This is a genomic window from Lactiplantibacillus sp. ME-2, from assembly GCF_022549155.1.
In the GTDB taxonomy this organism is placed as follows: domain Bacteria; phylum Bacillota; class Bacilli; order Lactobacillales; family Lactobacillaceae; genus Lactiplantibacillus; species Lactiplantibacillus plantarum.
In genome coordinates, this window is record NZ_JAKZEQ010000013.1 from 1 (window position 1) to 57,671 (window position 57,671).

The following is a 57,671-nucleotide window of genomic DNA, read 5'->3' on the forward strand; positions in this document are numbered from 1 at the left end:
CGATTCGTTTTTCCTCAGATTATACCTGAATTTTTAGTTTTCAGACAGTCCCTAATTAAAATAAAATATTTAATATTTGCGAACAAAGGACTAGTATTATAAATCTAAAGTTGATATACTAGCAAAGTTTGCTTGTCTGGCAAAGCACCAAGAAAACGATTACAAGTACGTCATCTTAATTAATGAAAGGAGTGCGAAAATGAACGATTTAACAAAGGGAAAACCGCTAAAATTAATTTTTTGGTTTACGATTCCGTTACTAATCGGTAACATTTTTCAGCAATTTTATAGTTTATCGGACACGTTGATCGTTGGTCAGACGTTAGGGGTTAAAGCCCTAGCGGCAGTTGGATCAACTGGGAGTGTTCAGTTTTTGATCATTGGCTTTGCGCAGGGGTTAACCGCTGGCTTATCCATATTAACAGCCCAACATTTTGGGGCACGTGATTTTAAAGCAGTGCGGCGCAGTTTTGCGATTAGTATCGTAGTTAGTCTAATTGTTGGGATCATTTTGACGATTCTGTCGTTGATCTTCGTTGACCATATCTTGTTGTTAATGCAAACGCCAACGGATATCATTGCGGATGCGCGGACATTCTTACAAATTATGCTTGGCGGGATGCTGGCACCAATTGCGTTCAACCTGTTGTCAAACATCATTCGCGCACTCGGTGATAGTCGCACGCCTTTATGGTTTTTGATTATCAGCGCGTTAATTAATATTGGCTTGGAATTGTTATTCATTTTGGTTTTCAAATGGGGCATTGCCGGGGCGAGCTGGGCAACCATTTTAGCACAAACCATTGCAACGCTCATGTGTGTGGTTTACATCATCGTCAAAGTACCCATCTTGCACATTGGACGGCGCCACTTCAAGTTAGTTTGGTCGGAAGTGAAGGCTCACCTGAATGTTGGGTTACCCATGGCTTTTCAGATGTCGATCATCGCGATTGGAACGATTGTGTTACAAGCGGCACTGAATAGTCTTGGTACTAATTCAGTGGCGGCGACGACTGCCGCTCAGAAAATCGACCAAGTCGCGACTCAGCCATTAATGTCTTTTGGGGTCACCATGGCGACTTTCGCGGCTCAGAATTATGGTGCTCATCAGTATGAACGGATTATCACGGGAGTCAAACAGACCATGTGGCTGTCGGGGAGCTTTAGTGTGGCTGCCGGTTTGATTGAAATTATTTGGGGTAAACAGCTTGTGGGGTTCTTCGTCGGTCATCAGGACATGGCGGTATTGAACTTATCCCAGACGTATTTTAACGTCATCGGGAGCACGTATATCCTATTATCAATGTTATTTATTATGCGTAATACCTTGCAAGGGCTTGGACGCAGCGCAATTCCAACTTTGGCAGGCGCGGCGGAACTCTTTATGCGGGTGTTTGCAGCACTGATCTTAGTTCAGATCTTCGATTACGCCGGTGCTTGTAGTTCGGAACCGTTAGCTTGGTTAGGGTCGTGTGCCGTGCTTTTGCCTGCTTATATTAAATCAGTCCACGATTTACGACAACAGGCCCGCATGACAAACACGGTCGCAGAAGGGGCCGAACCAATATTAAACGATTCGGAAAAATTGTAATTAAGGCTTGCAACCAAGTGGATTATTTGATAGTATTTGTTATCAATTTTATTTTAAAGTCACTCATATAATCTCCCGGACACCTGTGGACGGGGCATGAATTGAAAAACGTTAAGGAGTTTACAAATGGCCGTAGAATTAAAAATTGGCGATTACGTCGCTGGTAAGAAGTTTGCTTCATTGGAACATGATTTCAAGGGTGAAATTGAAAAAGTGTATGAAAATTCAGTCTTGATCTTAATTAAGGAATTTCAAAAAGCTGACGAACCAATTGTTAACGAGTATAACCACCGCGCAGTTGTTCGTAAGGATGATGCTAAGCTCATTAAAGCGGCTCCAAAGCCGAAAGTCGTCCCAGAAAAAGAAGACTAAAAATTTATAAATAACCATGACAACAGAAAAAATGTATGCTATACTAATTTCTGTTGTCAAATGCGGGTGTAGTTTAGTGGTAAAATTCAAGCTTCCCAAGCTTGCGTCGCGGGTCCGATTCCCGTCACCCGCTTTGCTATTAATCATTTCGGTTAGTAGTCATTGTATTCTCAAGCTCCTTGAGCGCATGGTCCGTTGGTCTAGTTGGTTTAGGACGCCTGCCTGTCACGCAGGAGATCACGAGTTCGAGTCTCGTACGGACCGTCAATAGATGATGATAATCAAGAACGTTAGTCAGCAATGACCCGTTCTTTTTTATTGAGTAAAAATCAAGATGACTAAATAGTTGACCGGATGGGTGATCAACAGTAATCGTTAAGGAGCGCAAATGCAATTTATAACAACATCTTTCGATGAGTTAACTGTTCGGCAGTTACAACAGATTTACAAGTTACGAGTGGCGGTTTTTGTCGTCGAACAGGCCTGTCCGTATCAAGAAGTCGACGATACGGACTTGATGGCTTGGCATTTACGAGGGCTGGATTCAACGGGACAGCTGCTAGTATATGCGCGATTAATGCGTGAAGCCAACCAGCAGGCCCGTATCGGCCGGGTGATCACCAATCCGGCGGTGCGGGGGCACGGCTACGGTCAGCAGTTGCTCCAACAGGCGATTGTGCAGATTCAAGCGTTGTGGCCTTCCACGACGCAAATCAATATTCAGGCCCAGCATTACTTAGATCGCTTCTACCGTGGATTTGGTTTTCAACCAGTCTCTGGCGTTTATTTAGAAGATGGGATTCCACATCAGAATATGATTTTAACGTTGAACTAGTCAAAACGGCTGAATTCTGTTATACTAACGCATGGTAAAAATATATACGTCTAATGAGAAAGAATAGTACGATGAACGTTTAGACCAGCGAGTTCGGGATGATGGGAGCCGAATCTAAACATTATTGGAAGCGCGCTTTTGAAGACGACAATTCGATAATAAGTGGATGTCATATCAATTAGAGTGGTACCGCGGGCACGTCTCGTCTCTTACATGTTTTTAAATATGTGAGGGACTTTTTTTGTCCCGTAAGACAATCAAGGAGGACAATATGGATTATAAACAACTCGTCGCAGCGGCCTTAGCGCCAGCACTACCAGATTTAACGCAGGAAGCGATTCTAGACAAGATCGAACAACCAAAGACGTCTAAGCAGGGGGACTTGGCCTTTCCGACCTTCACCTTAGCCAAAACGTTACACAAGGCACCTCAAATGATTGCCAGCGACATCGTCGAAAAAGTCGATAGCAGTGACTTTGAAAAAGTTGTTGCAATGGGCCCGTACGTTAACTTCTTCTTCAAGAAGGATGCGTTTGCAGCCGATATTTTAAATCAAGTGTTGTCGAATGGTGGCCATTTTGGTGATGCTAAGCTCGGTGAAGCGGGTCAAGTTCCCATCGATATGTCATCGCCAAACATTGCCAAACCAATCTCAATGGGGCATTTGCGGTCAACAGTGATTGGGAATTCTTTGGCAAATATTTTAAGTAAGTTGGATTACCAACCCGTTAAGATCAACCACTTAGGTGACTGGGGCACGCAGTTCGGTAAGTTGATCACGGCCTACAAAATGTGGGGAAGCGAAGCTGAGGTCAAAGCTGATCCAATCAATAACTTATTAAAATACTATGTACGTTTCCATAAAGAAGACGTCGATCATCCTGAAATGGATGACGAGGCGCGTGAATGGTTCAAGAAATTGGAAAATGGTGATGAAGAAGCCACCCATCTGTGGTCATGGTTCCGCTCAGAATCATTGAAAGCGTTCAAGAAGATTTACCAACGATTGGATATCGACTTTGATTCCTTCAAGGGTGAGGCCTTCTACAATGATAAGATGCAAGAAGTTGTCGACATCTTGGAAGACAAGCACCTCTTGCAAGAAAGTCAAGGCGCCGAAGTGGTGGACTTAAGCAAATATGACTTGAATCCGGCATTGATTAAAAAATCAGATGGCGCGACCTTGTACATCACGCGGGACTTGGCCGCTGCGATCTACCGGAAACGGACTTATGATTTCGTGCAGTCCCTCTACGTCGTTGGGAATGAACAGACCAACCACTTTAAGCAATTAAAGGCTGTGTTGACCGAGATGGGCTTTGACTGGGCTGACCAGATCCACCACATTCCATTTGGTTTGATTACTTCTGGTGGTAAGAAGTTGTCAACTCGGAGTGGCCGGGTCATCCTGCTTGATAAGGTCTTGGACGATGCGGTTGCGTTAGCTCATGAACAAATCGAAGCCAAGAATCCGGACTTGCCTAACAAGGATGAAGTTGCGGATGCGGTTGGGATTGGCGCTGTGGTCTTCCATGATTTGAAGAACGAACGGATGAACAGTTTTGACTTTAACTTGGAAGAAGTTGTTCGTTTCGAGGGTGAGACTGGGCCATACGTGCAGTACGCCCATGCACGCGCTGAAAGTATCTTACGTAAAGCTGGTAGCCCAGAAATTGCGGCAACCGAGCAAACGTTAAGCGACCCAGCCGCTTGGGATACCTTGAAGTTATTGAGTGAATTCCCAGCGACTGTAGTACGTGCCAGCACGGAATACGAACCATCCGTTATTGCTAAGTATGCGATCCACTTAGCCAAGGCATACAACAAGTATTATGCTAACACCAAAATCTTAGTTGAAGATGATGAATTAAACGCTCGTCTGGCTTTGGTCAAGAGTGTCAGCATCGTCCTGAAGGAAGCCCTTCGCTTACTTGGCGTTAAGGCTCCCGATGAAATGTAATTAGAATTAATTAACAACTGTTCAAATTTGAACGCCACGCATACTAAACCGGCCGTTAAAGCCGGGCGAGAATGCGTGGCATTTTTTTGTTGCGGCCGTAGAGGCACGGAACTCGATATACATCCGATGGCGAACGCAAGTTGTGAACCAATCGCAGAAATCGCAAGTAGGTAGCGGAGGTCCACTATTGTAACTGGAACCAGACTTATCGTGTGAAGTGGATTATCAGTCGACGGATCAAGGCTTTACCGCCCCGGCCGAGTAAAATGATCCCGATCAACGGCCAAGATAGTAACAATAGGCAACCATGAATGACAAAGGAAACACTGATCGATATCATATCGTCACGATATTCATTTTGAGAGAGCAACATATCACGGCTACTGACGGGATTGACGGCGTTATGATAAATTTGAGTGATTGTTTGATGTTGACCGGTCGCATCATTCAAGGCACGTGAAGCGACTGAAATCATTTGAAAAGGGTTATGGGTAAGTCGTGGCAATAGGCACATTAGGAGTGGATGGCCGAAGAAGTATGCAGAAGTCAGATAGAGGTTGGTTAACGTCCAATGTAGGTGAAAACGGCCGCTGGGATCTGCGGTGACGGCATAAAAAGCAATCACGAAAAAAATCGCGCAACGAATATAGTCGGAACCGATTAAGCTGAAAGCCTTTTTCATGGTTATCCCTCCGTTTGAGGCTTGGCTGTGTTTTCTTCAGATAAATGCTCAAACTGGGTTGCGGGCGTCGTGATGCTTACAAATGACCGCCCATCCGAGTTAGTGAAACCAAGCATGATTTATGTCTGATTATAAGTCGGTGTGATGATCGAAACAAACATTAAAATCTTAATAAGGCAACTTCCAATACTAAAATTTTAATGACCTGTTTAGTCGTCCGGGGTGGTATTCTGAAAACTAATTCAAAATGCCATATTGGGGGCTTGGTGATGAGCTACTTAGAACTAACAAATATTTGTAAGAACTATCAGGTTGGCAAACAAACATTCAACGTCTTGAAGGACATTAACTTGCAGTTTGAACTCGGTGAGTTTGTGGCGATTGTCGGTGAATCAGGTGGTGGTAAGACAACCTTGATGAATATTATTGGAGGACTAGACCATGATTTCACGGGAACCGTCAGTATCGCTGGACAACCACTTGATTATCATCATGAGCGCCAGCTGGATCAGTACCGGCGCGAAGTCATTGGCTATATCTCACAGACCTACAATCTAATCGGTCATTTGACCGTGCTTGAGAATGTCATGCTAGCCTTAGATATGACTAAATTAAGCCATGGTGACCGATTGCGGCGGGCACACGAGCTCCTAGCAAACGTTGGCTTGACGGCACAAATAAAAAAATACCCGCAACAATTATCAGGTGGTCAAAAACAACGGGTGGCAATCGCTCGGGCATTAGCCGGTGATCCTAAAATTTTGATTGCGGATGAGCCGACTGGTGCGCTGGATGCAGACAATACCGCCGATGTCATGGCCATGCTTCAAAAAATCGCACGGGAAGGGAGCTTAGTGATTTGTGTGACCCATTCACAGCGCGTGGCGGGTGCGGCGCCCCGGATTGCCGAGTTGGTGAATGGACGAATTAAGTCACAACCAGTGACCACCCAAAATGTCGGCACCACGCAAACGGTTGCGTCACTACCTGCGCGGCCACTATCGTATTGGGTATCAGTCATGATGGCCTTCAAGCATATGCGGCATACGTGGATCTGGAATACGCTAATTGTCGTTGGCACAGCGATTGGATTATTCGCCGTCATGATTTTCAATGGTCTGGGGACCGGCATAAAAGGGTATATTAATCACGAAATGAATGCGTTGGTGGACCCACAATCAATTATGGTCATGCACCAAGCGGATAACGCGAAGGATCGTGATGAACAGGCTGCGGCCGTCTATGATCCAGCTGTAGCCGGTGGTATCGCAGCCCGGATGCCAGTGTTCACCGACTCACAACTCACAGCGTTGCGTGACCTTAAGCACGTGACCAACGTGGAACCCGGGATTTCAGCCACAAACGCAACGATTGCGATTGGACAACAAAAGTATGCCGCACCTGAACTGACGACCTGGACGAGTAGTGACCCGACCCGGCAGTTGAAAGCAGGCCACGTGGCGGGTGACAATCAAATCGTATTAGATAAGTCTTCAATCGCGCAGAAATGGTCGGCAACGCGTTGGCGTCAGTTAGTGGGTCGGGCTGTGACTGTGAGTTATCAAACCTTCAATCAAAAAGGGCAACCCGTGACCGTGGCGCGTGTGTTGACGGTTGCCGGAATAGTAGATAGTACCTCTGAGGTCGGTTTGAATGCAGTTAACTACACCACGATGCAGTCGATGCGTTCAGCAGCACGTGTCTCAACACAACCAACGTTTGTGAGCGTTAGAATTAAGAGTCGGGTGCAAAATCAGGTCGTGGTCAATGAAATTAACCACTTATCAATTAATGGCAAGCATCCATTTGCCGCGACTAGTATTGCGGCCACTTTGGATTCGTTCAATACTTACGTTAATATTGCCACTAAAGTGTTGGCGGCGATTGCGGGGATTTCATTAATCGTTTCCGCATTAATGATTATTGTAACGATGTTCATGTCGGTCAGTGCTCGGATGCGAGAAATTGGTATTCTGCGGTCGTTGGGAGAGCGCCGGCGTGATATTCGCCGGCTATTTACTAGTGAAGCGCTGATGTTAGGCATTATCAGTGCCACGTTAGCGACTGGGCTGTCCTATTTAGCTGAACGAGGGCTAAATCATGGTCTGGCTAAGCTAACTGGCGGGTATGCGCTAGTTCAGATTCAGCTCAGCAACGTAATTGCAATTTTTATAATCGCAATTATTATCGCCTGGCTTGCGGCTATTTTACCAGCAAGGCGGGCTGCGCGGGCTAATCCGATCAAAGCCTTGGCCGCTGAATAACAAGTGATTGGATAATTATCGTGATGGAAAAGTTATGCTAACCAGTCAACTTGTTTGAAGGAGTGGTTAAAAACTGTGCGGGATGTCGCAAAATAGTCGTTTTATTCAGGGGTGGGGGTCATTAATTCATTAGGGCTGGTATTAACGACAGCAGCCAGTTCTAATATTGGCTCGCCCAGGGTACGCAGAAACTTCTGATTGAGAAAAGTAAATTAGCTCGGCTAGGTTCTGCATTACTAGTCGAGCTAATTTTGATTAATATCTTCTGGTCGTAGGTAGCTGGGGATGGTTATTTGGCAGTTAGCGTGTACTTGAGACGTCGATGATGGTTCTTTACAAACCGGGTGCTAGTTAGTTAATTGACATAACTAAACATTATTAGTAAAAACTAATTTTTGAGAAGATAAGTAGCAATGGTGAAATTCAATTGTATCCGCTTAAATTGATTGCTATACATGTTGGCGCTTACTTTTTATGGCCAAAACCGTGTCTTGTCAACCCTATGCAGAATTAATCCATCGCCCACTTGACTTATTCAACGAGTGAATTAATTCGCCAACAAACTTATCAGTGACTTCTCATAAAAAGCCCAAAGTCCCCCCTGTTATACATGCAAAACACTAGTAATTCAGCGACTGTCCGGGTATGCTGTTGGTGTAAATTAAGCTAAGGAGGGTTTTGTTTTGAGGAAACAACCACAGACACTAGTCATTGGTGGAACGCAGGTTGCTAGTGGCAAGAGCTTGTTGACACTGGCGTTAGCGAACGTATTGACTAATTGGAAAATGACGGTCACCATCGTTAGTTGCAATTATCAAACCGTTACGTGGCGGACCATTCAAAAGCATCACTGCCATGAGTGGCAGTCAGATATTCGAACGGCTAACGAGCTCAACAACTTTTGGATAGCGTTGCAGGGTGTCCAGACGGATTATTTATTGATAGATCTTGATTCTACGGGTCCGAAACACGATAACTATACTTGGTTACTCAACGAGTGCTGGTTGCCATTAGCGCAACAAATTATTTTAACCTATTCGACTGAAACGGATGTCAACACGTTGTTGTATCAAGATTTAGGGGCCTTACAGTTCAGCATGGAATACACACTGACCAATCCTAAAATCTACACCGTGTTGAATCGTTATCCAGCACCAGTAGCTGTTAGGTCAGCGATGACGGCCAGTGACTTACTCCCATTCCATCGTCAATTTCAAACTCGGCACGCAGAATTTGCTGCAATGAATTTAGAGCCATTGGGTATGTTGACTGACGCCCGCCAGCACCCAGAAAAAGTTTTGGCGGATGCCACGCAAATTTTAACCAAACTTGTGGCTTAATTATGGCTAATTATTGATCAAAACGACACGCGCTGTGATGAGCAACGGGTGCTTTTTTTGCGGATGCCAATCACAGCGAAATATGTACAAATCTGGTATAAATGTAGTGATGCGAATTTTGTGGGGGAAATCTAATGGAAACGACACGAGAGCTTATTTATGATACGGTACGCAAATTGGTTTTAACGGATACGCGGTATCACGATGGTGTGACAGCAATGGTCATTGCTACACAATTGAAAATGCAACGCACAAATGTTAGCGCGGCTTTGAATGCCTTAGTGCGCAAACAAAAATTGGTCAAGACTAAGACGCGGCCAGTTCAATTTTTATTAGCTGCGTCCCACCTCCAAGAGCCATTTACGGGACTAATTGGTCGTTTAAATAGCTTGCAACATGCGATCAAACTAGCAAAAGCGGCTGTTTTGTATCCGAGTGGTCCTTTGAATATTCACATTGTGGCAAACGGTGGGGCGGGCAGTACCACGTTTGTACACGAAATTCAGAATTTTGTTGAGCAACGGGGTATATTAACGGCAGCTAGCAGCCCCATCATTGTTAAGTGTCGTGATTATGCAGACGATATTCACCAACTTGATAGTCAATTATTTGGTGAGCATGGCCAGCTAGCGCACAGTCTTTGGGCACACTCCGAGGGCGGTATTGTTGTGATCGACCATTACGACTATTTAGATGGCCCGCAACGCGCACAATTGACGAGTGTCATGGAAGCCGTGGCGTCCCATAAGCAACCACCGTTAATCATTTTAGTGAGCGGGATTGATCAGGAAATTCTTAGGACGCAGCAATTGATAATGAAAATTGAATTACCTGATTTTAAGCAACGACCGTGGTCAGAAAGATGGGCGTTGATTCGTCGTTTTTTGACGATTGAAGCTCAACAATCCAAGCGGACGATTCGATTGGAACTAGCCGTTGCCCAGGCGCTCATGCTGGCAAATTATGATCAGAATTTGAAAACGATGAAAGCGACCATCACGATGGCCTGTGCGCAGGCTTATGTCCGATTTATGGCTGATGCTGACCGTGAAGTTCGCGTGTACCTTGCGGATCTATCGCCCGCCGTTCAACAAGCGTTAGCGCACGAACGGGACTATCAACAAGAATTGGCGGCCGTGTTGGCAGCAGCTGATTTATCGTTTGCGGCCAAGTCGTCTTCGGGTTTGAGCTCAGATTCATTGCAAGCGAGTCGGCAACAAGTTGAGCCGGGAACAAATCCTTGCAGTGTCCAAGTGCCAAGGTCAGTTGAACAATCACCGTCAGTGATAAAACCGAGTATCGTCCAACAGCGTGCGTCCAATACGCAAAATTTAGCACAAATCGTTGCGCCACTAATTATTAAGATTGTCAAAGAGTGGCAACCAGATTGTGAACGGTTATTGGCACGGCCGTTGACCGAGAGTGTGTTTAATGGATTATGTTTACACATTAATGGGATGTATCGCCAAATGCCAACGACCAAACCTGCATCAGCGACAATGATCACGCAATTACAGTCACAACATGTGGCCGAATATGAGGCTGCTGTTAAATTAGCACAGGTCTTAGCGACAAAACTAGATTTGACCATTTCACCGGCTGAAGCTGCTTTATTAGCAACGTTTTTAGTTGCACAATCACCAGTGACGCGTCATCACCCGGTTGTGCTTTACGTCATGCAAGGAATGGGGACTGCCCAGGCCCTGATGCGAACAACGAACACGCTCAGCGCTGTCAGCAATACTTATGCTTATGATGTTGACTTATCATCCGATAGCACGATGGTGATGAAGGCACTGAAGCATAAAATCAGCGAGATTGATTGCGGTGCAGGTGTGCTAGTCATTTATGATATGGGGGCAATCAAATGGATGTTGACGACCATTCAAGGCGAACTCGCGATCAAAATTCGGATGATTCAAGTCCCAGTGACTTTAGTCGGAGTCGATGCTGCTCGAAAGAGTGCGCGCGTAATGGACGTGGACGATGTTTATCATCTAGTGCAAGTCGATCTAAACCAACTGAACGCCGAAAAGACAACAAAAGATGAATTGATTATTACGCTGTGTCATACGGGTGAGGGGGGTGCTGCGCAATTAAAAGATTATATTGACCAATATTCACGGTTACAGATGCGCGTCAAAGCGTTGGCAATTGGGCATCGTGATGAGTTGGTGGCAACCGTACTTAGACTACAACAGGTTTATCAGATTCATGCATTTGTCGGCACCTTTGATCCTCAATTATTCGGCATTCCGTTTATTTCGATGGCAGCAATTTTTGAACATTCACATCAGCAGTTAGATCAAGTGCTGATGTTTCGGCCGGAAGCTGGTCGCTGGGATACTTATAATCAGATCTATCAGTATTTTAAGACGCAGTTCGAATACGCAGAAGTTGCTAAGTTGCAGCGTGTGTTACCACCACTCATGGATGATTTGACAACCTTATACCAACTAACTGAGGATCAACAAATTGGCCTGTTTGTTCACTTGGGTAGCATGATTGACCGTATTTTGGCTGGCAAGATTGTGACGACAACGGCGCAAACGCGGAAATTAGTGACCCAGTATTCGCAAGATTATCAGCAATTACGACGGTGTCTACGGCCGGTCGAGCAGACATTTAAACTGATTGTGAATGATGAGATGATTGGGACGCTACTGGTCATCTTAAAGCAATTACACTAATCTTAAGTGCCACGGATAATCGTTTGAGATTGATATCAGGAAGGTGTCAGCTTTGATTTTGATGGGGAGATGATGGTTGGTTCTAGCATTGACGGAGCAGTTTTTAAATGAGACTTAAATAAGTCGCTTCAAGCAGTGGCGATTGCTTGAAGCGACTATTTAGATGGTCAGCGATTCGTATGAATTTAAAGGCCTAACCGTTGACAAAGTATCTATGGTTGGCTCGGTTTGCAAGTTGTTGTTCGGTGAGCAATGATTTGTTGTTCGAGTTGCAATAACTTGTCAGACATCCGTCCGAGTAGCAGTGCTTGACTAAAATTTCTGAGTAGCCAATGGTGTTGTTGTGGCCGATAACTGTCAACATCTTCTAGAAAGGTCACGGTTGTTTTGGTGCCTTCAGCAATGGTCGAATAGGTCACGGTTACGGTATCCAGTGGTGAAATAGCTGTCATTTGGTACTTAATCCCACGCTGATAATCGTCAATCGTAATTTTAATCTGAGCGGCCGTTTTGGCGGTCGTTTTTGTATATGTCAGTCCTTTCTTGATTGACGTTGCTGTGAGTATTTCACCAGTAGCGGCTTGAATCTCTATGAGTAGTTGTTTTTCTAACCAGTCATAAAATTCCGTGTTTGTGACGGCAAGTGTGCGAATGATTTTCATGATTCGATTATAGCGAGACATTTTCGACAGTTCAAGGCTGAAAAAAACGCGTTAAAATGAGTAAGCTATACAACCCGATGAATCAGCTATACACAATACATAAATTGGTCATTAAACCTATACACTAATAGTGATGAAGTTGGATATTTAGTCTAATTCAGCTATTATGACGCCACGTGTGTGTTGATACTGCTAATTCATGGACCTTAAATCTATACACAAGCATATGTAAGCGCTTTTGTGGTTAATGACAAAACTTGTTACGATATGTTTGTCGACAAATACAGAAAGTAGGTAACCGGATAATGACATTAGCCAATAATACTGAAACTCAAGACATTGCAATGACACTTATCGCGTATTCTGGTGAAGGTCGTACGCTGGCTTTTAATGCGTTAGATGCGATGCATCGCGATGCTTTCTCCGAATCTAAGATGTTATTGAAGCAATCTAGTGAAGCACTGGGGAAAGCACATGATGTTCAAACCCAACTACTGGTGGCTGAGGCGAATGGTCAACAGGTTTCCATTGATATTTTACTAATTCATGCTCAAGATCATTTTATGACGAGTCTGTTAGCTAACGAGTTAATCGCTGAGATGTTAAAGATGTCTCAAAAATTTGAAAGGATGGTCGATTTATGAAGGCAATCAACGTGTTATTAGTTTGTGCGGGCGGTATGTCAACCAGCATTTTAATGAAAAAGTTACAGCAATATCGTGACGAACAAGGTGTTGCAGGGCAAATCCAGGCAGTAGGCTTGTCCGCGTATGAAGATGTCTATCAGGACTATGACGTTATTTTAATGGGGCCGCAAGTGGCTTATCGGCAGGGTGAAGTTGAGGCGGCAACTGGGTTGCCCGTCGCTGCTATTCCACCATTGGACTATGCGGTGGGTGACAGTGCCCATATTTTCAAACTGGCCGAGAACTTGGTGTGATGACGAGGGATTAGTATTCGGGGGTGAAGGACGATGGAACGCTTTTTTAATAGTAAACTGATGGTCGGCTTACAACGCGCCGGCCAGGGACTTGGCAATAATAAGTTTATTACCGCATTACAGGCAGCTATGATGTCTTTGATGGGTATTCTAATGGTTGGCGCGATCTTTCAAATCACGATGTCAGTACTTGGACCGACGATGTTTGGCGTGTTATCAGCAAAGAGTATTCTGTTAGCCTACTTGAAGATTCCATTCCAATTCTCAATGAATTCTTTATCAATTTGGGTTGTTTTATTCTTGGGATTCCATTACGCCAAGAATTTAAAAATGACGGCCCCAATCATGAATGCGATTGACGCATTATTTGGTTTTTGGATTGTGGCCGGTGGGTTGATTGTCAGTAAGACTGGAACAGTTAGCATTGATACAACCTATTTAGGTGCTCAGGGAATGTTTATTGGCTTCGTCGTAGTTTGGATTTCCGTCCGCGTTGAGAAATTATGTACAGACAAGAATATTCGAATCAACATGCCAGATGCAGTCCCCCAATTTCTCCAAGACGGTTTTGCATCCATTGTGCCATTATTGTTTAACGCCGTGATTTTCTTGGGCGCATCGTTATTAGTCACGGTTGGAACAGCCGGTAAGTATAATATTTGTTCGGGTTTTATGGAATTACTGGCAATTCCACTGAGTGCACTGACTGCAACCATAGGTATTTTTGTCCTGTGTATCTTGGGTGCTTTATTATGGACCTTTGGCATTCATGGTACGATGATTTTAGTCCCAATTGTGATGCCGTTAGTGATTCAAGCGGTTTCTGAAAATGCCGCATTGCAGGCAGCTGGGAAGCCGGTGGTGTTTGCACCTGTGATGTTGTTCTCATTTATGACCGTAGCAGGTGGAACTGGGAATACCCTGCCGTTAGCGCTAATGGCGATGCGTTCTAAATCTAAACAGCTGAGTGCCGTTGGTAAGCTGTCAATTATCCCCGGCTGGTTCAAAATTAATGAACCCATGACTTTTGGTATTCCAATTATGTATAATCCGATTATGAGTATCCCGTTTGTCCTGAATATTCCGGTAGTTATGTTGTGTGCACTCGTACTATACAAGATTGGATTTTTAACACCGGGGTGGATTGTAATTACCGCGATTTTACCCATGGGTTTTGGAAGTTATCTCAGTACGCTCAGTTGGCGCAACGCATTGACTGACTATTTGATGCTGATTCCGTCAGCGCTTATCTGGTATCCCTTCTTTAAAGTTTATGAAAAGCAACTGATTGCCAAAGAGGCGGCAGTTGAAGCTGAAGAAAAGCGGGCGGCAGTTTCGAATCAAGGTAATGCGCCCATGCAACCTGTGAAGCCTGAGAAAGAGGTGTGAATATGCAATTTCCGGCTGATTTTTACTGGGGTGGGGCTACTGCCGCTAATCAATGCGAAGGTGCTTATGATGTTGATGGTCGGGGCCTGACTATGAAGGATATTACGACAATGGGAGGCCTTAATCAGCGACGGCAAGTCACTTATTTGCAAGCGGATGGTACTCCTGGAAAAGGGGATTCAATTCCTGCTGGAGCACACGGAGCGGTACTGCCAGATGACTATTATCCTAATCAGACTAGTATTGACTTCTATCATCGATATCAAGAAGATATTGCGCTGTTTGCAGAGATGGGTTTCAAAATGTATCGAATGTCGATTTCCTGGTCACGGATTTTCCCACGCGGCGATGAAAATGAACCTAATCAAGCAGGGTTGGATTTTTATCGCCAGGTGTTCGAAACTTTGAAAAAATATGAAATTGAACCATTGGTGACGATTTCACACTTCGATATGCCACAGTATCTGGAGGAAACGTATGGTGGCTGGAATGACCGTCGGATGATTGGTTTTTACCAGCATTATGCGGAAACGCTATTTACGGCGTATCGTGGGCTGGTAAAGCACTGGATTACCTTCAATGAAATTAATAATACGATCATGTTTCTGGCATTGCGTGCCAAAGCCGGTGATGCAGATTACCAACGCGCTTATCAACAATTACATTATCAATTTGTCGCTAGTGCTTTAGCCGTACAGCAAGCACATGCGATTGATGGCGAAAATAAAGTTGGTTGCATGATTTGCGGTATCACGTCTTATCCGTTAACCTGTGATCCGGCGGATGTCTTGCAGAATCGGTACGTCTGGGAACAAAACATCTATTACTGTGGTGATGTGCAGTGCCAGGGACAGTATCCAACCTATGCACGACGTTTATGGAATGAGCATCAAGTTGATTTAGACATTACGGACAGTGATTTAGAAGCCTTGAAAGCCGGTACGGTTGACTGGTATACCTTCTCGTATTACATGTCAACGGCAGTTACAACACATGAGGTCAGTGCAACTGTTGGCGGTAATTTTTCGATGGGCGCGCGTAACCCATATCTACAATACTCTGAATGGGAGTGGGCGGATGACCCGGCTGGTCTACAATATTATTTGGAGCTGATGAATGATCGATATCATTTACCACTAATGGTTGTTGAAAATGGATTGGGTGCCAAGGATTATTTGACAGTAGATGGTCAAATCCATGATGTATACCGGATTAGCTATCTACGTAAACATATTCAAGCAATGGCAACGGCAATTCACCATGGCGTCAAACTGATTGGTTATACCAGTTGGGGCTGTATTGATTTAGTTTCTGCAGGTACAGGGCAAATGTCTAAACGATACGGATTGATTTATGTGGATCGTCAAGACGATGGTAGTGGAACTCTGGCCCGAATCCCGAAGGACTCTTTCTACTGGTATCAGCGAGTGATTGCATCCAATGGTCAAGATCTAGGTCCCTCGGCCTCAAATTAAATGACTGTTGCTCAGCAGTTTTCGTCGATATCGGATGAAGACTGCTTTTGGTTGTTCAATAAGATAATTAGCCGCGTCAAACAAAACAAGAGGATACCACCACCAAGCAAGGGGAGGGTCCAAGAACCGAGCATTAAGATCAAACGGGGTGCTAGCAAACTACCAATAACGGTAGTGGTGTCGATGACGGTTAAGACCCCCGTCATTAGAGTATTACGATTGTTTGTGGGGATTTGTTGGATAGTGGTGAAAAAACTAATGTTGGTCTGTCCGCGTAATGCACCAATTAAGAACATGGTAATCATAAGACTGGCAAAGGTCGGCCACATAAGTAGTAAGCACCCACCGGTGAAGGCCGTCAAAGTTAGCAGGGATTGCTTTGACCATCGTTTTAGCAATAGTGGTGCCAATAAGATACCTGTGGCGTTAGCTGTTAAGAACCAGCTAAGTGGCCAGTGACTATGCAACTTGCTGACGACGAGCCAAGGAACGGCTACTGCAATCGTCGCGTCGACCAGATAACCGAGAACGGCGTACAGTAACGACCATGTCGGCCATGATCGATGGCGGTCTAGCTTGACGGTGACAACCGAATCCGAGGAGAGATTGGAACGTGTTCGGAATTGCCAATCGAAGCCGGCTGAAACCAAGAACGCTATCCCCATTGTTAAGATTAGGGTAGCCGGTGTTACCCATAGTAATGCCATCGTGACGAGCATTGTCGCGCTAACGATGGCCAACTGGCGAATCTGAGTTTGATAGCCGTTGACGATTTGAATATTTACGGGCGCAAGAAGATCTGGCAAAATCGTTTTGTTACTGAGCTTATAAAAGACCCCAATTGATTTATTAAGAACGGCGACGATGACTAAGCAAGTGATTTGCCAACTAACCGTATTTAGTGCGTAATAGGCACCAATGAAGAGTATTCCCGTCAAAATATCCGTAATGAACATCATTTGTTTGGCTGAGTAGTATTTAAGTACCCGACCAGCTACTAGGTTCAGACCGATTGCCGGCAGCATTGTCATCGCCATGACGTTGCCGAGTAACTGGGGATCACCGGTCTTTTCAATCGTTAACCAGGTGACTAGGTAAGTAAAGCCATAGAAGCCAAAAAAGGTAATTAACATGCTGCTGAGATAGCAGAGTAGATTATGGCGGTCGTTAGGATGTGGCCTAAATTCTTTTTTCATTAACTGACAACCACCGGTGTATGGGTTGAAATGTTTTCATAGAGCCATTTGGCATCAGCAATCGTCAGACGAATACAACCATGTGAATTGGCGACTTTTACCAAGTTGCTGGGCTTCTTTAACGATGTATTGATCGTTAGCATCGACTGGGACTGAGTGAAATAGGTAAATCCCATGATCCTTGAATGAGACCCAGTAATTGGCGCCTTCACCCGATTGCGTGTTAAAAAAGTGTTGTCCTCGTTCGGCTTGGATTTCAAAGTGTCCTTTGGGGGTATCAGAGCCATGTTTGCCCGTAGAAGCAAGCATGGTATAAAGGGTCTGATCGTGGTTTTTTAAGTAGACTCGCTGTTTTTTGATTGAAACCTGAATGTTGATGTCATCGTATTTAGCCAGTTTGGGATACGGCCGTGACAGGGAGGGCTTGTGCCAGTCAACGGTCTCCGGGACTGGCGTGGTTACCTTAGTTGCTGAATGACTAACTTTAGTGATTGGCCGATTACTGGCAATAGCCTGGTGGTGCCGGGCAAATAGGTGTCCGAATCCGGTAAAAATAGTTAAGCTAATTGCGCCAATCGTGACCCAGATGAGCTGATGAACACTGATTTTCAAAATACCATCCCTTACAAAAATGATTTTAGTGATTTTAGTTTACTCAGTTAGCGAACGTTTGTTTATCAAAATTGTGTAAACTTTGCATATCATTTTCGTAAAATTTTCCAAAATGAGTTGTGATAGCCATTATTGCTGGTGCCACGGGTAATGTCGGAAATCGGCAAATTAAAGTTATTTGCAGTAAATCAGCTGTTAATTAGACAATTTTTCCAGCTAATTAAAAAATCGCCATTAAGCAGCGTGCTTAACGGCGATTTGAATTTTTATTTATTGTAAACTAGCGACCTTAGCTACGATTTTAGCAGGCGTTTCCCATTCAGAACGTTCAAATTCGGAAACGGGCACTTCAATACCAAGCTGATTTTGAAGTTCTAGTAACAGTTGTACGGAACCCATGGAATCTAAGATACCTTCATCAAATAAATTGGCATCCATATTGTTTGAAACATCTTCCCCAGTTAAATCTTGCAAGATCGATAGTACCGTTGCTTTAACATCATCCATGATCAAAATACGCCCCTTATCATTATTGTGAATTATTCAGTCTTCATTCTAGCATAGTTTTATCATCGATGATGGTTAATCAGGTGTATTAACGAAATCTTTACTTGATTAAACGTTAAAATTGGCGTGAATTAAATCAGTTAAAATTTTAATCCCCTGTTCAAAGCGATCGCTGGATTCATAAGAAAAGCTCAGACGAATGTACTGATTCGGCTGGAAATCGTAGATACTACCAGGGTTGAAGAGAACGTTGTGCGCAGTGGCAAGGTCGAATAATTTGGGAATATTAATGTTGTCGGCTAAGCGGACCCACAGATAAAAGCCACCCGTGGGCGTCTGCCAAGTCGCAAAATCGTCCCAGTAATGATGCAGAATTTGTTCTGCCGCCGCGGCCTTCTTGACAAGTACGGACCGGAAATCAGCTTGATACGTTTCATATTCAGGATCAGCTAAGATTTCTGCCAGTACAAGTTGTGACAGTGAGCTAGCGCCGTAATCGGTTTGCATGCGCACGTCAGTCAAGCGATCGATGACCGGTTTGGCGGCCACCGTCCAGCCGATGCGTAATCCCGGTGCAAGGGACTTTGAGATGCTACCAAAATAAATAACGTTGCCAGTCTTATCGAGTGCCTTCAGTGGCTGTGGCGGCTGCTGATCGAACCAGACATCTTGATAAGCGGCGTCTTCTAAGATTGGTAAGCGGTGTTCTTGTGCGGTTTGTAAGACCTGTTGACGTCGCTCGGCACTCATGACGATTCCAGTCGGGTTATTGAATGTCGGAATCGTGTAAAGAATGGCATGGTGTCCCTGAATGGGGGCGTTCATCTGCCAGTACGCCAAGCCCTGACTGTCCATCGGGATGCCAGCGAGATGGGTGTGGGCCGATTGAAAGACGTGTAAAGATTTGACATAAGTAGGTGCTTCCGTGTAGATGGTGGCATCTTTGGGAAATAGTGACATTGAGACCAGTTGGAGCGCTTGTAATGATCCGGAAGTAATCAGAATGTTTTCCGGATGGGTATGAATCCCAACTTTTTCCAAGTGACGTGCAATTTGTTGTCGCAAAGCCAAAATGCCCGCAGGCTCGGTATAGTTCAAACTCGTTAACTGTTCGCCTAGATGTGCAAAGGCCCGTTGAAAAAGTGGACGGGGAAATTGTTCTGGTGCGGGTTCACCCGTACTTAAACGAATAACCGCATCGGTTTCAAATTGGTTGATTTTTTGGAGCGCGTGGGAATTGGGCTTGAATTGGCCTGCTTTAACATATTGCGACCAGTTGACGTGTTCCGCCAATAAGCTGGACCAATGGTTACCTGAAATAACCATCCCAGAGCCTGGATTGCTCGTAATTAAGCCGACTGCCATTAGTTCATCAAGTGCCGTAATTAGGGTGCTACGATTCACGCCGAATTGTTCGGCCAGTTTACGCTGCGCAGGAAGCTTAGCCCCAACGGCCCAATTGCCTTTCGCGATTTGTTCTTGAAAATAGTTAGTAATTTGTTGGTAAATTGGTGTGCTGACCTGTTTATTTGGTTGCCAGTTGATCGTTAAAATTGCCATGGCAAACGCCTCCTGAGTGCCCATGCGGGCGAATTAAGCTGTCATTCTACTAGCCAGAAATTTGATGATTGATTCAGGTGGTTGGGTGAAAATTGTTAAATTGGTTGGCTACAAATGAAATTATCTCTATTATAATCATCTCTGAATTAAAAGCTAGTCGGATATGACCAATTGATTGAACGATAATTGGTTGGTAAAAGAATCGAATTGGCTGGTCTTAAGGAGGTCAAAACATGCAAGTGTTTTTACAAGGATTATTATTTGGAATTGTTTACATTGCACCAATCGGGATGCAAAACTTATTTGTGGTTTCGACAGCTATTGAACAACCATTGCAACGGGCATTGCGGGTGGCTTTAATTGTAATTGCGTTCGATACGTCGCTCTCCCTGGCTTGCTTTTATGGGGTGGGCCGATTGTTGCAGACCACTCCCTGGCTCGAATTAGGGGTGTTGTTGATTGGGAGTTTATTGGTCTTTTACATTGGCTGGAATCTGTTGCGGCAAAAGGCCACGGCAATGGGGACCCTCGACGCGGACTTTTCATATAAAGCAGCGATTCTGACCGCTTTTTCGGTAGCATGGCTGAATCCGCAAGCACTGATTGATGGTTCCGTGTTGTTGGCGGCGTTTCGGGTGTCAATCCCGGCGGCACTGACCCATTTCTTTATGTTGGGGGTCATCCTAGCATCCATTATTTGGTTCATCGGTCTGACCAGCTTGATCAGTAAGTTTAAACATCTCATGCAACCACGAGTCCTACTCTGGATCAATCGAATCTGTGGTGGCATCATTATTCTATACGGCGTGAAGTTGCTAGCAACCTTCATCACGAAAATATAGTTGCGGTTACCTCTGACAATCGGTATGCTAGTCGTATTGGACTTTTTATGAGAGGGACGATACGCATGAAGATTGCTGGTTTCGGAGTGGAGGCCTGGTTAAACGCACATGAGCGTGAAGCAACCACTGATATTAGTCAAAGCTCAATCGCAGCCTTAACGATGGCAGAAATTGCGGCTTTAGACGACCAACAAGCACCACAGGATTTTTACGAAGAACTAGGGGCGGCCCGGATGGATTATGGCTGGATCGAGGGCTCACCACGATTTAAAGAACTCGTTAGTCAGTTATACGAGCAAGTGCCAGCAGCCAATGTTCTCCAAACAAATGGGGCGACCGGGGCTAATCATTTAGCAATCTATAGTTTGGTGGAACCCGGCGATCACGTGATTGCACTGTACCCGAGTTATCAGCAGCTGTATGATATTCCCAAGTCATTGGGCGCTACGGTTGATTATTGGCATATTCATGAGTCAGCGGGCTGGTTGCCGGATATTATGGAACTGCAACGCTTGATCCGGCCGGAAACAAAGATGATTTTACTCAATAATGCCATCAATCCGACTGGGAGTTTACTAGATCGAACACTGTTAGAACAGGTCGTCACATTAGCTCGCTCAGTTGGAGCGTACGTTTTGGCCGATGAGGTCTACGAGCCACTGGATGAAACCCCGTTCGTCTCAATTGCCGATTTATACGAGCGTGGAATTGCGGTCAACAGTTTATCCAAGACCTATTCAGCGCCTGGTATCCGGATCGGGTGGACGGCGACACCTAGTCAAGCCATTGCTGATATTTTTCGGAAGTATCGTGATTATACGATGATCTGCGGGGGCGTTTTGAATGACCAACTGGCCGTTAGAATTTTAGCGCACCGCCAACGCGTTCTGGCGCGAAATCGGGAGCTAGTCAGTCGCAACCTCAAAATTCTGACAGAGTGGGTCGCACAGGAACCGCGGGTCGAATTGATTACGCCACATGGCGTTTCAGTGTCGTGTATTAAACTAATAGTACCGATCGATGATGAGACGTTCTGTCAACAATTACTGCGGGATACCGGTGTTTTATTAGTGCCTGGTTCACGTTTCGATATTCCGGGGCACGCCCGCTTAGGTTACTGTACGGATACGCCGACGTTACAACGGGGTCTGGATTTATTAGGGCAATATTTACGCCGCTTTGATTAGTTACTAGTGGACTGGTAACCGTGGTTGACTCATTACTTTTAAATAATTATACAAATTTGTTTAAGCACATTTTCCTAATAGTGGCGGAAAATGTGCTTTTTGAAGTTCTGTGCGTAGTTTGCCAAGTGAATATTTGCTATAATGTATTCATTACAAGATTTGGGGAGGTTTCGCGACATGAAAAAGTCAGAGCGCCAAGCAGTTATCGAACAATTAATTAGTGAATATCCGATCGCTACCCAGGAAGAATTGATGGCTAAGCTTAAAGCAGAGGGCATTGCTGCGACGCAAGCGACGATTTCGCGCGATATCCGAGAGATGCAGATCGTTAAGACGCCGGATGAGCACGGTCAGACGCGGTACGCGATTTTTAAAACAACTAACAAAAATGAACAGGACCGGCTATTTGAAACGCTACACGATGTGGTGACGAGCATTGACCGTGTTGAATTCATGAATATTATTCATACGCTACCGAGTAATGGGAATCTATTGGCGGCGATCATTGATGATTTGAACTTGCCAGAAGTGAGTGGGACCTTGGCTGGTCACGACACGATCTTTGTCGTGAGTCCGAATACGACGGTGGCAAAGCAGCTATACGAATCCTTTGCTAGTCACATTAGTAATGAAGACTGACTGTGGTGAGCAGTCTAATTGGTTGCACTAAGCCGTCGTTCACGGTATGATTATTGTCATCAAAAGAGGTGTGAGATATGAAATATACGAAGAAACGGGCGCCTCGAAAGAATCAAAAACAACGCGATGCGACCTTCGATAAATTTAAACAACAACAAAATGAGCTCAACGCTAACCGCCGGGGTGTCCGGCGCAAGTAATGGCTGAGCTAGCTTTCAAGTATGTCATATGGACGGCTCGGAAGCTTTTTTTGTTTATGGCCGTTTTATCGTAGTGACCTTTAATCTGGTTACAACACGTGGCCTAAATCAGTGATTTCGGCAACAACTGGCAAACATCGGGTTATCTACAAAATGAGTTGCGTTTGATTGTTGAAGATTTTTTCAAGGTTGTGGTCAATTACTGAGCATCGGAAAATTTATGATACAATTGTAAAAGCTAACAAGTAACGCGGACGTTGTGACAGGTGCGTCGGCTGAACAAGGGGAAGATTATGCAAAAAAATGGTTTTTGGGCCACGATCAAAGACGGCTTACGAGTCATTGGCAATTGGTTAGCACCCTATTGGCAGCGATTCGCTGCCGTCGTCGGCTACCAATGGCACCGGCGACAAATCACACGGTGGCTAATTGTACTCGTCTTGACCGTCATCTTAATTGGGAGTGCCTATTTAACTTATGAAGCCAAGACGGCTAAAATTGGTAATTTACAGGCGGAGCTAGAAAAGACAACTGAAATCTATGATAAGGACAATAAAAAGGCCGGTTCACTCTATTCACAAAAGGGAACCTATGTCCATTTGAGTAGTATTTCAAAAAACTTACAGAACGCGGTAATTTCGACTGAAGACCGTAATTTCTATAAAGAACATGGTTTCTCAGTCAAAGGAATCGGGCGGGCATTTGTCCTGCTCGTTATCAATAAGATACTTGGCCGTGACTACATTAGTGGTGGTGGGAGTACGTTGACGCAACAATTGGTCAAAAACGCCTACCTAACACAACAACAGACCTTCTCACGTAAGTTTCGGGAAATCTTTTTGGCGATTGAAACTGAAAATGTCTATTCTAAGGGCCAAATTTTAGCGATGTATTTGAATAACGCTTATTTCGGCCACGGTGTCTGGGGAGCTGAGGATGCGTCTGAACGATATTTTGGCGTACACGCGTCAGAGTTGTCTGTTGACCAGGCGGCGACCTTGGCCGGAATGCTGAGCTCGCCCAGTGGTTATGATCCAATCAATCATCCGAAAGCGTCTACGGCTCGTCGAAACGTCGTCTTGAATAACATGGTCGCTAATAATAAGCTTTCCAAAAGTGAGTATAAGCTTTATTCGCAAAAGGCGATGACGCTGACGAATAACTACCATTATGAAAGTGGTTATAATTATCCATATTATTTCGATGCGGTGATTGATGAAGCAATTAATAAGTACGGGCTAACGGAATCTGACATTATGAATCGGGGCTATAAGATTTATACGTCGCTTGATCAAGATGATCAGACACAGATGCAAGATTCTTTTAAGGATAGTACGTTGTTCCCGGCCAACGCGGACGATGGTACGAAGGTCCAAGGGGCCTCAATTGCGGTTGATCCGTCGACGGGTGGTGTGTTAGCCGTAGTCGGTGGTCGGGGCAAACACGTCTTCCGGGGCTTTAACCGTGCGACTCAGATTAAGCGGCAGCCGGGTTCGACGATCAAACCGTTGGCAGTGTATACACCAGCACTACAAAATGGTTATACGTATGATTCGAACCTTTCTAATAAGAAGCAAACTTTTGGGGCCAATAAATATGCGCCCAAAAACTATGATAATGTTTATAGTAAATCGGTCCCAATGTATACCGCGTTATCGCAAAGTATGAATATTCCGGCGGTTTGGTTATTGAATAAGATTGGTGTGAATAAAGGGTATCAATCGGTGAAAAAGTTTGGCTTACCCGTTACCAAGTCGGATGATAACCTGGCACTTGCCTTAGGTGGTTTGACGACGGGGGTATCACCTGCTCAAATGACCAGTGCCTATACAGCGTTTGCGAATGGTGGTAAGAAAACGACGGCCCACTTTATTACGAAAATTGTCGATGCTAGTGGCAATGTCGTTGTCGATAATACGAAGACTAAGACGAAGAAAATTATGTCCGCCAGCGTTGCTAAAGAAATGACCAGTATGATGCTTGGCACGTACAATAGTGGGACCGGGGCTGCGGCCAAGCCGTATGGATACTCGGTTGCTGGTAAGACTGGGAGTACGCAGGCTGATTACAGTACGGGTTCGGGAACGAAGGATCAGTGGATGATTGCTTATACCCCGGACATTGTGGTCACGACTTGGATCGGATTTGATACGACGAACAGTACTCATTATTTGAAGAGTTTATCTGAAAATCAACTTTCCTCGTTATTCAAGAATGAATTACAAAATATTTTGCCGAATACGAATAATACTAGTTTTGGTACGAAGGATGCTGCGACGCTGGCGACCGAATCTAATAGTAGTGATTCGGATAGTTCCGATAGTGGATCATCCGTATGGGAAAACGTTGAGAAGGGCGCTAATGCAGTTAAGAACAAGGCTAAAGACTGGTTCTCCAAAGCCAAAAGTTTCCTTGGCAACTAGTAAAGCTAGCTTCTGAACGTACTAATGCTATTCAAGTTCCGTTAAAAATGCTAAAATAATGACGACACATACTTCGAGGAGGAACTCACGATGGCCGTAAATATTTACGATACTGCGAACCAATTGGAACAAGAATTACGTCAGACTAAAGAATTCAAGGAATTAAAGGTCGCTTATGACACGATGAAGACCAATGACAGTGCCTTTTCACTGTTTAAGGACTTTCAAGAAGTTCAGATGCAATTGTCACAAAAGCAGATGAATGGGGAAGAATTGACGGATGACGAAGTTCAAAAGGCCCATGATTTAGCTGATAAGGTTGGCAACGTTGACGAAATTAAGTCCTTAATGGGTAAAGAACGTAACTTGAACCAATTGATGAATGATTTAAATCAAATTATCACTAAACCAGTTCAAGAATTATACCAGAACTAAGTAAATTAAGGATCGAGGGGCAATGACGGAATCTGTTCCGTGATTGCCCCTTTTTTAGTGGGGGTTATCATGAAATTTCTACACGCGGCAGATTTACATTTAGATACACCGTTTCAAGGACTGAGTGGCTTAACACCAGCTTTGCAGGAACGGTTAGTGACGGCACCACTGAGGGCACTCAGCCGACTAGTCGATTTGGCGGTGGCTGAGCAAGTCGATTTCGTCCTGCTCGTTGGTGACTTGTTTGACCAACAGGGCCAAAGTGTTCAGGCCCAGGCGGCACTGATGACGGCGCTAGCGCGGTTGAATACGGCTTCGATTCCGGTGCTGCTATCGCTCGGTAACCATGATTTTCAAGCGGATTTAAGTCGCTGGCACTTTCCGGCCAATGTGCACGTGTTTGGCCCGCAGGTAACAACGGCTACCTTAACGACTGTGGCACAAGAACGGGTCGCGATTAGTGGGTTTAGCTATGCGCAGCGGTGGGTGACGACGGACCCAGTTGATGATTATCCTGTTAAAGCCACGGGCGTTGATTATCAGATTGGTACCTTGCACGGTCAGATTGGTGTGGCGGGTGACCACTACGCCCCGTTCAACGTTAGTGAATTATTAACGAAACATTATGATTATTGGGCACTTGGTCATATTCATCAGCGGCAAACGCTCAATTCGCAACCACCAATCGTATATGCCGGCAACACGCAGGGGCGCCATCGCGGTGAAACTGGGGCGAAGGGGTGCCTCATTGTGAATAGCCAGGCCGATCAGACCTTGCAACCAGTATTTCACGCCTTGACTGATATTGAATGGGCGGATTGGACGCCAACGCTCACTAGTCCAGAACCCATGTCCCGTTCACATATCGTCCATCAGTTAGCTGATCAATTATCATTGAAGATGGTTACCGGCTTAAAATTAGTAACGATTACGTTACCAGCTAGTCTTCAACTGAGTGCGATGGCGGAATTAGCCTTAAATCAGGGGGCCATTCTAGCCCAGTTGCAGGAACAGGCAAATGAACATTGGTGGCCGGTTGCGATTGAGCAAGCAACGACGGATACGATGACCCCCTTGTTTGGTATTAACGCGACGACCTGGCAACAAGTTGGTGAGCAGGTTGTGACCGATCAAGCAGTCGCTGAACTTGCAGGCAAACTCTTGGATGAAGACTTTCTGAACACTGCGTTGCTGGAAGATATGTCACCCACTGCTTGGCAACAACAAGTGGTGCGACTCTTAAATGATCAGTACCATTTAACGACGGGGGTGAATGATGATGCAGATTAAGCGTCTTGAAATTGCGGGCTTTGGCAAATTTCAACAGCAGCAGTTCGAGTTTGGTGATGGGCTTCAAGTGATTTACGGCCTCAATGAAAGTGGTAAATCAACAATACGGGCCTTTATTCTCGGCATGTTATTTGGTTTTCCCTCCCGCCGTCACCCACTTGAACGCCATGAACCACAAGGTACGAATCAGTACGGTGGTTCGATAGAGCTAGTGGTTGACGAGACGACATACCGGTTGACCCGGTTAGGTGATCAACCCGCTACCTTGGTGAACGTGCAGACGCAGGCCGCTCAACCGCTGGCCTTACTTGACAAGTGGTTAGCGCCTTATGATCGTGACCAGTATTTGCGATTGTTTACGTTTAACCAGGCTGAATTGACGGCGCTCAAAACTATGCACGCCAGCGATTTGAACGTGCAATTACAACAAGTCGGATTGGTGGGCAGTGCACCATGGCGAGAAACGGCGACTACGTTACGGACAGATGCGGAGGCGTTATATAAGCCCCGCGGCCGCAAACCCAGGTTGAATCAAGCATTGCAGCACTATCGCATGTTGACAGAACAGGTCAAGGCGGCCAAGCAACGGTACCCAGAATACGAAACATTACAAAATCGATTGCTGGATTTGCAGGCACAACGGACAAGTACCCAACGTGATTTAACCAAGTTGGATCATGAACAACAACAGCTCGCCAATTTACGAAATCAGTGGCCGGTCTATCAACAATTGCAGCAACTGCAAGCCACTAATATGACGACGACACTAACTACGGCGACTAGGACACGCTATCAACAATTAAGCCAACAGCGAACGGACTTGCAACACGCCTTGGCGAGTGCACGTCAGCAATTAAGTCAGCAACCAGTTGATACACAATCTCAAGGACTAGTTGGCTTCTACGTCCAACATCAAGACCAGTTTGACCAATTAGAAGCTCAGTTACCAACCCTGCAACAAACCTTAGGCCAATACCAAACGTTGACCCAGCAGGGAAGTGCTGCCAAGGCTGATTTTCAAGCGCAAAGTAATGCACATCCTGAGCTGTTAGGTTGCCTCTCTCCGCACAAACAGGCCGCAATCGAGACCTTGAAGGCGACGTTGGCAGCGACGGCGAACACGCGTCGCCAACATCCGGCCCCGAATAGTCCATCGCTTGATTGGCGCTTGATTGGTGGTGCAATCGGGATTGTCGCGGGATTATTGCTACCATTAGGCGGCTTTAAATGGATCTTGATGTTAGCAGGTGTGGCCCTACTTGGTTGGTTTGGGATGACCCGTAGTCAGGGTAAACCGGTGCAAGCAACCGACCACTTATCAGACCAATTAGTGGCTGCTGGTCTGGCACCGAATCTGACTGCCAGTGAAGCCTTACAGCAATTGGAACTAGTCGCGGCACTGCAACGCGCACAAGCTGCGGTCACGACTGCTGATCAAGCATTAGCAACACAGGCTGCCAAACTCTGGCAATTGATTCAGCCTTATCAATTTGCGGCAGGATGGATTCCTGTTGATCAGGATCATTTAACGACAAGTGTTACTCGAATTGCCCAATTCTATGATCAAGTCCATCAAGTGATGCAACAGCAGACCATGTCCGGCCCCGACTTTGCCTTTGTCCAGCGGCAGGTCCAGCAGTTGACGCAGCAGGTCCGTGATCTGACCGAGCAGCTACAGGCGTTAGCAACGACCAACGGTTTAGCGGATGTAGACGCGTTGACGCAAGCGGTTAGTGATGCCGAAAAGCAAACGGCCAACGCCACGAGTCGTCAACAATTACAGCAACAACTCAGTTCTGCTGAGCTATCGGCGTTAAAGCAGTATACGTCGCTTGAAGCGTTGCAAGCGGTACTGGCTGAAAGACGGCAACAACGTACCCAAACGGCGCAGCAACTGACACAGTTAGCTACGGACATTGCCACGGCGCAAGCACAACTCCAAGAGTTGACGGCGGATGGCCAGTACGCTACGCTACGTCAGCAACAGGCGGATCTACAAACGGAAATCACAGTCATGGCACGTCAATGGCTAACGCGGCAGTTGGGTGCGAACTGGATCGATACGGCGCTGCAGGCATTGACACAACAGCAATTACCAACTGTTTTGACCGCAGCAACCACGATTTTCGCGCAATTAACGGCACAGCGGTATAATAAGATTGACTTAGACGGTGATGAAATGGTTGTGAAGACGGCAACAACGCAGTTCATGGTCGCGGAACTTTCAACGGCGACTAAGGAACAGTTGTACTTGGCTTTACGGCTAGCGTTGATCAATCATTTGGGCCAAGCAGCTCAGCTACCACTAATGATTGATGATGGCTTGGTGAATTTTGATGAGCAACGTAAGCAAGCTGCTTGGCAAGTCTTAGCAGCAGTTGCTCAGCATCATCAAGTGCTCTACTTTACGAATGAGACAGCGGCACTGACCCAACTGAAGACAGCGACTGTACAGCAGTTAACCTAGGGGGGATAACATGGCAAAGAAGTTATTTGATTATCAATTAGATGAAACCGTGGATGGCTATTTTTTGTTGAAAGATTCGGAAGTTCGCATCGCCAAGAACGGCAAGAAGTTTTTAGCCATTAATTTTCAGGATACTTCCGGCGAGATTTCCGGGAAGTTTTGGGATGCAAACGATACAGATGTCGAAAATTTTCAGGCAGGTCGGATCGTTCATTTGAAAGGTAAACGCGAAAACTATCAGGGTAATCCGCAAATCAAAATTCAACAAATGCGGCTCACTCATAGTGGCGAACCGCAAGAAGTGCAACAATTTGTGGAACACGCACCACTAAAGACTGACACGATGGCGGACGAAATCAATCAGTTTGTCTTTGAAATTACTGAACCTAATTGGAATCGAATTGTTCGCCACATGTTAACAACATTTCATGACCGGTTCTTTAGCTATCCCGCGGCGAAGAAAAATCATCACGCGTTCGCCGGTGGCTTGGCCTATCACACGTTATCAATTTTGCGCTTAGCTAAGGCAGTTGCCGATCAGTATCCCCACGTTAACCGGGCCTTACTATACGCCGGTGCGATTTTGCACGACATGGGTAAGACGATTGAAATGTCGGGGCCGGTCTCGACGACTTATACGTTGGCAGGAAACTTGGTCGGTCACATTGTCCTGATCGATGAACAAATCGTGGAGACTTGTCAACAGTTGAAAATTGACGAGCAGTCGGAATCTGTTTTAGTCTTGCGGCATACGATTCTTGCGCACCATGGTTTGTTAGAATATGGGTCACCCGTTCGGCCTCATATTATGGAAGCTGAAATCTTACATGACTTAGACGAGTTGGACGCGTCGATTCAAATGATGCAGACTTCACTTGGACACGCAGAACCGGGCACGTATACGGAGCGGATCTTTGCCATGGACGGTCGTAACTTTTACCGGCCAACTGGTGATCAAACGAAGGGTGAATTATCAGACGAACAAAACTAACTAAATCGATACGGTGTTTGAAAGAACTGTTGAAATCAATGATTTTAACAGTTCTTTTTGTGACCTTTATTTTTGATGACGAATTCCATTGGGGTGGGTGAGACGTTGCACCATTAATTAGCGTGGGCCGTTATTAAAGATAAAATAAAAATTTTAATTGCAATTAATATCCTGACATGATAAGTTACTACGAGTGATTAGTTGTTATCGTTGACCATTGCATACGTGTTGAATTAGGGCACGTTGAGCAGTATTGGCGTGCACGATGCGCGTAATCTAGCGGCCAGACTGATTGATTAAACGATAATCCGGCAACTGTGGCACGTGACGGGACCGTCACAGAGACAAATGATTTAAAATTGCACGCATTAGGGGAGATTATCGGGATGAACGAACACGAAGCATATGTAACGACATTTTATTGGCTCGCGGATTGTTGGTTGGAAACTAGCTATCTGGGACTTGAGGATGAATTTGACGACGATGAAATCGATGACGCCGTCAAGTCACTACTAAATCGGATGCAAGCCGGGGCAATTTATGAGGTAACGGCGGATGATCCAATGTGGCAAGCATGGAAGCGGGCAGTTAGGGCCGTGCTTACGCCCAATGATCATGCTGAACATGAAGTTGATGAGACCGACGGAGAGGATGAATTAGTGCTGCCAGCTGGGGTACGACCAGAACGTCAATTAGAAGAAGTTCAAGCCTATGCAGCGATGAACGCGTTTTTGCAGGCACAAAATCAGGAATATCTGCAAGAAATTGGTAAACGGGCGGCCACTCAGGTCAGTGGTGCCGGGTGGCAAGTGTGGCGTGCACATCGCCAGAGCATGCATCCGGAGTTTGCCGCCCCGCTGACGTTGACTGCTGAACAATTACCAGCCGTGATGTGGGCCTTTTTCGATAAGTACCAGGATACTGAGGACTCTTTTGAGATTTTTGAATTGGTTAACCAGCTTGAACAATGGCAAAAAAGTGCTGATCGAGATTTGGACGCGCAATGGTCACAGCTTGTGGCGAAAAGTCAGATTGATCCGGCCGCAATTACGCTCATGCAGGGCTTGTCGTTAGCTATTGAGTTCTTTGATCAGTTTGAGTGGGACGGTGATTTGACTGCCAAGGCAACTTTGCAGAATAAATTGATGCAACGCACGCTCGATGACACGCTCAATGATGAGACGACAGCCAACTGGGCGGATGCCTGGCAACACTGGGATTTAGCAGATCCGTTGACAACTGAACAGTGGGCCCGACGGTTTGATCCGGCGGACGACTATGAAGAAGATGAAGACGAGAGTGAAGAAGATGACGCGGATCGGCCAGCTTGGCAACTTGGTGCGAGTTATAGTACCGTTTTGATTGCAATGCGCTTAGTCGCTTACGGTGTACTGCGGCCTGAGAGTGTGCCTGGTATGGCAACTGTGAAGATGGCGAACCGTGCACTGGCAGCTACCGTCAGTATTGGTATCGTGTTAGTTGCTTGGCTGGTCACAGCTATTCTGATTACAATTGTAATTTGGGGATGGCGGTGGCTGCGTAAGCTGATTTTTTAGTGCAGCTGAACGGCCAACTGAATCACAATAGTGCCGATTGACTAGGCTGAAGTTTGTGAATCTAGTAGTTGAAGCTGAAAGGACGGGGTGTCAGTGGTAGTGCTTCATGATGGTTCGTAACTCGGACAGAAAGTCGGCATCTAAATGGGGCGATTGTCCTAATTGTAATGGTGCCAATGGCTGATATAACGTTGGTATGTCTGGCCTTAACGGCTGGTTATTGAAGTATTGCTGACCATGGATTTTGACGGTCGCTTTGAGCGTGCCAATCGTCATGACGGCCACGGCGGTATTTAAAAAGACGTCACCATTGAGACTAGTATATCCAGTGGAAGAACGCCCAACTAAAGTAACGTGCGGGTTACGTTTTAGCGCCATGATGGTCACCTCCGCGGCACTCGCTGTCTGGTTACCAATAATGGTATAAATATGACGAAAGTGGGCCGCCGTTGGTTGCGAAAAGTTAAAGTCATCTTGACCGAGTCCACCAGTGATTCGGCCATGGTACATCATACGTGGCCGGTTGCGATGATGGTTCGTGATGCCGATGTAGAGGGTGCCGTCTGGAATGATGGCGGCCAGGCCAGCAATCATCGGTGCCGAACTACCACCAGTATTTGCTGCGAAGTTTAAGATTAAATCGGCTGTCGGCTTAGTTTGTTTAATCAGGTGCTGGAGTTGTGTCCAATACTGTTTTTGTAATTGGTGCTGACTGCTGTAAAATGCTGGCACATTGATGATGGTGAGGCCGGCACTCATTGTCTTGGTCGGACGGGTGGCATGTTCGACTTGGCGGAGATTGGCGACGGCGAATGAATGTAAATTTGCAGCGCGCAGAATTTGATTGAGTTGGGTCAGTGACGTGATTTTGCGACCATGATCAGTCGCATGCAACATGGCTTGCCATTGCGTGCGATGGTTGATAATGCCATATTTTGACATGTAGGTGATAGCCGGCATAGCGTTGAAGGACGCACGGAGCCGATTAGAAGCGGAAAGACCAAACGTTAGGACTATCGAAATTAGACCTACCAGTCCGTAACGGCATTTATTCGTTATCATGATAAGCCATCCTTACTTTTCGTGACTAGATTAGCATGTATTGGTTAGCTAAATTGTAGGCGTGGCGTCAAAATTTCGCAACGAAAAGCATATCTTAACTGATGCGTCTTTGAAATAATGGTTCCTGTTAAAATACCCATCTACATTGGCCGTCTTAACGGCTAAGTAGATGGGTATTTGTTGTATCATGAAATTGTTGACGATTGTGCCAGATCGGCTTCTAACTGGGTTAAGAAGATCGTCACCAAGTCTTTTTCCACCTGGTTCAGTGAATGCTCGGCTGGAAAGGCAATGAAATAATTCAGGGACATTAACGCTTGGGGCAAAGGTAAGATGTTATAGCGTTCTGGATCAGGCTGGGTATGCACACTGTCTGGTAAAAAGGTAATACCCAGTCCAGCAGTGGCTAGTTTGGTGATGGTGGCGGTATTCGTGCTCTCAATTACGATATTCGGTGTCACGTTGTGCTTTTGTAATAAGTAGTCAACTTGGCGTCGAATCGATGACCCGTGGGGAGACAAGACTAGAGGCGCTTGTAGCAGGTCGTTAAGGGGTAGCGCTCCCGGATTAATGAAGGCCTGATGGGGTTGGTACCAGTTGACGGTGTTCGGGATAATCGCGTAGTACCCGTCCCGACCGCGGTCATAACTTTCAAGCCCCGGCGCGATGGTTTCCGGATTTTGACCAATTAAGAAGTCCAGCTCACCGTGGAGCACGCGCTGTTCGTTGCGACTAGCGATATCTTCGGTTAATTCGATCTTAGTGGCCGGGTGGGCTTTCAAAAAAGCAGGTAAAAATAGGGGCAATAAGTAATAGCCGAGGCTAGATAAGACGCCCAGCCGAATTACTTGCTGGTTGGCATGTGTGTATTGCCTAATTTGCTTATTAAAGTAATCCTTCTCGTTTTCGAGCGCCGTCAAATATTGATAATAAGTCCGCCCAGCCGTGGTCAGTCGCAGTGGCGTGACTTCACGATTGATGATGGTGACGCCCAATTCTTTTTCAACATTGCGGATGCTTTGGGTGAGGTAAGGTTGTGAAATGTAGAGATCTTTAGCCGCCCGGGTAAAATTGCCGTGCTTGAGCAACACATCTAAAAACCGTCGCATTTCGCTGGAATCTGATTTTGGCATAAAGCGCCTTCCTCTCGCATTGTGATTAGGTGAGTATTCGTTTGATTGCTGATTTGGTCATGTTGAGTTAGTTGCATCGCCATAAGGACGTTCAAAACATGTTCAATAAGTTCTGTCAACATCCTGGCGATAGTGGCTAAATAGCATTATGACCAACCATTTTAACATGATTAATTTTAACGCGAATCGTCGACATAGTAAATTTGTTATCGGGGTATAGATAAATAAATATTTCACAAGCGGAGCGCTTTCACGTACACTAATCAGTATTAAGAGTGGCCAATCATTCAATAGCTACTCGTCGAAAACGACTGTTTAAATCATCCTGAAAGGATCTGAAATTATGAAATTTGTTGGGATTGTTGGGACGAATGCAACCAAATCGACCAACCGGCAGTTACTGCAATATATGCAACGGCATTTTCAGCAACAAGCCACGATTGAAATTTGTGAAATAAAAGATTTACCGGCTTTTAATGAACCGGAAGACCGAACAGCACCAGTAGCAATTCAACAGCTCAGTGATAAGATCACCGCAGCAGATGGCGTGATCTTTGCCACGCCGGAGTATGATCATTCAATTCCGGCCGTACTAAAAAGTGCAATCGAATGGCTGTCATATACCACGCGGCCGTTAATTAATAAACCAGTTATGATTGTTGGGGCCTCGAACGGCTCACTGGGAACCTCACGCGCTCAAGCGCACTTACGCCAGATTTTAGAAGCGCCGGAATTAAAAGCACTGGTGATGCCAAATATTGAATACTTACTAGGCCGTTCACTACAAGCTTTTGATGATCAGGGCGACCTGACTTATCCGGATAAAGTTCAGGAATTAGACAATGCGTTTGGCGAATTCATTGATTTTGTGGATTTAACGAATAAAATCATGCCGTCGAGTCAGTTTTTCGAAAAGAGTAAGCAGTTCTCGTGGCGGCAAGTGACTGGGGAGGAATAAACATGAAATTTGTTGGAATTGTTGGAACGAATGCTCAGCATTCGTACAATCGGATGTTGCTGGAATTTATGCAACGACATTTTGCGACACAAGCCGAAATCGAAATTTTAGAATTGACTGATGTCCCGATGTTTGATGAATCGAATGATCAAACTGACAGTACCATCATTCAAAACTTTGCCACTAAAATTGCGACGGCTGACGGGGTTATCATTGCCTCACCGGAACACAATCATTCCGTGCCTTCCGCGTTGAAAAGCATTATTGAATGGTTATCATTCAAAATTCACCCATTAGATGGTCAAGCAGTAATGATTGTTGGGGCTTCATACAGTGTCCAAGGATCGTCACGCGCGCAACTACACCTGCGCCAGATTTTAGACGCTCCCGGTGTTAACGCCAGTGTCATGCCCGGTTCAGAATTCTTATTAGGTCGTGCCCAAACGGCTTTTGACGATCAAGGTAATTTAAAGGTGCAAGGGACGGTTGATTTTCTGGACAGTTGTTTTGCAAAGTTTCAGAAGTTTGCGACCATCGTCGCCGAGATGCGGGCACCAGAAGCGCTTAGCTTTGCCCCGGGTACTTATCAGGTGACGGCCACTGGACATAATGGCGAATTGCCAATGCGAGTGACCCTTTCCGCTGACCGGATTGAAAATATTGAAATTGATACCAGTAGTGAAACGCAGGGGATTGCCGATGTGGCTTTTGAACGCATTCCCAAGGAGATTATTGCGGGTCAAACGCTCGCTGTTGATGCGATTTCCGGGGCTTCAATTACCAGTCATGGTGTTATCGATGGGGTCGCTCGTGCGGTCAAAGAAGCTGGTGCCAATCCTGATGATTTGAAGAAACGGCGTGCGACTAAGCAGGTCGCTCAACCTGCTGTCAAAGAAGTGACGACTGATGTCGTAGTGGTTGGTGCTGGTGGGGCTGGTTTGACGGCAGCGGCCAAAGTGTTACAGGCTGGTCATCAAGCCGTTGTCCTAGAAAAATTCCCAGCTGTCGGTGGTAATACCGTTCGCGCTGGGGGGCCCATGAATGCGGCTGATCCGGATTGGCAACGACAGTTTGCAGCTTTGCCAGGTGAAAAGCAAACGTTGAAGGATCTGAGTGAGCGTGATGAAAGTACAATTGCACCTGAATATCGGGCTGATTTCCGTAAATTGAAACAGCAGATTGACGCATACCTGACTGCCAATACCAATCAAAAGGGCACCTTATTTGATTCAACCTTGTTACATCGGATTCAAACTTATTTAGGTGGTCAACGGACTGATTTGAACGGTCAAGAGATTCACGGTCAGTATGATTTGGTAAAAGAATTGACGGATAACGCCCTGGATTCAGTCAAGTGGTTACAATCGATTGGTGTGAAATTTGATGAAAGCCAAGTGACAATGCCAGTTGGAGCCATCTGGCGGCGCGGGCATAAGCCAATGGGCGATCTAGGGTTTGCTTACATCAAGACTTTACGGGCCTTTGTTGAACAACAGGGTGGTACGATTATGACGGAAACGCCGGTAAAAGAATTACTGGTGACGGATGGGCAAGTTCGTGGCGTCATTGCGACTAATGCGGCTCATGAGAAAGTTATTGTCCATGCTGATGCGGTGATTTTAGCTTCTGGTGGTTTCGCAGCGAATACTAAAATGTTACAAAAGTACAATACGTACTGGACGGCCATCGACGATGATGTCAAGACGACTAATTCACCCGCAATGACTGGTGATGGAATTCGGCTAGGAACTAGTGTTGGTGCAGCATTAGTTGGGATGGGCTTCTCACAAATGATGCCGGTATCTGATCCGGAGACCGGCGAATTATTCAGTGGGCTCCAAGTGCCACCGGCTAACTTTGTGATGGTAAACCAGCAAGGAAAACGGTTCGTCAATGAGTACGGCAGTCGTGATGAGTTAACTCAGGCGGCCATTGATAATGGGAGTCTCTTCTATTTAATTGCCGATGATGAAATTAAAAAGACGGCTTACAACACGACACAAGCTAAAATTGACCAGCAGGTGGCGAATGGGACCTTGTTCCGTGCTGATACTTTGACAGATTTAGCGCAACAAATTGGCATGGACCCGGCAGCCCTGACCAAGACGATTGCGGATTACAATCGTTACGTTGATGCCGGCGAGGATCCTGAATTTCATAAGACGGCCTTTGATTTGAAAGTTGCCGTGGCACCATTTTACGCAACGCCGCGTAAACCAGCAACCCACCACACGATGGGGGGCTTGAAGATTGATCCGGATGCTCACGTTTTAAATACGGACGGTCAGATTATCGACGGGCTATACGCGGCGGGAGAAGTAGCCGGTGGAATTCACGCGGGTAACCGGCTAGGTGGTAACTCGCTTAGTGATATCTTTACGTTCGGTCGAATCGCGGCGGCTCATGCTGTTGCTGAGCACGTTGATCCGGTGACGGCCTAAGGCAATTATTAAGTCGCTACGTTGGTTGAGTCGTGTTAGTGTATAATCGACCGTAGAGAGAAGCAGATCGACAAGGGAGATTATCACATGCAAAAACCAATGCCAGTCGCGGTGACGAACATTGCGGACAATATTACGCACCAACCAGCTTATATGACGATTGTTTTAAATGATCACAAGTATTCGACCGCGCGCAAAAAGACGCCGTTTATCTTGAAAGCGTTGAATGAGGGCGCGGCTGCTCATGGGCGTTTGACGATCACGCCTAGTCGGCTGAGTTTGGCCGATGAGCGCGGCACAGTCTTTCAAACCTTGGCGCCAATACCCACAGTCATCACGGACGTCGAGCTGGGATTGTATCGCTCAATCGTGCGGCAACTTGGTAATGGCGTACGAATGAAGGCCCGTTACACATTGGCGGTGACGTTGACCAGCGATACCGCTACTTATCAGATGTTAAATACCGATTTGTCAGTGTTGAAACCGCTGTTGGCTTGGATCACCGACTTTCATCTTCACTTAACCGATTCGTTACAATTGGCAACCAGTGACATCGACTGGCCCAATTTGACGGCTGATCAATTTGAAGCATTGACAAAGGGCACCCCGTACTTTGCTTGGCAACAGACGATTGGGGCCCACTGGTAAGTAAAATTAAGAACTACAAAATATGAAGCCAGACTTTCGATAATAGTCGAAAGTCTGGCTTCGTTTTTTATTATAAAATTTCACCGATAAAGTCGCCTTTAGGTAATTGTTGGAAGTCGTAAGTTTCAAAATCACTCACTTGTTTGGTATACCAGTGTAAGCTTTCGGTAATCATCAGGTTGACGGCCTCATCTTTTTCCTGCAAGGCGATGATGGGCAAGTCGCGCATGGTAGCCACACCTAGCTCGTAGGCGGTACCAGAATCTAAGTTTTTGGCTTCAAAGTCTAAGACAGTCACGATGACTTGCGCGGCCGCAATTTGGGCCATGTCACGGTGGAAAATTTCGGTCGCCCAAGCTTTGGTGAACTGTTCGGCTTGAGCGTCCTGGTGTAGACGTGGTGAATAAAAATCCGTGACCGTTGGATTTTTTGCTAAAGCTTCCTCAAGTTGTGTGACCCGCGTCACTTGTTCGGGACTGAAAAACGGACTAGCAATATAAATTTGTGCCATGAAGATACTCCTTAAAGTTAATTTAGTAAAAAGACTAATGGCTTAATTTTAGAGATTTTGGGGGTCAACGTCAATTTGTTTTTAACTACTAGCTTGTGGCCACAGATCAATCCGGTCAAGTTTCGAAGGCAGTAACGTTACCACAAACGAGCGAGAATCACCAGAGCTTGCTCATTGCAATACTTGGACTTGCCTTATTGTTGTTGATGCTTGTATGGTTACCAGCTAAATAAGTTATTGTTTGACTGAAATTAGAATGCAATGGATTTAGAGTTATACAGTGGGTTTTCAGAAATTATGAAGGCCCATTTTTGTGAGCTTAAATGAATTGTTGTGGTTAATAATAAGTCCGTCACTTAATCTTAAATAAACCGGTTTTGAAGATTCGGTTGGAATTCTGAATGGTTCGTAACACAAGGTTATTTCCGCATTTTCTTTGTACCGGTTCGTAATAATGGGTGGTACTAGCACGGGGGTTAAGTTCGGATAATTTGTTAATGGTTGGTACCGAAATCGTTGCTTTGTTTGAATTGCGAGGAAGATATTGGTACTATCAATTTGAACTATTGAGCTGTGTGACCACTGACAGTTGCCTAGGTCAATGGTTGGATGATTGAGATAAATAATTACAGTAATAGTCGTAAGCTTGCCTTTGAGGATTGTGGGTGTCAGGCATTAATGATTATAAAATTAGTCGTGGATAGTTGTGGGGGCAGATATTCTGCGTTATTAATGATACCGGAATGTTTTTCGTTAAGTGTCTAATTTGGGCCACAATCGCATGGGCGCTAATGATACCGAAAGTTGCAATTATAATTGTTATTTCGTAAAACTATTTGAGTCATATTGGGGGAATTAGCATGCAAAATCCACGGTTAACCATTATTGTGCCTTGCTACAATGAAGAAGCGGTGTTACCTAAGTCTGCACACATCTTGGATGGTATCTTGACGGATCTGATCCAACACAAACAGGTCAATGCGGCAAGTAAGTTATTATTTGTTGACGATGGTAGTCAAGATAAGACTTGGAAACTGATTAAGTCGTTGGAAAAACAGTACTCAACCGTGACGGGTCTTAAGTTTAGTCGTAATTTTGGTCATCAAAACGCGTTGATGGCTGGGATGCAGGTCGCCAGTCCGACTGCTGAAATAGTCATTACGATTGATGCTGATTTGCAAGATGACCCACAGGTGATCCCAGAAATGGTGGCACGCTATCGTGCTGGTAGTGATATTGTATTAGGTGTCCGCAAGGATCGAAGTAGTGATTCACTTTTCAAACGATGGACCGCGGACGGCTTTTATCGGCTAATGAAGCGTATTGGTGTGCAATTAGTACCTAATCACGCCGATTTCCGTTTGCTAAGTCAACGGGCAGTTCAGGCACTGTTAACCTATGAGGAAACCAATTTATTCTTGCGTGGAATCGTACCACGACTAGGTTTTCCAACAACTAAACTTTATTATCATCGCCAACCACGTTTTGCGGGTGTTTCAAAGTATCCATTACGTAAGATGGTGGCTTTTGCTTTTGATGGGATCACGTCATTTTCAATCGCACCGATTAAAGTAATTTTATTGTTCGGTATGGTGATTAGTGGCGGTAGTTTGATGATGATGCTATATGCGTTAATACAAGGATTACTAGGGACCGCAACGAGTGGCTGGTCCTCACTCATGACAAGTCTATGGTTTTTAGGTGGGATGCAATTGATTGGTATTAGTATTGTTGGCGAGTATGTAGGAAAAATTTTTGCGGAAGTCAAGCACCGGCCCCGCTATATTATTGAAACGGATGATTATACGGCAACTCAACAGCCAGCTATTGTGAATTCGCAACGGGTGCACGGATGAAGGCCGTGGTTAAGAGCGTCAATTGGCTGGCGGCCGCGGTATTGGTCGTCGCAGTTGGCATGGCGTGGTTGCAACCGATTCACTTCTTCGGCAACCCGGACTGGGCGTCACCGGTCGTTCAATTAGCCATGGTTCTGGGATTATTGGTCATGACGATGGCTGGCCGGCAGGTGCTCAAACAGTTATCATCTCGTCAGTATCGTTGGCTGTTGATTGGGCTGGTCGGCTTAATCGCCATCGTGCAAATATTGATTGCCACTAGTTTTGTTGACGTGGCGCGGGCCGACCCGTTTTTCGTTCGGCAGCAGGCACTGTTATTAGCGCGGGGCAGCCATCATTGGCAACATTATTTTATGATTTATCCCAATAATGTGAATTTTACGTTATTAGTTGCGAATCTGCTCAAGCCATTATTGAAACTGACGCAGACGCCCTGGGTATTATTAAATGTCATCCGATTTATCTGGATCGATACCGGACTAATCAGTGGGTTATATTTACTAAACCGTTGGCGTTACTGGCAACCGGGGGCGGTCTCATTTAGTTTGTTGTGGCTCGTCAGTGTTCCCGTGGCCGCATTTGGACTATTTGCATATACGGACGCCCTCGTTTTGCCACTACTTCCAGACAGCTTGGCCTTGCTCACACTCGGACTAAGCTTAACCGGCTGGCGTCGTTGGGGCGTTTTGATTGGTGATGGGTTATTGGTGGCCGTGGGCGTGGTGATGAAGACTAATCTCATTGTGCTCTGGCTTACTCTCGTATTGATGGGGATCATCTTGTGGTGGCAACGACAATTCAGTGGTCGGCAAATGTTAGGCTGGCTCGTTAGTTTAGTGATGACACTCGGGGTGATGTTTGCGGTGATGCGAACTGCCCAACAGCAAGCGGGTTATACGCGCCAAGCTGATGCCGCCTTACCGGCAACCAGCTGGATTGCGATGAGCTTGAACCCCCAAAGCTCGGGTGAGTACCGACATGGCGATTTTGCGCGCGTTAATCAGATGCCAACTGCGGCGGCCAAGCGCCAACAGACCCAGCAAATGATTCAGCAGCGGTTACATCAGATGGGCGTTACGGGGACCCTCGTACATTTACTCAAAAAGATGCGGGTCTTCTGGGCGACTGGCGATTTTGATAGCTTTAAGTTGACCACCCAGTGGATTCGTGCGCCCCGCTGGTATTTGAATCATCAACGCCAGCTTCAATTTTGGCTGGTTCTAATGACGCAAACGATTTACCTGACGATGCTGGTGCAAGCAATCGTGACTTTGATGAAGCGGCGCGAGTGGGCCGTGACGTTCGTCGCCCTGGCAATTCTCGGTTTAACGGCTTTTCATGTCGGACTTTGGGAAGTAGAAGGGCGCTATGCGTTGCCGCTATTACCGGGATTGATGCTCCTCAGTATTGTGGGTGGTCGTGAGTTGCCGGTATGGCACCTTAACCGAGTAATGCGGCGCCAACTGACGTGGTTGGTCGTCGTATTGGCGGCAATCAGTGTGGTTAGTTTGTGGCAGACGAGTCAGGCGACGCGGATTACTGATGTGGTACGTGGCAATCAGGGAAATGGGCGTTATGTTGTGTCCACGGTTCAAAAAATTGGACCGGGTCACGCTGTTACAACGCCGTTAGCCGTTAGTGGTAAAAGTAATGTTTTACGGTTGAAGCCAGTTGCGACGCATGGGCGCGTAACAATTACCTTGACTAAGGGGGCGCATGTTGTCAAACGGTGGCGGGGCTCGGCCAATGAGCTGACCACTTTGAATTATCCGTTGACAGCGGCGGGCAACCTGCGATTAGCGATTAAAAACATTGGTCAGACGCCCGTCCGGTGTGGTGTGATGGCGGCCAACTACAGCCCGTTAACAGGCCGGGTGACGGCTAAGCGGCACGCGTACTTACAAGTCGTGATAAAACAGCAGTTTATTAAGCCGCACGCGTTAACAACGGGTGCCGCCAGTCTAGCAGTTGTCGGCTGTGTGGCGCTGGCGACCATTTTGGCGTTAGGTCGGTTACGGCCAGAAACTGAATAATAAAACTTGAAGCGAAAGTCTTAATAACTGGTGTTGCCAGTGTTGGGACTTTTATTTGTGGTTAAACGAAATATAATAGCCGTTAATTTGGGTGACTTATCAAGGTGAGGTGAATTCAAATGGTTCAAATTATTGCGCATACTTTAGTGACTGCCGGGCACGACGTTTTAATTTTAAAACGCAATCAGTTTGAGCGTGGGCGGCCGAATGTTGATGCCAGCTATTGGGATCTGCCCGGTGGGAGTGCATTAGCTAATGAATGACCGCAAGTAGCGGCCAAACGCGAGTGTTGGGAAGAGACAGGCTTGAAAGTTCAAACTGAGCGCGTTATTTGGGAAGATGCCACCTTTGACAAGGCTAAAAATCAGGTGTACACGCGTTTAGTGTATAGCACACAGGCATTCGTTACTAGACCGGCAATCAACTTAGAACTTACTGAACATATGGCCTTTCTTTGGATGAAACCTGAATTAATTTTGACTAATATAAGAATTGTGTCCTATCTAAAACCGATATTAACGCGACTGGTTTAGCAGTTACGGCGACCATTAAAACAACAATCGGACTGCCTAGCAGAATAGCTTGGCAGTCCGATTGTTTTGATTGACACGATTCTAATGGTGGCGATATCGTTGACGCCAAAGAATGAAGCTAAGTCCACTTATGATTGAAATCAGTAGTCCGCCCAGCAATCCCGGGACGTGGTAAGTTAGCTGAATCTGATTCTTACCGGGCTGAATCGGTAGGGCTAACATCCCACCAATGACCGTTTTAGGAGTAACTTTGACGCCGTTGACCGTGGCGCGCCACCCCTTGTCGGCTGGAATAGCAACGTAGAGCCACTTTTGCTTGGAGCGATTGGTGACTTGACCACTGACCACGGTATGAATGCCCGAGACGTGGTAAGTCGGTGTAAAGCGCGTGGATAGCAGTTGCTGTTTGACTTGGTTGAACCGGGCTTGATCCAGGCTGGCGATGTGGACATGGGTGCCAAGCGTTGGTTGGGTACGTTTGACCGTTAACGTGACGACAGCGCCTTTGTCAAAATAACCTAGCGATCGGAGCACTAACTCACCGTTGGCATTGAACTTAGTCGGGACTAAGTGACCGTTGACCCGCATCGTGGTGTATTTTGTTTGACGAGTCGTGTCGTTATAATACAGCGTCCCGGTGCGTGTCATCCTTAATTTAACCGTATGCAAATACGGATAGCGTTTGGCCTGTGAATCTTGGATGACGTGATCTGAGAGCATCGTGGCGTTGCCAAAATAGGCGCGTTTCGATGGCCGCAAACTTTGTAAGAGGCGTTCTTGATTGATAATGGCACTATTCTGACGAAGCTTTAACTGTCTAAATGCTGTTGGCACGGCAAACCCTAACCCGTTTTGACTACGGAGCCGCGTTGTCGCTTGACCCACGGCGTTTAATTGCACAGCGTATTTTACATCTAAGAGTAAATCAGTGACCGGATTTAGGCCTTCTGAACTGACACGCCGGGCGTTTTTAGAAAATAGCCCAAGTGACTTCAACATGAGACGTGTTTGGTTCGCAAAAGTTGAACTGTAGTAGGTAATATCGTGAAAGTTAAATAACATCGGGTCGTTGTAATTACGATACTTGCTATCATAATTGTAGGCCTGATTGATTAGCGTATTTTGATTTTCAACGCGATATAATTGACCATCAGGATCGTTGACGGCTTGCATTTGGCGGTATTCGGTTCGATAGGCAGTTACAAATTTAGCCTGATTCCCTAGTGGTGACTTCGCCATCATGAGGGTACTGTTAGTCCCTAATTCTAAGGCGACGATACCTGCCAAGCTGAGCGTTTGCCACCGCTTCGCCGTTGCGAATAAGGCAATTGCGGTTAAGATGACAGCGACTAAGCTGAGCGCCAGCGTTGAAGTTGTTAAGGGGTGCTTAGCAGTTCGTTGGGCAAACCAGCCTAATATCAGCGCACTGACCATGAGTGTCGGTAACAACCATTGCCAGCGCAAGGCGATCCGCCGGGGGCCTGCAAACCAGGCTTCAAAAGCGATCATGATCAAGACAAAGTTAAAGAAAAAAGCATTGCGGTATGGAAAGCCAGCGGGCGTTTGAAACATGTGCCAAATCGTATCTAAGGTACGAATGTCCATACTCAAGAAGAGTGCAAGTAATAGTCCGAAGCTATGCCATTTGTGAGCTTTAGTCAAGTTGGGCTGCACCCAGAAACTTAGGGCCAGCAAGACGACCAGACTACTGCTGAAGACGGTTGGTGCGTGTACGAGCCGAGTCGTAAAATTGGCGGCACCTAAGCCAAATTGACTCAAAACAGCTAAACCGAATTGTGGGACCGGTAAGTAGCTCGATAATTTGACCGCAGATTTAGCCGTGGTCAGCATGCCTAAACCAGTGGGGATCAGGACAAACATCGTGCTTAACCCACTGAGTAGCATGGTGACCACGACGTGCCGAATTAACGAAAATTGATGACGAACAGTTTGCCAAAGACTGTCCTGAGGGCGTTTGCGTTCAAATAGTTGATAAATAAAATAGTAAATCACAAATAGGCAAGTCATATAGCCTAAGTAGTAATTGGTGACGATACTGACCCATAACCAGCCGAAAAAGCGCCCGGGATGACTAGTTGCAATTAAGTGGTCGAGTCCTTGGATGACCAGTGGTAACCAAATTAATGCATCCAACCACATGATCGTAAAATAGTTGAGGGCAACGAAGCCAGAGAGGCTGAAAGCAACACCAAAAATGGCAGTCGACCACCGCTTTGTTTGAAAATGCGTTTGTAAAAAAGCCGTCATAGTGACCGCAATCAAGCTGATTTTTAACATGATGAGTAGACTAAGTCCGGTTGGCAAATTGGCCGCCGGAAACAACAACATCAAAATGTTAAATGGGCTTAATAGATAGTAAGCAATCGTGGGTAGTGCGTTACCGCCTAATGACTGTGAAAATGAATATAATTGAAAACTATGCGTTAAAATGGCATGCCGATACGCGGTGAAAAATGATAAGTATTGGCCACCCATATCACTAATTAATAAGTTATGGTTACCGAAGGGCGTGATCCCCCAAATTGCGAAGACAATCCCCATGATAGCAAGGGACAGTAATCCAGCTGTCACTGCCACTTGCCAGCGCCTTGTTTGATAATTAGGCCACATTTTATTCAACTCCGATATTATGAATGATTTCATTGTACCGTACTGAAACTTGAAAACTAGTTAAGAAAAGCGAACAATTTTCTGAAAAAAGTTAAGAATTAGTGTTAGTCATTATCATTTTTATAAAGTTTGCTAGCAGTTTAACACAGCAGTTCACGAGGTTAAACTAAAAGGGGTGATTGACAATTGATTAAGAAAGTGTTTTTATAAAAGGTGAAAACTGAATACGATTTCTTCGGGGCAGGGTGCAATTCCCGACCGACGGTAACAACGTAAGTTGAAGTCCGTGACCCGCGTGAGCGGTGGACCCAGTGCAAGTCTGGGACCGACAGTATAGTCTGGATGGGAGAAGAAAATTATTGCTTGAATTTTACTAGGCAGTAGTGGCTATTGGCGACCTTTAAGTAGGTTTATTTAGCTGGATCCTACTGGTGAAATCTATTTGGCGAACACTTCACACCCGATTATCGATGATTTGATAATTGGGTGTTTTTTTATCTTGTTGGAGGTGAACCAATGTTAACTGATTTTATGCAAATGGCTATCGATCAAGCCAAATTGGCGGGGGTGGCGACGTACCAAAATCCCCAGGTCGGTGCGGTATTAGTCAAAGACGGCCACGTGTTAGCTCAAGGTTATCATCATTATTTTGGCGGTGACCATGCTGAGGTGGATGTGCTGCGGCAGGTCACACCAGAACAGGCGCGTGGGGCCACGTTATTTGTCACACTGGAACCTTGTTCACACTATGGGAAGACGCCGCCGTGTAGTGCGCGAATCGTCGCGGCTGGAATTCGGCAAGTCGTGATTGGTCAATTAGATCCCCATCCAATCGTGGGTGGTAAGGGACGTCAGTATCTTTTGAACCACGGAGTTGATGTGGTGACGGGCTGTTTAACGGACAAAGTTCGCGCGTTGAACCCCCACTACAATCATTTTTATGTGCAGCAGCGACCATGGATCACCCTAAAAACGGCGATAACGCTTGATGGCAAAATTAATACTGAAACGCCGACTCGGACGCTGGTTTCCAATCATGCTAGTTATATCGATAGTCAGTGCTTACGGTCACAGTTTCAAGCGATTCTGATTGGTGAACGGACGCTAACGATTGATGATCCACAATTAACCGTCCGACTGACGGCAATGGTGCAGCCACCGGTTCGATTGGTGGTGTTGAATACGAGTACCGTGGCGTTAAACCACCGGATTGTTCAGGACGGTCAGGCACCAACCTGGTTACTTTGTCGTCAGGCTGCGGCTAGTGACGACCAACTTCGAAACAGTCCCAATGTACACGTCCTGATTGGCAACTGGACACCCGCTGCAATCAGTCAACTATGTGTCGAACAAGGCTGGCAGTCACTCTTAGTTGAAGGTGGGGCTCATCTGCAAGCTGAATTTGTTGCGGCTGAATTGATTGACGAATGGGTCAGCTACATCGCACCAATGATGATTGGTGGGACGGGTTTGCCAGCCGTTACCGGGGCCGCTGCGATGACACCGTTGACATTTGAACAACCAACGGTAACTTGTTTAGGGACGAATATCCGGCTACGGGCCGTTCGAAAGGAAGTTAAGTAAATGTTTTCTGGAATTATTCAAACCAAGGGCCGTGTCAGCCAAGTGCACCAACAAGGGTTGGAAATGACCCTTACGATTACCGCACCGTCGCTGATGACACCGAGTCTTAAGATTGGTGACAGTATAGCGGTGAACGGCATTTGTTTAACGGTAACGACCCGACAAGCGGATGCTTTCAGTGTAGTGGTGATGCCTGAAACGGTGCGTCGAACGAACTTAAAAATCCTTGTGGTCGGTTCATTGGTGAACCTAGAACGTGCGTTACAAGTGAACGCGCACTTAGATGGGCACATTGTTCAGGGGCACATCGATTACTGTGGTCAAGTGATGCAGCGACAATCTGATGCGCACGCGCTGCGTCTGTTGATCAGTTTACCGTCAGAATATCGCGCACTAGTAGTCACTAAAGGCTCGGTGGCAGTTGATGGGGTTAGTTTGACGGTCGTAGCGGTCACGTAGACAACGTTTGAAGTCGATTTAATTCCGCATTCACAAGCGGTGACGACCTTGTCTAAGTTACAAGTTGGAACGCTGGTGAATGTAGAAACGGATATTCTGGGCAAGTACTTGGCCCGGCAATTAGCATTAGAGGGGAGTCATTAAGATGGATACAATGAAAAAGGTAGCAGCGGCCTTGGCCGCATTAAAACGGGGCGAATTGATTATTGTTGCGGATGATGAGACGCGTGAAGCGGAAGGAGACATGGTTGGCCTAGCCGCTAAAGCAACCACTGCGACAGTGAATCGGATGATTACATCAGCGCGGGGACTACTCTGTGTTCCGATGGCGCCAAGTATCGCCACGCGACTACATTTGACACCGATGACTAGTGAACACGATGCGTTTGGAACGGCATTTACAGTCTCAACGGATCACCATACGACGTCCACGGGAATCTCGGCAGCTGATCGGGCGACCACGATTCAAGCGTTAGCCAATCCCAATAGTCAGGCCGCTGATTTCTATCATCCCGGGCACGTTTTTCCATTGATTGCGCGGACTGGTGGATTGTTAGCGCGGCGTGGTCATACTGAAGCGGCCGTCACGTTAGCACAATTAGCAGGTGTGACCCCCGCGGCCTATATTTGTGAAGTTATCAAGAAAAATGGCTTAATGGCGCGGCGCCGTGATCTCAAAGCTTTGGCAGAGGGCTTACAATTACCGCTAATCACCATTGAAGATATTACCACCTACGTGATTCAAGCGGGTGCCGCCCAGCTAACAACGACCCCGAGTGTCAACTTACCGACTAAGGATGGTAAGTTCACGATGACTGGTTTCGAAGCCCCCGGTCATACGGCGTTGCCAGTGGCACTGCAAGCTGGTGATATCAGTGGCGATGAACCAGTGTTAGTGCGGTTACACTCTGAATGTTTTACGGGCGATGTTTTAGGATCGCGGCGGTGTGACTGTGGTGATCAATTACACGCTGCACTCCAAAAGATCAGTCAAGCTCAGCGCGGTGTTTTCGTCTATTTACGGCAAGAGGGTCGCGGCATTGGCTTGGCTAACAAACTAGCAGCTTACGCACTCCAAGAACACGGGGTTGATACGTATGATGCGAACGTGCAGTTGGGCTTTCAACCGGATGAGCGCCGGTATGATATTGCGGCATTAATTCTACGCCAAATGGGGATTACACGGGTTCGTTTGCTGACTAATAATCTTGACAAGGTTGAGCAGTTACGTGCAGCGGGGATTGATGTTGTTGAACGGGTCCCCTTAGAAATACCAGCCAATCAGTACGATCAAGCTTACTTAAAAACAAAACGTGATCGATTTCATCATCAACTCACACTAACGGAGGGACACGAATGACAACTTTTAACGGCAAAATTAATGGCAACGGGCTTAAGATTGGGATTGTCGTGGCGCGTTTCAATGCGTTTGTAACGCAGCAGCTTTTAACTGGGGCACAAGAAAGTTTGGTACAGCATGGGGTCAATGAAACCGATATTGACGTGGCCTGGGTACCGGGAGCTTTTGAGATTCCACTGACGGTTCAAAAAATGATTACAACCAAGCGCTATGATGGCGTGATTGCACTTGGGGCAGTCATTCGGGGTGCAACCGCGCACTTTGACTATGTTTGTCGTGGCGTGACGACGGGGATTGCGACCGTCAGTTTGGCAACCGATACGCCCATAATGTTCGGCGTTTTAACCACGGATACCATTGAACAAGCTATGGATCGCGCTGGCTTTAAGAGTGGCAATAAGGGTGCTGACTGTGCGGTCAGTTTGTTAGAAACATTGGACGTGCAGCGGGCAATATTAAAAGCTGACTTGGCCTAAATGACGTAAATTAAGGGTATGCATAATATTTCAAATACCATCAATTTGTAACTTGGGCCATTGTTGATGCCACTGCTTCTGTGCCATTCGCTGCTGATAGATTGCCATGTGCTTGGCATCCTGGCGATAGTAGGGGATTGGGGAACAGCGAAAGTTTATCAAATCGTCTACACCGTATGGGGCGATTAGCTTGATTTGATTTTCGTCTAAAAAGGCGCCAATACAAGTTGGAACTTCGACAAAGTGACCAATTGCATCGGTAACGGAAGTGAATTCGGGATCCTTATCAAAATTATAATGTGCCATATAGACCTCATTTTTTATTTGCCATTGGTATTGTGGGGCTTTATCAGTAAGTTGCTGATAGATTTTTAAATCATCGCTGGCTGGTCGCTCAGGGTCAAAAAAGACGACGTCAATATCACTGTTGAACATCACTGGCTGCCCGCTGAGTACTTGCCAAACAGTATTACGGATGCTACCAGCCGCCAATGCGCCTTGTTTTAAATGACAGTCTTGAATTAATTGAAGAATCGTCATTAAAGCAGGAGTTGTTTTAATAATATGAATAACTCGTTGTTCGTTGGTCATTGAAAACACCTCAATTTAATGTTGGTTAAAAATAGTCTAACATAGTAATGATATCGTGCAATTCAAATAAAGAATTTGCTTTTGCTGGTTTCATAAAAAACTAAGACCGCTTACCACTACTAACTGATAGTGGTAAGCGGTCTTAGTTTTTGGTTGTGAGTTTAAGTAATAATTGCCTAGTCTTCCGTAACCTCAATCTTACCAACTGCAATTGGTAGGGTTACGTGAGCATCATACATGCCCACTTCACCAGCGACTGATGCAGGTAGGGCTAAGTCTTGTGGGACGCCGTGAATATAAATGACCCGCTTGTCTAGTTCTAAGTCATCGGTACCGAAGACTTCTTTGAACTTAGCCTGTAGGTCGCCTAAGGGCACATCGATTTCATAAGCGAAGTGGCCCTGCGCGTCGGCAACTGGGTAATTATCATTTGGTACGTCCATATGATGGGGCGCATTATCAAATGGGACCATCGTCGTCCCAGAAACAGGTTCAGTTTCAGGCAAGTCTACAAAGCCGTCGTGATTGACATCTTGGGCCATAGTAGCAATCTGTGCCGCTTTGCCATCTGGAAAGCCGTGGAAATGTTCCCAGTGTTGCGTGTTGGCCGGGGTATCGAACATTTCAATGGTGACGTGTAATTGGTTACCAGTTTCAGTGAAAGTCGCTGTGCCGTGTGGGGCAGTACCGATTCCTTCGGCGTTCAGCGGGACGATGTTAGCAACGTATTTTTTAGTCATGAATAATTCCTCCAGTTCTTCATTATATGGTCAGTATATGCTAGTCTAATCATATAAAAATTGACATAGATCAAGAAAAGGAGAAATTATGCATTCAAAAATGGATTGTGTGAGTCGTTCACCATTATTTTCACCGCTAGCGCCAGCGGTGAAAGCCAAATTAATCACGGTGACCCATCACCGGAAATTTTATCAAAAAGGGCAGTTGATTCGTCAGCCACTCGACCATCAGGAAGGCATGCTCATTTTAGATGAGGGAACGGCTAAAATTTATGCCTTAGCTGCTAATGGTAAGGAGAAAATTATTGAGTTGTTGCGTAGTGGTGATGTCGTCGGACAACACTGGCTATTTGCACCGCATGAGAATCAGGGATTTATTCAAGCCACGAGTGATGCGTGGGTCTGTTCCATTCAATATGATGATTTTCAGCGATTATTAGGTGAATCAGCCAGTTTATCATTAGCAATGATCAATAATTTTGGGAACCAATTGATTGAAGCTGAGAAGAATCAATTGCGACGAGATTTGCTGGATGCTAAAGCGCGTTTGATGGCGTATTTGCGCGATTGTGCCGTTGAATCCGGACAAATCGAATTTGAATTGCCGTTGAAGAAGAAGGAATTGGCGAATATTTTGGGGATTACTCCCGAAACCCTGAGTCGTCAGTTTAAACAATTGGCGGCTGAAGGGCAGATTATCGTCAATAAGCGCCAGATTACAATTTGTTAGACGGTAAAGGGGGGCGTCGCCTGGTTTTGGCTAGTTAAGGGTGACGCTGGTTCAATATTAAAAATAAAGTCTGATTTCCAACGCAGTATGGGCTAGGAAATCAGACTTTATTTGACTTGTGAGGAAGAGGTTCTTTAATGATGAAAATGCCGGTTAGCAACGCCACTTGCTCGCAATGCCGGCAAAACGACTTGATCAATGAGATTGGTGAGTTGCTGATCAGTGTTCATCGGTTGGTTGATGATGTCGCAGTACCGTAATTGTTGAAACAATACTAATTGTGCGGCTTGGTTAGGCCAAATCTGAAGTTCACCGTGGTTTTGTGCATTCGTCAGAAGTGGCTCGATCAAGGTCAAGTTGGCATGATCAATTTGAGTCACTAACTGCGTGAGATCGCGCTGGTTCTGCGCGTTCAAGGCTGTGGCAAACAATAGCCGAAAATAGCGGAAGGCCCCGTACTAGTTTGTTGGATAAAGCGTTGCGCTAACAGAATGAGATCGGTACGAAGACTGCCAGTATCTAATGGCGTGGTCGTAAGTGCAATGGGAGTCTTTTGTATTTGATGAATAATAGTATGAAAGATGAGGTCAAAGGTCGAATCCCAGTAGCGATAAAGAACACTGCGGCTGGTAGCGGCCGCAGTGGCTACTCGTGAAAAAGTGACCTGGTCGAGGCCGTATTGACTAAGCAGGGTATAGGTGGTGTCATAAATCGCGTTTTCCAGTCGGTTGCCACGTCGACGTTGATTGAGTTGGGTCACAAAAAGATCTCCTAATTGGTTTTAGAAACAGTTTACTGCTTTTTGTGCCTTAATAATAGTGATTTCCGTAGCCAAACGATTGTTGTAGTTAAAGACAACGTGTATCTTAAATAGCGTTGTTAACAATAATTTAAGTAATCAGAGGCGGAAAATATGGCAAAAATTATTATTGTCGGGGCTGCACATGGCGGCCGCGAAACGGTCAATGGCTTATTAGCAGCTAATACGGATAATGAGATTCATTGGTACGAGCACGGGCAATTCGCGACGGCTTTGGATTGGGCTCCGGCGGATGCTGAAAAAGAGCGGTTGGCCTTGTCCCAGCAGGTGACTCTATTCGACCAAACGACGGTCACAAGAATTACCCCAGCGACCCACACGATTACTGCTCGTAATCAACGGGGGCAATTACAGACTGATCATTACGATCGATTGGTATTGAGCGTTGGATCGTTACCAATCCAGTTACCGATTCCCGGAGCCGAATTATCTGGTGTTCGATCGATTCAAAACCGTGCCAGCATCAATGAGTTAAAATTGGCCGCTAAGTCAGCAGCCATTAAAAACGTGGTCGTGATTGGAGGCGGCTATATTGGGATGAATTTTGCAGCCTTATTTAAACAAACCGGCAAGCAAGTAACTGTTATTGATGTGAACGCTCGGCCATTCAGTCACAATCTTGATTCAGAATTTACGCAAATTTTAGCTGCAGCGAGTGTTGAGAATGGGCTGCAATTAAAGATGGAAGAGCGGGTGACGGCCGTATTAGGTTCAACACACGTGACAGCGGTACAAACGAATCGTGGTCAGTATGCTGCCGACTTAGTCCTTGTCGCAGTCGGCAATCGACCGAATACTGCATGGCTACGGGGAACTTTGGCGCTAGATTCTGAGGGATTAATTGAGACGGATGATTATTTTCAAACAAGTGTTCCAGATATTTACGCGATTGGCGATGCGACTAAAGTTCGGTTTACGCCCACGGGTACTAAAGAGCGGATCACTTTAGGCAGCGCGGCCAGTCATGCCGGTCGGTTATTAGCGCATAACTTGTTAACGGATCAGCGAATTGTGTTTCCCGGCGTTCAGGCAACGTCCGCGCTTAATGCGGCGGGATATTACTTTGCTGCTACGGGCCTAAACACGCAACTAGCTGTCCGTATGCAACAACTGGTGTTAGCAACTTACATCGCGGTTCCCCGATTGGTGGCATCCGCACCAGCTCGATTGAATGCGACCGTTCATTTTAAGTTGTTTTATGATAAAACTCATCGGATACTAGGTGCACAAATAATGTCTACAGCAGAATTAACGGCGGTCATCAATACCGTTTCGCTCGCAATCCAGATGGGAGCAACGCTCGAGCAATTAGCCTATGGTGACTTTTTCTTTCAACCGGGATTAAGCCAGCCGGTGGATGTACTCAGTACGGCTAGTTTACAGGCGTTACAAACTTTAGCCACTAACTAGGTTGATTATTGCCAAGCCCATTATACGGACTTGGCAATTTTAAGTTGATGTGTTGCTTAAGCTCAGTATATGACATGGAAAACTAGTGGTTACTGATGATTAGCTCATTAGGAACTCACAGGAAAAAACCGTCGCGTCATCAATAATGATGGGCAATCCAGCGACGGTCAAATTTAAGTGATGAAATCGACAATTATTGTGGTGGTCTAATGGTGCTTTGAAGTCGCGCTTCCAATTGCTAGAGTTGGGGCCAGTACTTAAGGTGTACGGCCGAGGAGCCTCAGTTTGGCATATTTAATCGTTAGTTCGTCACGTTAGCCGTTAGCGTCCAAGTTACGGTTGTGTTATAGGTTTGGCCCGCTTGGGCGGTGTTGCCAGGAACGGTCAATTGAACTTGGGTGGGTTGCCAGACGTTGGTTGAAAGGTCTTTCCCCACGTTGGCCGTTGCTGGGGCTGCAAAGACGGGTTGTTCGGCGGTTGTGAGATCGACCGCGCAGCTTTTGAGCTGGCCCGTAGCGCGTTCATTATAGGTCTGCCCGGCAGGAATGTGTAACTTCGCGCCGGTGAGTTGGGCGCCACTAGTACTAGTAAAAGGACTGTTCTGACGGGCAGTGACGGTCCAACCGTGAGTTGCTAACCGATTATCCGAAACTTGGAGCCACTGTTTCGCGACACCGTTGATTGTCTGGGCGGCGTAAGTTTTAGGCTGCATACTTGTTGTGACACTGCCAAAGTTAAATTGGCTGGGCGCGTAGTCTAAACGAAGTTCGCCCGTATTATCGGTCCCAGTGTTTTCGCTTCCACTGGTATTGGTCGTACCAGGGTGCTCGGGCTCAGTTGGTGCTGTCGGGCCGATTGCCGGTGCGACGGTGTATTGGGTAGCGGCGGCAAACGTGGCATCATGATAAGTTGTACTGGTGACCGGATTTTCGTTCCCCGCACTATCTTTCACAAAAATCTGAATGACGTCGTTAGCTTTTAATTTAGTGGCTGGCATCGCAAGGGACCAACTCCCATCACTGGCAGCGATTGCTGTGATGGCATTGCCGTTGCTATCAGCTGCGGAGGTCCCGTTAACCGTGTAACGAAGTGTGTTACCAGCCGTCGTCGTGGAACCGCTGGCAATCGTTTTTTGGTCGGCAACGATTTTTCCATCTTTAACGGTTACCGGCGTCGGTGGCGTCTTATCTTGGACGGTTATGGTGACAGGATCTGAAGTATAGGTGGTCGTTGCTTGAGCTGTCATAGTCGTGCCGGCCGTTGGAAAATGATCTAAGGTGAAATTAACGTAACCGCTGCTGTCAGTCGTACCACTTTGCGTTGCGCCTTGATCATCTGTTAACTTGACGGTTGCCGTGCCCGTTCCAGCGTAAATCGGCGTTTGTGTGCCATTCGATTCTGTATAACCGGTGATAACGCGAACGCGGACCTTCTTGTCGGCATTGGTGACGAGCTGGGCGTTCAAGTCACTCGTATACGGTGAGCTGAATTGCACAGTCGGTAATGAGAGGGTGTTCGCAATTCGGCGCGCAGCCGAGAAGGTGAGTAGTCCCGGTAAGACGCTACCGCTGTTGGTAATCAGGACCCCGTTCTGTTCGATGGCGGTGATCCCTTGATAGGTCACACTGGCGCTCAACAGGTTCAATAAGGACAATGACCACATACTCAGGTTACTGTTCGTGATTTTGAAACTTTTAATGGTCGTCTCGACGATTGACCCCGTTTGAACGAGAAGCGCAAAGTCCGTATTTTTAATGTCGTAGGCCTTAGGGGAATCTAGCAAGACGCTCAAACCGGACATGTAGCCACCAAAAATAGGGGCTGAGCCACTACTAGTGATATACAACTCGCCACCCGTCACGGTAAACGTACTGTTGTTGCCAAGCGGAATCAACGGGGTAACGTAGTAGAGCGCATTACTACTAGTTGTGGCTAAGTTCTCAAACGTGACCTTACTGCCAGCGTTGGCGGTAAACGTGTTTGCTGTTTCTGCCCGATAGACGTTACCGTACATCTTGGCGGTTAGGATAGCGTTGGTACCCACCGTGACGGCATCATACTGGTCATAGAAAATACCCCGAGTCGCGTCTGATGCGCTACCTAGCAAGTTAACATTAGCAGCGCTACCAATAGTGACTTTACGGTCTCCAGTCCCAACTGTACTAGTTGCCGTGAAGTTGAAGAAAGCTTTGTTGGCGGCACTGTTATTCGCCTTGTGACCGATGTAGGTACTGCTGGCGGCAAAGGTCATTCCACCAGTAATCATGTTTTCAGCGACGGTTGTTGCGGTGACTGCGCCACTGACATTGATTTGATTACCAGGAGCGTTGACGAGGCGGTAAACGTCGCTGGTAGTGATTAAATCGGTCACTGTAATCGTCCAACGAGCTCCACCAGCATTAGCCCCACCATCGGTCCCACTTTGAATGATTCCGGCGGCGCCACCACTACTTGTTCCACTCGCAATTGCGCCACGAATACTACTGAAGTTTTTTACTGTCATTGTCTGGGCCGTGGTTGTGGAACCCAATGTGAAGTTACCGATGCCGAGATCAAGGCTGTGATTTTGCCCGTCGATGGTCAGGCTGGTGGTACGAGTGCCTAATTCTGTAGCACTTGTTGACGTGTGGGTAATGTTGGCCCCCAATTTAATCGTCGTGACGGCGGTATTGGTATACGCTGATTTTAAATCATCGTAAGTTGAGACGGTCGTGCTACCATCTGGATTGACCACGATTGCGGCGGTCGTGATATCATTAGCGGCTTTGGTGGCAGTCGCTTTCGGTGTCCGTTCTACTTCCGAATCAGCCTGCGCTGTGCGACTAGTAGTAGTGTCGTTGTCAGCAGTCGGGTCCGATGTCGCGGTGGTACTAGACGACTGTTCGGACGATTTGCTTGTGGCATTGTTGTCATCACGTTTCGTGGTAGCCGCTTGTGTTGCTGTTGCTGACGAATCGTCAGTGGTCGGGTCTTGACTGGCCGAAGAGGTGCTTTCGGCATCATTGCTGACCTCACGTGCTGATTCAGTGCCGGCTTCTTCAGGAGGTGAATCGACTGCGGAGCCCGCGGCCACGGTGAAAGTTATTGGTTCAGCGGTCATGGTGTGGGTCGTCGGTTTTTCACTACTGGCGACAGCTGAAGCGGTAGTGGTCGCTAATGCTGGCCCAGTAATCAGTGCTTCCGCGGTCACTTTGTAGGTTTTCGCTTCACTGGCACTCAATACCAAATCGAACGTGGTACTGGCTGTCTGATCAGATGGCGTCAAAGTTAGTTTCCGGTTGTCAGCATCAAAATCCAGCTCAGCGAGGCTCGCTCTGTTGGCTTGCCGGGTTTTAGTTTGGTCAACGGTGAGGGCCTCAGGAATAGCGACCATGACTTGGTGTTCCTGGGAACCTTGTACGGCCAACTGAAGTGTAAAAGGTTGCCCAATCACTAATTCCGTGGGTGGTTTCTCGAATTTGATTGGTGTGGCCGTGGTGGTCGCTGTCGCATAAATGGCACCGCCGTTGACAACGAGTAGACTCATTAAGAGAACGAGTAACCCGAGCCAAGCCGTTATTAATCTTCGTGGTCGTTGCAAATTGATCACT

General features: G+C 46.2%; 48 protein-coding genes, 2 tRNA genes, 3 pseudogenes and 1 riboswitch (1 of these 54 running past the window's edge). Of the genes and pseudogenes, 37 read left to right on the plus strand and 16 right to left on the minus strand.

The window, feature by feature from the left end:
- Positions 1-199 precede the first annotated feature (199 nt).
- The 6 genes from MMY95_RS06495 to argS all read left to right on the plus strand — a co-directional run bounded on the left by MMY95_RS06495 (position 200) and on the right by argS (position 4,758).
- Positions 200-1,591: an MATE family efflux transporter gene (locus tag MMY95_RS06495; protein ID WP_241277554.1), complete on the plus strand. Its 1,392-nt coding sequence runs from the start codon at positions 200-202 to the stop codon at positions 1,589-1,591.
- 126 nt (positions 1,592-1,717) lie between these two features.
- Positions 1,718-1,963 (plus strand): hypothetical protein, encoded by a 246-nt coding sequence (locus tag MMY95_RS06500; RefSeq protein ID WP_003643130.1) that lies wholly within the window; start codon positions 1,718-1,720, stop codon positions 1,961-1,963.
- A gap of 62 nt (positions 1,964-2,025) precedes the next feature.
- Positions 2,026-2,096 (plus strand) — tRNA-Gly (locus tag MMY95_RS06505).
- 56 nt (positions 2,097-2,152) lie between these two features.
- Positions 2,153-2,227: transfer RNA gene (locus MMY95_RS06510), tRNA-Asp, on the plus strand.
- Positions 2,228-2,351: 124 nt separating this feature from the next.
- A complete protein-coding gene (locus tag MMY95_RS06515; protein ID WP_011101382.1) occupies positions 2,352-2,798 on the plus strand; it encodes a GNAT family N-acetyltransferase in 447 nt (148 codons plus the stop codon).
- Positions 2,799-3,069: 271 nt separating this feature from the next.
- Entirely contained in the window at positions 3,070-4,758 is a 1,689-nt protein-coding gene (gene argS, locus MMY95_RS06520) for an arginine--tRNA ligase (protein WP_011101383.1), read from the plus strand.
- A 205-nt stretch (positions 4,759-4,963) separates the two neighbouring features.
- Here argS and MMY95_RS06525 read toward each other — a convergent pair whose 3' ends face one another.
- The gene (locus MMY95_RS06525) at positions 4,964-5,440 is read right to left on the minus strand and encodes a hypothetical protein (RefSeq protein ID WP_053267611.1); all 477 of its coding nucleotides are present in this window, start codon (positions 5,438-5,440) and stop codon (positions 4,964-4,966) included.
- A gap of 269 nt (positions 5,441-5,709) precedes the next feature.
- Here MMY95_RS06525 and MMY95_RS06530 point away from each other — a divergent pair, with 269 nt between their 5' ends.
- The 3 genes from MMY95_RS06530 to MMY95_RS06540 all read left to right on the plus strand — a co-directional run bounded on the left by MMY95_RS06530 (position 5,710) and on the right by MMY95_RS06540 (position 11,734).
- On the plus strand, positions 5,710-7,704 hold the full coding sequence (locus tag MMY95_RS06530) for an ABC transporter ATP-binding protein/permease (protein WP_087509101.1): 1,995 nt from the start codon (positions 5,710-5,712) through the stop codon (positions 7,702-7,704).
- 683 nt (positions 7,705-8,387) lie between these two features.
- Positions 8,388-9,044: a hypothetical protein gene (locus MMY95_RS06535; RefSeq protein WP_003643125.1), complete on the plus strand. Its 657-nt coding sequence runs from the start codon at positions 8,388-8,390 to the stop codon at positions 9,042-9,044.
- Between the two features lie 134 nt (positions 9,045-9,178).
- Positions 9,179-11,734 (plus strand): PRD domain-containing protein, encoded by a 2,556-nt coding sequence (locus MMY95_RS06540; protein ID WP_053267613.1) that lies wholly within the window; start codon positions 9,179-9,181, stop codon positions 11,732-11,734.
- Between the two features lie 212 nt (positions 11,735-11,946).
- Here the strand turns inward: MMY95_RS06540 and MMY95_RS06545 are convergent, their stop codons facing one another.
- A complete protein-coding gene (locus tag MMY95_RS06545; protein WP_015380211.1) occupies positions 11,947-12,396 on the minus strand; it encodes a DUF3284 domain-containing protein in 450 nt (149 codons plus the stop codon).
- A 305-nt stretch (positions 12,397-12,701) separates the two neighbouring features.
- On the opposite strand from MMY95_RS06545, the gene MMY95_RS06550 reads away from it, so the two are divergent.
- From MMY95_RS06550 to MMY95_RS06565, 4 genes are read left to right on the plus strand one after another with little or no spacing between them, the layout of a single operon-like run.
- Complete coding sequence (locus tag MMY95_RS06550) at positions 12,702-13,040, plus strand: PTS lactose/cellobiose transporter subunit IIA (RefSeq protein WP_003643122.1); 339 nt, start codon at positions 12,702-12,704, stop codon at positions 13,038-13,040.
- Positions 13,037-13,336 (plus strand): PTS sugar transporter subunit IIB, encoded by a 300-nt coding sequence (locus MMY95_RS06555; RefSeq protein WP_003643121.1) that lies wholly within the window; start codon positions 13,037-13,039, stop codon positions 13,334-13,336. The genes MMY95_RS06550 and MMY95_RS06555 overlap by 4 nt, the downstream gene beginning before the upstream one ends.
- 33 nt (positions 13,337-13,369) lie before the next feature.
- The gene (locus tag MMY95_RS06560) at positions 13,370-14,725 is read left to right on the plus strand and encodes a PTS transporter subunit EIIC (protein ID WP_241277555.1); all 1,356 of its coding nucleotides are present in this window, start codon (positions 13,370-13,372) and stop codon (positions 14,723-14,725) included.
- Positions 14,726-14,727: 2 nt separating this feature from the next.
- Positions 14,728-16,200: a family 1 glycosylhydrolase gene (locus MMY95_RS06565; protein WP_104795653.1), complete on the plus strand. Its 1,473-nt coding sequence runs from the start codon at positions 14,728-14,730 to the stop codon at positions 16,198-16,200.
- Between the two features lie 11 nt (positions 16,201-16,211).
- On the opposite strand, the gene MMY95_RS06570 is transcribed toward MMY95_RS06565, so the two are convergent.
- From MMY95_RS06570 to MMY95_RS06585, 4 genes and pseudogenes are all read right to left on the minus strand, one after another.
- Entirely contained in the window at positions 16,212-17,396 is a 1,185-nt protein-coding gene (locus tag MMY95_RS06570; RefSeq protein ID WP_015380214.1) for an MFS transporter, read from the minus strand.
- A pseudogene (locus tag MMY95_RS06575) lies at positions 17,396-18,008 on the minus strand (L,D-transpeptidase). The gene MMY95_RS06570 and the pseudogene MMY95_RS06575 overlap by 1 nt, the downstream one beginning before the upstream one ends.
- A gap of 270 nt (positions 18,009-18,278) precedes the next feature.
- On the minus strand, positions 18,279-18,521 hold the full coding sequence (gene dltC, locus MMY95_RS06580) for a D-alanine--poly(phosphoribitol) ligase subunit DltC (protein WP_003644263.1): 243 nt from the start codon (positions 18,519-18,521) through the stop codon (positions 18,279-18,281).
- A 102-nt stretch (positions 18,522-18,623) separates the two neighbouring features.
- Complete coding sequence (locus MMY95_RS06585; protein ID WP_003644264.1) at positions 18,624-20,075, minus strand: PLP-dependent aminotransferase family protein; 1,452 nt, start codon at positions 20,073-20,075, stop codon at positions 18,624-18,626.
- 233 nt (positions 20,076-20,308) lie between these two features.
- Between MMY95_RS06585 and MMY95_RS06590 the strand changes: the two genes are divergently transcribed.
- The 10 genes from MMY95_RS06590 to MMY95_RS06630 all read left to right on the plus strand — a co-directional run bounded on the left by MMY95_RS06590 (position 20,309) and on the right by MMY95_RS06630 (position 32,105).
- Positions 20,309-20,917 (plus strand): LysE family transporter, encoded by a 609-nt coding sequence (locus MMY95_RS06590; protein WP_003645229.1) that lies wholly within the window; start codon positions 20,309-20,311, stop codon positions 20,915-20,917.
- A 65-nt stretch (positions 20,918-20,982) separates the two neighbouring features.
- Positions 20,983-22,104, plus strand: coding sequence for an aminotransferase (locus MMY95_RS06595; protein ID WP_241277556.1), 1,122 nt, complete (start codon positions 20,983-20,985; stop codon positions 22,102-22,104).
- 177 nt (positions 22,105-22,281) lie between these two features.
- Positions 22,282-22,743 (plus strand): arginine repressor, encoded by a 462-nt coding sequence (argR, locus tag MMY95_RS06600; RefSeq protein ID WP_003644266.1) that lies wholly within the window; start codon positions 22,282-22,284, stop codon positions 22,741-22,743.
- A gap of 77 nt (positions 22,744-22,820) precedes the next feature.
- Positions 22,821-22,943 (plus strand): hypothetical protein, encoded by a 123-nt coding sequence (locus tag MMY95_RS15915; protein WP_003643109.1) that lies wholly within the window; start codon positions 22,821-22,823, stop codon positions 22,941-22,943.
- 293 nt (positions 22,944-23,236) lie between these two features.
- Positions 23,237-25,366, plus strand: a complete 2,130-nt coding sequence (locus MMY95_RS06605) for a PBP1A family penicillin-binding protein (protein WP_104795654.1) — start codon at positions 23,237-23,239, stop codon at positions 25,364-25,366.
- 90 nt (positions 25,367-25,456) lie between these two features.
- Positions 25,457-25,801: a YlbF family regulator gene (locus MMY95_RS06610; RefSeq protein WP_003643106.1), complete on the plus strand. Its 345-nt coding sequence runs from the start codon at positions 25,457-25,459 to the stop codon at positions 25,799-25,801.
- Positions 25,802-25,870: 69 nt separating this feature from the next.
- Positions 25,871-27,091: a DNA repair exonuclease gene (locus tag MMY95_RS06615; protein ID WP_053267617.1), complete on the plus strand. Its 1,221-nt coding sequence runs from the start codon at positions 25,871-25,873 to the stop codon at positions 27,089-27,091.
- On the plus strand, positions 27,078-29,558 hold the full coding sequence (locus MMY95_RS06620; protein WP_202861342.1) for an AAA family ATPase: 2,481 nt from the start codon (positions 27,078-27,080) through the stop codon (positions 29,556-29,558). Before MMY95_RS06615 ends, MMY95_RS06620 begins: the two co-directional genes overlap by 14 nt.
- 10 nt (positions 29,559-29,568) lie before the next feature.
- Positions 29,569-30,549, plus strand: a complete 981-nt coding sequence (locus MMY95_RS06625; RefSeq protein ID WP_053267619.1) for an HD domain-containing protein — start codon at positions 29,569-29,571, stop codon at positions 30,547-30,549.
- 317 nt (positions 30,550-30,866) lie between these two features.
- Complete coding sequence (locus tag MMY95_RS06630) at positions 30,867-32,105, plus strand: hypothetical protein (protein ID WP_202861344.1); 1,239 nt, start codon at positions 30,867-30,869, stop codon at positions 32,103-32,105.
- Positions 32,106-32,195: 90 nt separating this feature from the next.
- Here the strand turns inward: MMY95_RS06630 and MMY95_RS06635 are convergent, their stop codons facing one another.
- Together MMY95_RS06635 and MMY95_RS06640 are read right to left on the minus strand one after the other, a co-directional pair.
- Complete coding sequence (locus tag MMY95_RS06635; RefSeq protein ID WP_053267621.1) at positions 32,196-33,167, minus strand: S41 family peptidase; 972 nt, start codon at positions 33,165-33,167, stop codon at positions 32,196-32,198.
- A gap of 185 nt (positions 33,168-33,352) precedes the next feature.
- Entirely contained in the window at positions 33,353-34,300 is a 948-nt protein-coding gene (locus MMY95_RS06640) for a LysR family transcriptional regulator (RefSeq protein ID WP_003643099.1), read from the minus strand.
- A 343-nt stretch (positions 34,301-34,643) separates the two neighbouring features.
- Between MMY95_RS06640 and MMY95_RS06645 the strand changes: the two genes are divergently transcribed.
- The 3 genes from MMY95_RS06645 to MMY95_RS06655 all read left to right on the plus strand — a co-directional run bounded on the left by MMY95_RS06645 (position 34,644) and on the right by MMY95_RS06655 (position 38,347).
- Complete coding sequence (locus MMY95_RS06645) at positions 34,644-35,258, plus strand: NADPH-dependent FMN reductase (RefSeq protein WP_003643097.1); 615 nt, start codon at positions 34,644-34,646, stop codon at positions 35,256-35,258.
- Between the two features lie 2 nt (positions 35,259-35,260).
- Entirely contained in the window at positions 35,261-37,699 is a 2,439-nt protein-coding gene (locus MMY95_RS06650) for a flavocytochrome c (protein WP_046810985.1), read from the plus strand.
- Between the two features lie 87 nt (positions 37,700-37,786).
- Complete coding sequence (locus MMY95_RS06655) at positions 37,787-38,347, plus strand: hypothetical protein (protein ID WP_003643095.1); 561 nt, start codon at positions 37,787-37,789, stop codon at positions 38,345-38,347.
- 70 nt (positions 38,348-38,417) lie between these two features.
- Here MMY95_RS06655 and MMY95_RS06660 read toward each other — a convergent pair whose 3' ends face one another.
- Positions 38,418-38,858: a nucleoside 2-deoxyribosyltransferase gene (locus MMY95_RS06660; protein ID WP_053267624.1), complete on the minus strand. Its 441-nt coding sequence runs from the start codon at positions 38,856-38,858 to the stop codon at positions 38,418-38,420.
- Between the two features lie 95 nt (positions 38,859-38,953).
- Between MMY95_RS06660 and MMY95_RS06665 the strand changes: the two genes are divergently transcribed.
- The 5 genes and pseudogenes from MMY95_RS06665 to MMY95_RS06685 form a co-directional block, all read left to right on the plus strand.
- Positions 38,954-39,091: an LPXTG cell wall anchor domain-containing protein gene (locus tag MMY95_RS06665; protein WP_015380221.1), complete on the plus strand. Its 138-nt coding sequence runs from the start codon at positions 38,954-38,956 to the stop codon at positions 39,089-39,091.
- 627 nt (positions 39,092-39,718) lie between these two features.
- The gene (locus MMY95_RS06670) at positions 39,719-40,714 is read left to right on the plus strand and encodes a glycosyltransferase family 2 protein (protein WP_053267625.1); all 996 of its coding nucleotides are present in this window, start codon (positions 39,719-39,721) and stop codon (positions 40,712-40,714) included.
- A complete protein-coding gene (locus tag MMY95_RS06675; protein WP_202861347.1) occupies positions 40,711-42,747 on the plus strand; it encodes a hypothetical protein in 2,037 nt (678 codons plus the stop codon). The genes MMY95_RS06670 and MMY95_RS06675 overlap by 4 nt, the downstream gene beginning before the upstream one ends.
- A 119-nt stretch (positions 42,748-42,866) precedes the next feature.
- Positions 42,867-43,010 carry a hypothetical protein gene (locus tag MMY95_RS06680; RefSeq protein WP_003645216.1) on the plus strand — a complete coding sequence of 48 codons (144 nt, stop codon included), beginning with the start codon at positions 42,867-42,869 and terminating at the stop codon, positions 43,008-43,010.
- 12 nt (positions 43,011-43,022) lie between these two features.
- Positions 43,023-43,280, plus strand: a pseudogene (locus MMY95_RS06685) (NUDIX hydrolase); the annotation flags it as partial.
- Between the two features lie 81 nt (positions 43,281-43,361).
- On the opposite strand, the gene MMY95_RS06690 reads toward MMY95_RS06685, so the two are convergent.
- The gene (locus tag MMY95_RS06690) at positions 43,362-45,911 is read right to left on the minus strand and encodes a YfhO family protein (RefSeq protein WP_080371140.1); all 2,550 of its coding nucleotides are present in this window, start codon (positions 45,909-45,911) and stop codon (positions 43,362-43,364) included.
- Between the two features lie 227 nt (positions 45,912-46,138).
- Positions 46,139-46,269, plus strand: a riboswitch (FMN riboswitch).
- 158 nt (positions 46,270-46,427) lie between these two features.
- Here MMY95_RS06690 and ribD point away from each other — a divergent pair.
- The 4 genes and pseudogenes from ribD to ribH all read left to right on the plus strand — a co-directional run bounded on the left by ribD (position 46,428) and on the right by ribH (position 49,790).
- A complete protein-coding gene (gene ribD / locus MMY95_RS06695) occupies positions 46,428-47,495 on the plus strand; it encodes a bifunctional diaminohydroxyphosphoribosylaminopyrimidine deaminase/5-amino-6-(5-phosphoribosylamino)uracil reductase RibD (protein ID WP_053267628.1) in 1,068 nt (355 codons plus the stop codon).
- Positions 47,496-48,098: pseudogene (locus MMY95_RS06700) on the plus strand (riboflavin synthase).
- Position 48,099: 1 nt separating this feature from the next.
- Positions 48,100-49,314, plus strand: coding sequence for a bifunctional 3,4-dihydroxy-2-butanone-4-phosphate synthase/GTP cyclohydrolase II (locus tag MMY95_RS06705; protein ID WP_070083337.1), 1,215 nt, complete (start codon positions 48,100-48,102; stop codon positions 49,312-49,314).
- The gene (gene ribH / locus MMY95_RS06710; RefSeq protein ID WP_003640238.1) at positions 49,311-49,790 is read left to right on the plus strand and encodes a 6,7-dimethyl-8-ribityllumazine synthase; all 480 of its coding nucleotides are present in this window, start codon (positions 49,311-49,313) and stop codon (positions 49,788-49,790) included. The genes MMY95_RS06705 and ribH overlap by 4 nt, the downstream gene beginning before the upstream one ends.
- A 30-nt stretch (positions 49,791-49,820) precedes the next feature.
- On the opposite strand, the gene MMY95_RS06715 is transcribed toward ribH, so the two are convergent.
- Positions 49,821-50,381 carry a nucleotidyltransferase family protein gene (locus tag MMY95_RS06715; RefSeq protein ID WP_003640239.1) on the minus strand — a complete coding sequence of 187 codons (561 nt, stop codon included), beginning with the start codon at positions 50,379-50,381 and terminating at the stop codon, positions 49,821-49,823.
- Between the two features lie 176 nt (positions 50,382-50,557).
- Complete coding sequence (locus MMY95_RS06720) at positions 50,558-51,121, minus strand: hypothetical protein (RefSeq protein WP_003640240.1); 564 nt, start codon at positions 51,119-51,121, stop codon at positions 50,558-50,560.
- A gap of 88 nt (positions 51,122-51,209) precedes the next feature.
- Here MMY95_RS06720 and MMY95_RS06725 point away from each other — a divergent pair, with 88 nt between their 5' ends.
- Positions 51,210-51,851, plus strand: coding sequence for a Crp/Fnr family transcriptional regulator (locus MMY95_RS06725; protein ID WP_011101408.1), 642 nt, complete (start codon positions 51,210-51,212; stop codon positions 51,849-51,851).
- A gap of 134 nt (positions 51,852-51,985) precedes the next feature.
- Here the strand turns inward: MMY95_RS06725 and MMY95_RS06730 are convergent, their stop codons facing one another.
- Positions 51,986-52,267, minus strand: a complete 282-nt coding sequence (locus MMY95_RS06730; RefSeq protein ID WP_241277558.1) for a hypothetical protein — start codon at positions 52,265-52,267, stop codon at positions 51,986-51,988.
- The gene (locus MMY95_RS06735; protein WP_238352298.1) at positions 52,264-52,611 is read right to left on the minus strand and encodes a TetR family transcriptional regulator; all 348 of its coding nucleotides are present in this window, start codon (positions 52,609-52,611) and stop codon (positions 52,264-52,266) included. The genes MMY95_RS06730 and MMY95_RS06735 overlap by 4 nt, the downstream gene beginning before the upstream one ends.
- A 153-nt stretch (positions 52,612-52,764) precedes the next feature.
- Between MMY95_RS06735 and MMY95_RS06740 the strand changes: the two genes are divergently transcribed.
- Positions 52,765-54,081, plus strand: coding sequence for an FAD-dependent oxidoreductase (locus tag MMY95_RS06740; RefSeq protein WP_241277559.1), 1,317 nt, complete (start codon positions 52,765-52,767; stop codon positions 54,079-54,081).
- Positions 54,082-54,382: 301 nt separating this feature from the next.
- Here MMY95_RS06740 and MMY95_RS06745 read toward each other — a convergent pair whose 3' ends face one another.
- Both MMY95_RS06745 and MMY95_RS06750 read right to left on the minus strand, forming a co-directional pair.
- Positions 54,383-57,661, minus strand: a complete 3,279-nt coding sequence (locus MMY95_RS06745) for a WxL domain-containing protein (RefSeq protein ID WP_104795660.1) — start codon at positions 57,659-57,661, stop codon at positions 54,383-54,385.
- 5 nt (positions 57,662-57,666) lie between these two features.
- Positions 57,667-57,671, minus strand: the 3' portion of a protein-coding gene (locus MMY95_RS06750; protein ID WP_104795661.1) for an LPXTG cell wall anchor domain-containing protein. It continues 367 nt past the right edge of the window; only the last 5 of its 372 coding nucleotides appear in the window; the start codon falls outside the window, past its right edge; it ends in the stop codon at positions 57,667-57,669.

Coding starts and splice junctions, on each gene's coding strand:
- MMY95_RS06590 (WP_003645229.1), top strand. CDS start 20,309: ATGCAAGTGTTTTTACAAGGATTATTATTTGGAATTGTTTACATTGCA.
- MMY95_RS06550 (WP_003643122.1), top strand. CDS start 12,702: ATGACATTAGCCAATAATACTGAAACTCAAGACATTGCAATGACACTT.
- MMY95_RS06725 (WP_011101408.1), top strand. CDS start 51,210: ATGCATTCAAAAATGGATTGTGTGAGTCGTTCACCATTATTTTCACCG.
- MMY95_RS06620 (WP_202861342.1), top strand. CDS start 27,078: ATGATGCAGATTAAGCGTCTTGAAATTGCGGGCTTTGGCAAATTTCAA.
- MMY95_RS06655 (WP_003643095.1), top strand. CDS start 37,787: ATGCAAAAACCAATGCCAGTCGCGGTGACGAACATTGCGGACAATATT.
- MMY95_RS06635 (WP_053267621.1), bottom strand. CDS start 33,167: ATGATAACGAATAAATGCCGTTACGGACTGGTAGGTCTAATTTCGATA.
- MMY95_RS06605 (WP_104795654.1), top strand. CDS start 23,237: ATGCAAAAAAATGGTTTTTGGGCCACGATCAAAGACGGCTTACGAGTC.
- MMY95_RS06740 (WP_241277559.1), top strand. CDS start 52,765: ATGGCAAAAATTATTATTGTCGGGGCTGCACATGGCGGCCGCGAAACG.
- MMY95_RS06625 (WP_053267619.1), top strand. CDS start 29,569: ATGGCAAAGAAGTTATTTGATTATCAATTAGATGAAACCGTGGATGGC.
- MMY95_RS06660 (WP_053267624.1), bottom strand. CDS start 38,858: ATGGCACAAATTTATATTGCTAGTCCGTTTTTCAGTCCCGAACAAGTG.
- MMY95_RS06500 (WP_003643130.1), top strand. CDS start 1,718: ATGGCCGTAGAATTAAAAATTGGCGATTACGTCGCTGGTAAGAAGTTT.
- MMY95_RS06585 (WP_003644264.1), bottom strand. CDS start 20,075: ATGGCAATTTTAACGATCAACTGGCAACCAAATAAACAGGTCAGCACA.
- MMY95_RS06680 (WP_003645216.1), top strand. CDS start 42,867: ATGGTTCAAATTATTGCGCATACTTTAGTGACTGCCGGGCACGACGTT.
- argS (WP_011101383.1), top strand. CDS start 3,070: ATGGATTATAAACAACTCGTCGCAGCGGCCTTAGCGCCAGCACTACCA.
- MMY95_RS06495 (WP_241277554.1), top strand. CDS start 200: ATGAACGATTTAACAAAGGGAAAACCGCTAAAATTAATTTTTTGGTTT.
- MMY95_RS06560 (WP_241277555.1), top strand. CDS start 13,370: ATGGAACGCTTTTTTAATAGTAAACTGATGGTCGGCTTACAACGCGCC.
- MMY95_RS06595 (WP_241277556.1), top strand. CDS start 20,983: ATGAAGATTGCTGGTTTCGGAGTGGAGGCCTGGTTAAACGCACATGAG.
- MMY95_RS15915 (WP_003643109.1), top strand. CDS start 22,821: ATGAAATATACGAAGAAACGGGCGCCTCGAAAGAATCAAAAACAACGC.
- MMY95_RS06570 (WP_015380214.1), bottom strand. CDS start 17,396: ATGAAAAAAGAATTTAGGCCACATCCTAACGACCGCCATAATCTACTC.
- MMY95_RS06670 (WP_053267625.1), top strand. CDS start 39,719: ATGCAAAATCCACGGTTAACCATTATTGTGCCTTGCTACAATGAAGAA.
- MMY95_RS06645 (WP_003643097.1), top strand. CDS start 34,644: ATGAAATTTGTTGGGATTGTTGGGACGAATGCAACCAAATCGACCAAC.
- MMY95_RS06690 (WP_080371140.1), bottom strand. CDS start 45,911: ATGTGGCCTAATTATCAAACAAGGCGCTGGCAAGTGGCAGTGACAGCT.
- MMY95_RS06555 (WP_003643121.1), top strand. CDS start 13,037: ATGAAGGCAATCAACGTGTTATTAGTTTGTGCGGGCGGTATGTCAACC.
- MMY95_RS06515 (WP_011101382.1), top strand. CDS start 2,352: ATGCAATTTATAACAACATCTTTCGATGAGTTAACTGTTCGGCAGTTA.
- MMY95_RS06650 (WP_046810985.1), top strand. CDS start 35,261: ATGAAATTTGTTGGAATTGTTGGAACGAATGCTCAGCATTCGTACAAT.
- MMY95_RS06540 (WP_053267613.1), top strand. CDS start 9,179: ATGGAAACGACACGAGAGCTTATTTATGATACGGTACGCAAATTGGTT.
- MMY95_RS06720 (WP_003640240.1), bottom strand. CDS start 51,121: ATGACTAAAAAATACGTTGCTAACATCGTCCCGCTGAACGCCGAAGGA.
- MMY95_RS06715 (WP_003640239.1), bottom strand. CDS start 50,381: ATGACCAACGAACAACGAGTTATTCATATTATTAAAACAACTCCTGCT.
- MMY95_RS06615 (WP_053267617.1), top strand. CDS start 25,871: ATGAAATTTCTACACGCGGCAGATTTACATTTAGATACACCGTTTCAA.
- MMY95_RS06530 (WP_087509101.1), top strand. CDS start 5,710: ATGAGCTACTTAGAACTAACAAATATTTGTAAGAACTATCAGGTTGGC.
- MMY95_RS06640 (WP_003643099.1), bottom strand. CDS start 34,300: ATGCCAAAATCAGATTCCAGCGAAATGCGACGGTTTTTAGATGTGTTG.
- MMY95_RS06675 (WP_202861347.1), top strand. CDS start 40,711: ATGAAGGCCGTGGTTAAGAGCGTCAATTGGCTGGCGGCCGCGGTATTG.
- MMY95_RS06545 (WP_015380211.1), bottom strand. CDS start 12,396: ATGAAAATCATTCGCACACTTGCCGTCACAAACACGGAATTTTATGAC.
- ribH (WP_003640238.1), top strand. CDS start 49,311: ATGACAACTTTTAACGGCAAAATTAATGGCAACGGGCTTAAGATTGGG.
- MMY95_RS06565 (WP_104795653.1), top strand. CDS start 14,728: ATGCAATTTCCGGCTGATTTTTACTGGGGTGGGGCTACTGCCGCTAAT.
- MMY95_RS06705 (WP_070083337.1), top strand. CDS start 48,100: ATGGATACAATGAAAAAGGTAGCAGCGGCCTTGGCCGCATTAAAACGG.
- MMY95_RS06525 (WP_053267611.1), bottom strand. CDS start 5,440: ATGAAAAAGGCTTTCAGCTTAATCGGTTCCGACTATATTCGTTGCGCG.
- MMY95_RS06610 (WP_003643106.1), top strand. CDS start 25,457: ATGGCCGTAAATATTTACGATACTGCGAACCAATTGGAACAAGAATTA.
- argR (WP_003644266.1), top strand. CDS start 22,282: ATGAAAAAGTCAGAGCGCCAAGCAGTTATCGAACAATTAATTAGTGAA.
- ribD (WP_053267628.1), top strand. CDS start 46,428: ATGTTAACTGATTTTATGCAAATGGCTATCGATCAAGCCAAATTGGCG.